The organism is Ruegeria sp. CH11, from assembly GCF_056537105.1.
Genome location: NZ_JBQFQX010000022.1, coordinates 1 through 54,626 on the forward strand (window position 1 = coordinate 1; position 54,626 = coordinate 54,626).

A 54,626-nucleotide genomic window follows, 5' to 3' on the forward strand; every position below is an offset into this window, starting at 1 on the left:
CGCTTACAGTTGCGGGGGCAGTCACGGATTTGACACTCGAGGTCGCACCGTATTCCCTTTTCATCCCTCGGACAAAACCGAAAGAACCATCTTTCGACCAGCTGCTTGAAGACAAAAACTGGCTGGTAATCGAGTTTCGAAACCAAGCAGGATCAGCTGGGTGTCGGGGGACCAAACACCCAGCCAGTGTTTTTGCGATCTGAATCAAAGCGTCCAGGTCGAGAATACAAGCGCACGTTCGCGATACGCTTGAATGTTGGCGTCCAGAACGTCCAGAGGATTGAAGGCCTTGACGCCTGGGATCAGATCGTCTTCGCGCATCCCGTAAAGCGCGCCCATCGCAAAGCGGCAGGCATAGACCTTGGCACCCTCGTCGATCAGCGTCTTGAGCTGGCGGTTATAGCCCAGGTTGCCCGGGAAACCTTCATTGCCAACGGCCGGATAGCCGCGTGCAGCCGACGCCATCAGAACGCCAGGTCCGTACAGAATGAAGGTCAGTTCGAAACCTTTACGCTGCAGGCGGGTGGCCGTCAGCATATTCACCAGTCCGACCGATCCTTCGAACGGAACGGTGTGCATGAATACATAGGCTTTGTCGCCTTCGTTCGCCTTGTGATCCGGAAAGATCTTTTCTTCGACGTCAAAAAGGATGTCACCTTCTTTGGGCGGGTCGATTTTAACAGTTTGAGGCATTTCAACTCCCTTGTTGCAGTGGTGTTTACCTTGATTGTTCCAAGAGGCAGCGCCCCTTGCTGAACCTGTTGAATCCTATTGTTTGGATCGAAAGTTCTTACGCGGCCAAGGCCGTTTGTGGCTGCCGGGAATGACGTCCATGAACCATTTCTTCATGGACCAGGGCATCATGTGATAAATCGGGATAACCAGCTGTCGCCAGAACCTGTCCTTTAGCCCCCGGGGCTTGTTGGGTGGGTTCATTCCGGTCCTGCGCGCCATTTTGTCTTGCGCATCGCACAGAAGGTAATGCTCGGAGTTTTCTCTGAGCCATTGGGAAAACGCCATCGCCTCAGACCTTTCCATCCAGCTTCATAACCGCATCTGCGGCGGCAATCTGGATGGGCTCGTTCAACGCACCAATAGCGGGCGAGTAGACGTTTTCCATCGTTGCCAGAGCATCGATTGTCAGACCGGCCCGAGAGGCCACGCCCAGAAAATCTGCGCGTTCCTTGACGCCTTCGCCGCCAACCATCTGCGCACCCAGCAAGCCACGCGTTTTGGGGTCTACCAAAAGCTTGACCGTTATCGGTCGTACGCCGGGGTAATACCGCGCCCGGGTGATGCCTGTGGTTTTACCACAGACATAGTCCATTCCGACCGCCGTGGCCGAGGTTTCGCCAAAGGAAAATCCGCCGATCATCCACTCACCTGCCAACATGCCCCAGGGAACATGCACCGGCTGGTAGATACGCTCGCCGCCGGCGGCGTTTACACCAGCAACCTTGCCTTGCGCATAGGCGTGGCTGCCAGTCAGCCCCTGCAATGGCAGGTTGGTGACGCCGTGTACGATTTCGGCGCAATCTCCGGCGGCATAGATATCCGGGTCCGAAGTCTGACCCCTGGAATCTATGACGATCCCGCCGGTGCTGCCAATTTGAAGTCCTGTTGCAGTGGCAAGATCGTTATTGGGGACTTTGGGCGTCCCCAGAATGACGATATCGGCTTGAACGTCCCCGAAAGTGGTTTCGACATGCGTGACGTTCTTGTCGCCGCGGAACGCTGTAACCCGCTCGCCCCAGCGCATATCGACGCCTGCCTCTTCCCAGTCTTTGCGGACCGGCTCGATGATATCGGGATCAACCACGTCGGACATCGGCCACGGGTTCGGATCAACCAGCGTCGTCTTGATACCGCGGTGCACCATGGCCGAGACCATCTCGACTGCAATCGGACCACATTCGACGACAACCGCCGTTTTTACATTGTCCAGGAACTTGTCCCAATCCATCGCGCTGCGGATGTTCTTGACGCGGTAGATGCCTCCGAGGTCCTGCCCGGGGATGCCCAGCTCTTTGTAGCGCCAGCCCGAGCAAAGGATCAGCTTGTCGTAACTAATGTCGCCTTCGCCGGCGACATTGATGCGCTTGTTCGTGCGATCGATCGCGTTCACGGTTGTTTCATAGTGAACGTCGATACCTTGCTCCATGTACTGTTCCTTGGTCGCAAGGAACAGCCGGTCGAAGGAATCGATCTCTTTGCCGTGAACGAATGGGATGCCACAGGGGCTATAGGCGACATCCTCAAACTGAGTGTAGACGATGGTTTCTGCGTTGGGGTCCGTCCCCTTGGCTGCTCCGGCTGCTCCAAGGCCACCCGGCCCGCCACCGATCATCACAATTTTCACGGAATTCTCCCCCATCGAACGTTTTATCATCAAGTGTTGATGTTTCGTATCGTAGAAATACATAAACTATCCGTCAAGCTTTCTGTTTACTTTCCTTTTCGAATTGAGTGGGTAAGATTTTCTGAAATCAAGCGCGGATTCGACCCATTGGCTCAGTGCGTCTGCGCTGGTAAATTTTGATCAGTGAAAATTGAATGAATTATTTTATGTTTATTTACTGGCTGTTATGAATTTATTCGGCCCACGTATGGACACGCCCGCGAATTGAATCAACTGCCCCGACACAAGAGGAAGCGGGCCTACTTCCCCCTCGTGCCCGGATAAAGTCCAAAGAAAAATTGAGGCTTAATTATTCACCATTGTTAATGGCTGCTCTTGCCTTTACCAGCAATGCTTCCTCAGCTTCCGAGAATCGACGAAGGGCATCCTCGGCGCTGCGACTCAGTCTCTTTGCAGCGTTCCGGTTTTGCTCGGCCATTTGTAAGACAACCTCGGGCGCGGCTCCGCCCGGTGCAGTTCGCGTGGCAACGATATTGCGCGGGTCAAGCGCCTGTTTCAGCGTCCGCTCATCCGGCGTCAGCGAGATGTTGGCCACCTTTTGCGCGGCATCCGATATGTGCTGGGGCGTGATATCTACCCCGCGCAACCCAGCCCGGCTGGCCGTTCGCACAGCTTCACCCACGATGTTATAGGCCATCCGGTAATCCAGCTTGTGAGTCAGCATAATGTGTTCTGCAAGATCGGTCGCTTGGCAGAAACTGTTTTCCAACAGGGTCCACATACGCTCGCGGTTGACGGTCAGTGTCCCGACAACACCCGTCATCAGGTCGCTGATCCGGGCCGAAAACTCGAGCGCGCGGGGTACTTCGCCATAGGCAAAAATCAAGTTGTCACTGCGCGCAGAGGGGCTTTTGACCACAGCAAGAAATCCGCTGAGCCGTCCGATCAGAACGCCACCGCCGCCGCGCACGATCGACAGGGAATAGGGGTTACGCTTTTGCGGCATCAGAACCGAAGACCGGGTAAAGGGGCCCGCCAGATCCACATAGTCAAACTCCTGACTGGACCAGATCTCAAGATCTTCGGCCAGTTTCGATTGATTGGACAAGGCGCTGACAGCCGAGGACAGGACATCAATGAAGGTGTCCGTTTGCCACATGGCGTCCCGCGTGTGGTCGATGATCCCGTCGAAGCCCATCAATTCGGCGATATACGAGCGGTCATCCAAAAGTTGCGTACCGTTCACGCATCCCGCGCCCCCCGGGCTCTGATTGATTTGCGATAGACAGGTCAGCATCCGCTCGCCGTCCCGCAGGGCGGGCGGGGCGAAGGCCAACAGATAGTGCCCAAAGGTCGAGGGCTGCGCCTGTTGCAGGTAGGTCTGATCCGCCATCAGGACGTCCCGGTGATCCCGCGCGAAGGTGGCGGTTGTTTCTGCGAATGCACTGACGGCCCGGATCAGTTCCGCAGTCAGGCGCCGCATCTCGACCCGCAGGGCGACACGCGCCGCCTCGCGCCGAGGGCGGCCCGCGTGAAGCCATCCCGCTGCATCTCCGATCTGCGATACAAAATGCCGCTCGCGCGAATTATAAGGCTCGCCATATGCGGCATTGTAGGGAAAGTCTTCGACGGGCGTTTCATGCGCTTCTAACAGTACGCGCAACAGCTTTTGGGCGGCATCATCTGGGATGATCTGACGATGCATCAGGTCCAAGACATGACCCAGATCCGCGATATTCAACCCGTGGTGCAGAACAGGCGCATCGGCAATTTCCCATGCAAACCCCGCGTCGATCAGTTCTTGCGCAGGGCCAGAGGCGGACGGCCCTGCCAAACGTTGCGATCCCGGTTTTACATCCTCAATGGTCATGGGAGCCTCCTGTATGTCTTTTCCTTGGGGTAGTCCGGCTTATCAAAACAGCGCTTCACTTTCGGCGCTGCGCCGGTCGGATGCGCGGGCCAAGACCCGGTCCACCATCTGGGCCGACGCGCCGGTCTCAATCTCTGGATCGTTGGCGGGTTCGAACCCTTCGACCAGGTCCGAAAGAGCCTTGGGAATCGTGACGCCTTCTTCGCGAACCTTGCGATATGCGTCCTGCAGCGCCGCTTGCGCTTTGTGTTTGCCCAGCTTTTCCGACAGCGCCGAAAGCACACCTTCCGAGGCGGATTCCTGTAACAGGTTGCTGCGCATCGCATCAACGTTCACTTCAAGCCCATCGACCAGATCTCGTGTCATCGCTGCCGCTGCAAGGCTGTAATGGCAAAGTTCCGGAAAGACCGCCCATTCAACCTTCCAAGACCGGGCATCGCGCTCGTTTTCCTGCAACATGGTTTCTGCCAACACGGATGCGTCAGCGCGCACCAGCTTCGACAGCGCCACGATCTGTTCACTGGATTCCGGGTTGCGCTTGTGCGGCATGGTGATGCTGCCGACCGTATTGGGGTTGGTCCGTTCGGCCAATTCACCAATTTCCTTGCGTTGCAAGGTAAAGGTCTCGTTGGCAATCTTGGCCAGTGTCGCTGTGCTCATCGCCAATAAATGCGCAAACTCGCAACAGCGATCTCGGGCGTTGATCCAGCTAACGTCGGGCTCACCAAGATTCAGTTCAGCGCAAAACCGCGCCCTGAGCGGCATCGCCTGTTCGCGAAAAAAGCCCAGCGACCCGACGGCGCCACCCAATTGCGCCACAAAAAGGCGGCTTTGGGCCTGCTTCAGCCGCTGAAGGTGACGACCGATTTCATCGGCCCAAACGGTCGCCTTCAATCCAAAAGTGATCGGAGAGCCCGGCTGCCCGTGAGTACGTCCGACCATCGGCGTTGTACGATGCTGTTCAGCCAGCGCCAGCAACAGCCCTTCGACCACCCAGAGATCGCGCCAGATCAGGCGGGCGACTGCCTGCATCTCCAACACCTGTGCAGTGTCAGTAATGTCCTGCACAGTCGTGCCGTAATAGACGTATTCCTTGGCCTCTTCGGGCAAATGATCACGCAGGACATGGATCATGCCCAATGTTGAATGCGAAGTCGCACGCGTTTGTGCCGCAATATCCGAAACTGGTAAGTCGATGCGTGCCAAATCTTCGATTACCGGCAGCACTTCCGAGGGTATGATCCCACATTCTGCCTGCGCACGTGCCAAGGCGACAATGACCTGCACCCAGCGGCGAACACGCGCCGGTTCGTCAAAAATCTCGCGCGCCTCGGAAGTTGACCACTGGTGCCCGAAGATTTCGGAATCGATCATATGTGCGACCATGCGACCCCCGTCTGTTCGACGATCAATTCAATCGCTTCGCGGACTTCATCAAGCGATGCGCCCCAGGGCACGAAAACCGCATCCGTGCGATCCTCGATCCCTTCTTGCAGCAGGCAACACCGCGTCAGAACTGGCCCGTCAGATTGCGAAAACTGCGACAGGAATTTTCTAGGGCATGTATCCACCAGATCAGGAGGCTTGTTGTAAAACCAGCTGTGGATCTGATCCGAACGCTCGCAGCCCAACAGCACCCAGTCCTTTTCGGGCGGGCGTTCGTCCAGATACGAAACGGCTGCATTGTCCACTTCAATGCCTGACCCTCGGCACGGGACCAGCAATTGCTTTGGGGCTGGGTGTCGCTCGTCCGCCAGAACATCCCGGCTGTCGGTCAGGACCGGGACAACCACGATTGGGGGCAGGTTTTCGGCCGCATCCAATACCCGCATCACCTGATCCACCAGCTTCGATGGAAAGGGCGGGACGATGTCCAAAACGATCAACCGAATGGGTTCGGGATTAAGAATAAAACTGACATGCGAATACCGACCCTCGATCACAACGCATTTCTGCCCCGGGAACCGTTCGGCCACAGCCGCCAGATGAGAAGGAATGCCCGCATCCGCAAGATCGTCGGTAGCGTAGACACAGTCCCGAGGTTCAGCCAGCATGCGAACAGCCGTGATAGGGGAAAAGAGGTCGGTGTCGTTTGCGCGATCAACCTCAAGCAGCGCGGTCTCTTGCCCACATCTGGCGACAATGAAACGCGTGCGCATATACGCCTCGCGGCCGGTAAAGTGGGGGATCAGCCAGTCGGCATCCAGACATTCGAGATCGGTAGACAGCGCCACCGTTCGATATCTGTTTGGAACGATATTGAGGGCCGAGGCGTCAAAGTCGAACATCCGCGCTGGCCTTTTCAAGCTGCTGAGTCTCCATGGTATCCGCGCGCAGGCCAAGGCGCAGAGTCTCTAAGCCCAGCACTTCGTCCAATTGAATGTTGCCCAGACTTACCTCGGACCCGAAATGCTTGATCAACAAAACCTGCTGATCCCGACGCGGAGCCTCGAAAATAAGCTTGTCCGCATAAGGGCTGTCCATCAATGCCTCGATCAAAGTGCACCGTGCGCTGCCATCGGATTGATACAGGCCGACGGTCCCACTTTCACGACCCTCGGCCACAACCCAGCTAGCACCCGCTGCAAGATCACCCTCGATCTCGGCAATCCAATCTTCCGCATCCGCAGTTTGGCTTGGGTCTTTGCTGCCGACCTCTGCCAGTACTTCGAAACCGGCGTCGCGCGCGCGTGAGATCATCTCCTGCTTTTCGGCGACAGGAATTTCAGATGCGCCATCCGAGATTTCGACACAATCGAAACCGACCTCAGCCGCGAAACGCAACATCGGACCGACCTGGCCCTGTAGCCGTGAAATCTCCATCAAGGTGCCGCCGGTACAGGTTTTGATTCCGGCCTCGCGCAATTCGGCAACTTTCGTGCGCACATTGGGATCTATGTAGGAGATGCCCCAACCGAACTTCCAGATGTCAATCAGACTTGCCGCCTGCTGGATGACATCACGCGTATGAGAAACGGTACTGCCTTTGTCCAGAACATGCGTCAGCCCGGTTGATCTGGGCTTGGGGCTGCGCGGAGCAAGATCGAGGAAACACGGTCTGGGATCGGCAAGCATGTCTAAAATCCTCAATAGTTTTTCCGACTATAGCCAAACGATCTGACCATTACGGATACGACTTAAAGTATTTCGTATAATTAACTTAGTCAATCTTTTTTGTTGGCCCGAAGGGTGTACACCGGGCCGCGTTAGGCATTTCACTAAAGTAACACTCATTTCTTATAGTTGACAACTCATCCCTGTTGCTCATACCTTTTCGACCAAACAAAGGGAGGCGATTCATGGATGGAATACATGACATGGGAGGAACCGAAGGCTGGGGAAGCGTCGAGATCGACCCCAACGAACCAGTCTTCAAAGAGGATTGGGAAGCCCGCGCTTTTGCGTTGAGCCTGGCCTCGATGGGTGTCTCGGGAACCAACCTCGATGCATTCCGGCATGGTTTGGAACGCCTGCATCCCGTCGACTACCTGTCCGAAGGATATTACGGGCGCTGGATCAGCACGGCCGAGCTTTTGTGTGTCGACAGCGGAATTCTACCCCCCGGCGCGGTTGCCGCGCGGGCCCGGGTGATGCAGGGCGAAAAAGTCGATGAGCCAGCGGATGTCGAGACCAACAAACCTCAATATGAACGGGGTGGCGCGGGTTCTCTGCGTGAAATCGAAGATGCTCCGAAGTTCGCGGCAGGTCAGGTCATCCGCGCCTCGTCCGAGCGCAAATCGGGCCATACCCGACTGCCTGCTTATATCCGGGGCCGCACCGGGACCGTCATCGCACAACGGCCAGCAGCCGTGCTGCCAGACAGCACCGCGCATTTCGTCGGCGAGGACCCGCAGCACGTTTACACGGTCGAATTCGACTCGACAGAACTTTGGGGCGACGACGCCGAAAAATCCAAGGTCCGTATTGACCTGTTCGAAAGCTATATGGAGGCCGCATGACCGAACTTCCTCATTCCGAAGACTACCCGTCTCCGCAACTTCGCGTCGAAGCGCTTGAGGCACTGCTGGTTGAACGCGGCCTAGTCGATCCCAACGTTTTGGACGGGTTCATCAATCGCTATGTCAACGATGTTGGTCCGATGAACGGCGCCAAAGTGGTCGCCAAGGCCTGGACCGACGATGACTATAGGAAACGTTTGCTGGCGGACGGCACCGAAGCCTGCAAAGAGCTGGGCTTTGCCGGACCGCAAGGCGAGCATATCGTTGTCGTTGAGAATACGCCCGAGATGCACAACATGGTCGTCTGCACCCTGTGCTCGTGTTATCCATGGCCGCTGCTTGGCCTGCCGCCGAACTGGTACAAAGACCCGGCCTATCGGTCACGATCGGTTCGCGAACCCCGGACCCTGCTAAAGGAGATGGGATTGGACTTGCCTGAAAGCGTGGACATCACGGTCTGGGATTCCAGTGCCGAGAACCGCTATTTCGTTTTGCCGATGCGCCCCGAAGGTACGGACGGCCTTTCCGAAGACGATCTGGCCAAGCTGGTCACGCGCGACGCGATGGTTGGTGTGGCGCAGGTTTCGGCGGGCTGAACCATGACGATGATGGACAATATGGGGCCCGAATCCCAAACGCCCCTGCCCCGCTCGAACGGAGAGCTGGTCTTTGAAGAACCCTGGGAAAGTCGCGCGTTCGGCATGGCTGCCGCGCTGGCGGATCAGGGCGTATTCGACTGGACCGACTTTCAGCACGGTCTGATCGCTGCGATTGCAGACTACGAAAAGGATCACGACAGTATCGAGACGCCTTATCGCTACTACGAACGGTGGTTTGCGGCGCTTGAGTCTCTGGTCGTCAATCATGGGCTGTTGTCGAAACAGGATATAGACGCTCTGATCGAAGACTTCTGCAAACGTCCGCACGGACATGATCACCGTCATGATCACGATCACGGGCACACGCATTGAGCGGCCAAAAAACAGTCGAAAGCACGTGGCGCGGAGGCCTGTGTTGCGACGTCGACATGGGTGGGTTTTCGGTTACGGTCGATGAACCCCCCTCGGTCGGCGGAACCGATCTGGGCCCCGAGCCAACCTCGCTGCTTTTGGCATCGGTGGCGTCCTGTTTCACTGTCGCCATCGCCTATTGCGCACGCAAACGATCGGTCGAACTGACGGATCTCAAGGTTTCGGTAATGGGCAAATATGACGGCCCCAAATACTCGTCTATCACCATATCCAGCCAACTGGGCTGCGACGCATCGCAAATCGACGGCATCATCCGGGCTGCCGAGCGGGTTTGCTATGTCACGAATACGCTCAAAACGACCCCGGACATTCACATCAAGTCAACACCAATCACGCCCGGCGCAGCGTGATCCTGAAATAGTCAGCGCCTGATGCGCCCCGTTGGGCGTGTCTACAAACAATCACAAAAAGCAGAGCCAATCTGCATGCCATTCAGTGGCCTGGTGCCGCTGTGCCAACAGTAAAGGAGACTGATAGTGAAAAGTCTGAATGCGTTAGCCATTAGCATCCCGGTGACCGGGGCCATTGCAACCTACCTCGCGTTGGGACCTCTTAGCGGGTTCTTTCTGATTTGGGCGGCATTTGCCGTCTGGGGCGGATACTTCGCCTTCGGAGCGAACGGGGCCGCCTTCAAAAACATCGTCGTTTGCGGCATTTTCGGCTGTGTCATCGCATGGGTTTCGACGCTGATCATCCTGAATGTCCCGCTTGCAGACGCCCTGGGTCTGCCCATTTGGGCCGCGATTGTCGTCAATCTGGGCGTCGCGGTTGCGGTGCTGGCAGCCAAATCCGAGCTTTTTTCTGCCATACCCTGCACCGTATTCGGTATCGCCAGTTCCTATGCCTATCTGCTGCAGACACCTGACGTCATGAGCACCGCTGTACTGACTTCTGCCAGCCTCGAAAACCAGATCATCCTGATGCCGCTGTCGATCATCGCTGGTGCCATTTGTGGCATGATTTCAGGGACATGGGGGTCAGCCATGACCAGCGAAGCAGAAGCGTAAGCGTAGGCGCTTAGCCGGATGATGCCTGTTTCTACCTGTACGATCCCGTGGGTTTGAATATGGCATCCGCTTTGGGTCCGGGCACTCCACCCGCCCGGACCCAAAGCATTCATCACAATAAACGCACTGACCCGATCGCAGGGTTGCTTGTGTCGGATAAAGTTTGACATGATCACTATAGGTAATTAAACACTTCCTATAAGATATGATCTAGAAGTTACGATCAGCACCGAAAGGAATGACCCACATGACCGCCGCGCCAATCGTGAAACTGCCTGAAAGCGTCAGCATCGTGAATATCGGCCTGCCGTTGTTCGAGACCTCGGCCCGCGATCAGGGCGCATCCGTGGTTGGCGTAGACTGGCGTATCCCCGGCGGAGGCGATGCGGATGTTGTTGCCGCACTGGGTCGCCTGCTTGGTCCGAAGGCCGATATCGTGAACAAGGCCAATGCCGAAGTGATCCACCGCATCAACGAAGGCGTGCCGATGCTCAAGGGTATCGACCGGGCCGGGTCGGTCATTCCGAACATGGGTGAGCGTACGATCCTGCATTGCGGCCCGTCGATTGCGTGGGCGGACATGCCGAACCCGTTGCAACGGTCGATAAAGGCGGCCATCGTCGCCGAAGGATGGGCGAACGATGTCGACGCCGCCGAAAAACTGGTAAACTCTGGCGAGGTCGAACTGAAACCCGCCAATGAAAGCTCGACCGTAGTGCCGATGGCCACGTCGATTGGACCGTCAGCTCCGGTTTATGTTGTTGAGAACGAATTTGGCGGCACAACCGCATTCTCCAGCGTCAACCAGGGCTCGGGCCAGGTCGCCTGGTTCGGCGTCGACAACGACGAAGCCATTGAGCGGTTGCGCTTCCTGCGCGACGCTGTGGGACCGGTGCTGGCACAGGCGATCGCAAACAAAGGGGCGATCGACGTTTTGTCTTTGGCGGCCCAGGGCGTTCCGATGGGCGACGATGTCCATATGCGGGTTCAGGCAACAACCAACCTGTTCCTGCGCGATCTATTGCCCTTCCTGGTCGCCAGCGACCATGACCGCGCGGCCGAGGTGGCCACCTTTCTCAGCGGCAATCACCTGATGTTCCTGAATGTCGCGATGGCAGCGGCAAAATCGCTGGTCGATTCCGCATCTGATGTGGAAAATTCCAGCATCGTCACCACCATGAGCCGCAACGGATCGACCTACGGTGTGCGCCTGCCCGGCAAAGCCGGAAGTTGGTTCATCACGGATTCGCCTCCGATTCAGGACGCACTGTATTACCCAGGTCAAGGCCCGGAAACCAGCGCGCCTGATATCGGCGACAGCGCGGTGCTCGAGCTGATCGGCTTGGGCGGCCCAGCGGCCGCAAACTCTCCGGCGGTTGCGGGTTTCTTGGGCGGACGCATGTCGGATGCCATAGCCGCGACGCAAAGCATGCAGCGCATCTGTTCGGGGGAAAGCACCCGGTTCCGGCTGCCAATCCTGGACAACGTCGGCACGCCTGTCGGTGTGGACGTTCGCAAAGTGGCCGAGCTGTCGATCACTCCGGCCGTGAACACCGGGATCATCCATGTGTCAGATGGCACCGGACAGGTAGGGGCGGGCGTCGCGTGGGCACCGGTTAAGTGCTTCGTAGACGCTTTGCTTGATCTTGACCGCCGCATTACCTGAGGTTTCGCCGGTCTATCTGGCGGACACGATGGGCGATGGGATTCCCGTCGCCCAAAAGGGCGGTTCGATCAAAGCAAAGGTCACCACCACGTTTTCTTCAGGGTTCTGCGTCGAAGACGAAATCGGGCGAATTTTTACGATCGGAAGTCCGTCAGTCCCGGCAGGACCACTCCACCTAATTCTGAAACATCCCTTACCAAGACCGGATATCGGAACAACCGTCCGGCTCCGGTCAAACTCCATTGATGTCGGACCGACTGCGATTTGGCTGAAATCGGCCAGACGCTATTCTCCGTTCATGCCCCGGCCCTGTGACTTGGCTCTTGCAATTCCGGTGCTAGCCAGCCTGTACGATTCCCGTAATCATCCCCATGAAATATTGCCGCGCGTTTCCTCGCTAACATCCGCCGTCAACGCAGGCGATCTCGATGCGGCCCGTCAAATCCTGCAGGGACGGCACGGCACTATGACAGCCGGAGGTAATGACGTCTTGGCAGGTCTGGTGTTGTTTCACGCTTGGAGCGGCATGCGGTTCAAGAACCTGTTGAATGTCGCGCGGTACACACGAACCAATGGACTCAGCCGCTCCTATCTGAAATGGGCCGCGCTGGGTCAGAGCATCCAACCCGTGCATGATCTGATCCAGCTTGCTCTCAAACTTTCGCTTGAAATCCGACCCTTGCCGTCGCGACGCCTGAAGGCGGATTTGACGCGAGCGTTGGATGATATGTGCGACATTGGACGCTCGTCCGGGTTGGCTTTGCTGACCGGTCTTAGCCTTGCGGCCAAATTGCACTGGACACCTGCCGATTGTCCGATGGAACAGGGAAACGACAAAAATGCGCCGTGATACTAAGCTGATCCATTATGGCCGCCGCCCCTTGCCCGGCCCCGCAAATCCGACGATTGAGCGGGCTTCGACAATTCTGCACGATACCATGTCGTCATTCCGCGACGCGAAAGAGCGGCGGTTAACGGATGACCATGTAGTGTCCTATGGAAGGCGTGGAACATCCACGGCGCATGCCTTGTCTGCCGCACTTTGTGATCTGGAACAGGGTGACGCATGTTTTCTGTACCCGTCTGGGGTCGCAGCGGTCACTACAGCCCTGACTGCATTCCTGCGGGCAGGCGATCACATCCTGATGGTGGATGGCGCGTTTCATGCAACCGAAAGCTATTGCCGCGACTACCTTGAACAGATGGGTGTCAGCTTGTCCTTCATTCCCTGGGACGTCACCGACCTGTCGCCGTTTGTCAGGCCCAATTCAAAACTCGTTCTGGTCGAGTCCCCGACGTCGCTGACATTCAAAGTGATGGACCTCCCGGCGCTATGCAAAAACGCTCAGGAACTGAATCTGACTGTGATCGCTGACAACACCTACGGGTCGGGATGGTTGTACCAACCTCTTGACCTTGGATGCGATGTCTCGGTTATTTCGGGCACCAAATACCTCAGCGGTCACGCGGACACGATGATGGGGGCCGCCGTCTCCAAAGGTGCAGCAAGCGCAGCTTTGCGAGCTCACACGCTGAGAACGGGTCAACTGCTTGCACCTGATGAGGCCTATGCCTGTCTGCGCGGTCTGCGAACCCTATCGCTTCGGCTTAATCGCCACGCCGAAACCAATTGCCGTATCGCTGATTGGCTTACCGACCGACCCGAGGTGAAACGCGTCTGGCACCCCGGACTTGCCGACCATCCCGGTCATCAGGTCTGGGCGCGCGACGCACGCGGGGTGAATGGATTACTGAGCCTCAGCCTTGCAGATGGGCTGGACCCGGACGCCTTTGTCGACGGCCTGAACCTCTTTGCGATTGGCGCGTCGTGGGGCGGTTTCGAAAGCCTCGCCTTGGCGCTTCAACCCCAACAAGGCGTTTCAAGCGATGATCGCCCGCAAGTGAGGCTGCATTTCGGGCTGGAACATGCCGATGACCTGCTAGTCGATCTTCGGGACGCATTTCACAAGCTAACTGCCGTTTGAGATTGCGCCTTGGCGTCGATGCTGGCCCACCGATTGTTTCAATCAATACCACTGTTCATATCAGGCAAAGCGAGACATTTTCCTTTATTGATTGTATAATGTATGCCATACATAGCGCGTCGATTCTGAGATGGTATGGATACCGAGATGGAAGAAAGAAACACGCGAACTGCATTGGGCAGGGGTTTTGCCCTACGGTGCCCGAATTGCGGCAAAGGACACGTGCTGCACAACTATCTTAAAGTGAACGACACATGTTCGGAGTGCGGCTTGGACCTGACCCACGCGCAAGCCGATGACGGCCCAGCGTATTTTACAATTTTGATCGTCGGCCACCTTGCAGGATTCGCCCTGCATATCATCTGGTCCGTCTGGGAACCTACGCCACTGGTGTTGGCGCTGGTCACGTCGTTTGGCGCAGTTGCGCTGTCCCTCTTCTTGTTACCGCGCTTCAAGGGGGCGCTGATCGCCCTGCAATGGGCTAAGCGCCTGCACGGCTTTTGAAGTCCAGTGTCAGAAACTAGCGCGGGGATGCCATATCCTTGCGCTAGAACGCCGTTCTCCGTGTACGATTACTCAAGCCAGCATCTCTGCAGCGACATTTGGCAATCGCTTCTCGCTGATCTTTGCATGCCACTCGGCGGTGGCTGCGGCGCCACCAAACGGATAGAGGTGGAGCGCCGTATTTCCGATGCCCCGAGATTGCAGCCCATGCGCCACAGCTTTGAACAAACCGGTACAATCAATATTCCCGTCCGAACTGCTGCTGAATTCGTCCAGTTTGCGAATTGAGACTCCAAAGGCCCGAGCAAATCTGAGCAGACGATCCTGCCTGGTCGGTCCTGGGAGTCCAATCCGTATCAGCTGACTGATGCCCTCATCCCTCAGCTGACTGACCCATCTGACAATTTTGTCCGGATCAAAAGCCAATTGTGTTGTTACGGTCACGTCGCATCCGCTTGCTGTCAGCAGCTTAACCTTTTCGATCAGATCCGGCACATCCGTCCTATATCCGTTGGCGACGTTCCCCTCGGGGAAGCCTGGCAATGTAATGCTATGTAGTTGGTATTTTTCGACCCAATCCGTCGCCAGTAGCTCTATTGAACGCTCGAACGGACCTGACGCTTGTGACGGATCCCCGCCGACGACCATAAAATGCCCATTTGCACCCGCAAAACGCAGCTTTTCGGTCAGGTCAAACAGGTGCTTTTTCGACCGCACCCGGCGCGCAGCGATGATCGGCACCGGCAGCATTCCAGCCGCCTCAATCCGGAGCACCGTCCGCAGCCTGTCGTAGTCATCTTCGTTGTTCAACCAGGCCACGTTTACAGGGGTTTTCTCTGGAAACAGATGCGCCGACGCCGTTAGCTCAGCGACGGTTTTTCCGGTCGCCTCAAGCGATACAGAATTCGCATTCATCTTTGTTTTTCCTTCGGAAATGCGAGCAAATGCCGAATGATTGGTCAAACAACCATCCAGCTGGGCTGATCGGAGTTTTTCAGCGCGTCAGCCAGATTGCGCAGGGCTGCGCTCAAGTTCTGAGCTGTATCAGTTGACCCCAGCGCAATGCGAACCGCATTAGGCGCGCCACTGAGCGCAAAGGCGGCTCCGGGGACAAGCCCCAAGCCGGAACCGCGAAGGTTCAGGACAAATTCTGTGGCTGAACAACCATCGGGCAGCGCAAGCCACAAATGATATGCGTCTTGCGGCACTTTGACATCCGGAAGCCATTGATGCAGCACGGCCTGACGCGCTTTGGTCTCTTGACGGATCGACGATGTGATCTCGTCGGCCAGCCCGGACGCAATCCAACCTGTCGCTAATCGTGCGGATATGGGGGAAACCACGCTGCCATTCGCACGCATGGCCCGCCGGACGCTGTCATTGGACACTCCGGGCGGCGGGGCCATGAAGCACACCCTAAGCGACGGTGCCAGACATTTCGACAAGGACGATACATACCAGGTACGTTCGGGCGCGAAGTTGCAGATCGGTTCGGGTGACTCGCTTGCAAGAACACCGTACGCGTCATCTTCGATGATTTGCAGGTCATGTTTCCGCGCGATCTTTGCGATTGCTGCGCGACGCGCGCCCGACATCGTGATTGTCGTCGGGTTGTGCAGCGTTGGCGTGGTATAGACGGCCTTTGGATTTGCAGTCTTGCAGATCTCATCCAACGCATCCGGGTCCAATCCGTCGCCATCCATCGGAACCGGAACGACGTTCAGATCAAGGTGCCGCGCCAGCGCCAGAAAGCCGGGATAGGTCAGTTCTTCACAACAGATCGTGTCGCCCGGCCCCATCACAAGCGACAGTATCGTCCAAGCAGCACCCTGAACCCCGTTGCAAATGACAACGTCATCCAACTCCCGAATATTCAGGTTGTTCTGAAGCCAGGACTGCGCAGCCAACTGATCTTCGTGACTTCCGCCAGGCATCTGATAGCGCATGAGGAACTCGACCCCATATTCGGACCGGAGCGTTTCAAAGCCCTGCCACATCTGGCGGATCAGTTCGGCATCCTCGAACCTGGGCGGAACATTCATGCTCATGTCCACCGCAGGATTCTTTGGACCATTTGCACCCAACGGGATGGCGGGGCCAGAGTCTTTGACATAGGTGCCGCGACCGACACGACCCTCAACCAGCCCATCCTTGCTGGCGGCTGAATAAGCCCGGCTGACAGTTGTGAAATCAACGCCCAACGCGCCGGCCAAGGCCCTTTGAGGTGGAAGCCGCTGCCCCGGACGAAGAACGCCCGACCGTATGTCGCGGCCAATGGCACCGGCGATCGCCAGATAGACAGGGCCTTCGCTGTCGTCGACGACGGGAACCCAAGCAAGATTCGGCGCATTGTCATTCATTGCGTCACTCCTTGCTCGTTTTATATGTACTTTGTATGTAGATTGCAACAATACAACTTCACCGACGCGGCAGCGCGATCTCGGCGAGTGACCTTAATCCAAAAAGGGTTCAGGATCAGACGCTATTCCCAATCGGTCAACTTCTCGACATCGATGTCGTAGATGAAGTAATCCGGGTGGCGTTCGATGGTTCGTACTGAATCCCGTCTCAATTGGGCCAGGTGGTGGTCCATTTTTTGCGCCGCCAACGGATCGTCCCCCATTTCGATCGCATCAACGATCTGCCCGTGCTCCATTACAATTTGCTGCATGCGGTCAGCGACCGGCAGGATGAGGTGACGGAACCGATCCGTCGGCGTTTTGATTTGCCGAACAAGCTTCCAAAGGCCCGGGTTTCCGCTGACCGCCGCAATTTCAGCGTGAAAGGCTGTATCGGTGTTGTCGAACTCGGCGCGAGAACCCGTAGCCGCCGCTTCACGGCTTTCTTCAACGATCGCCCTCAGACGCAGGACTTTTGCCGGACTTGCAAGCTTGGCCGCCCGGGCCGCCAAGTCCCTCTCGATCGCGCGGCGCGCGACCAATGCTTCGGGAAGGGCTGAGAGCGGTATTCGCGCCACAAACGTTCCGGATTTCGGTACGACCTCAACCAGCATTTCCTTGACCAACCGCAGCACCGCCTCGCGAACAGGCGTGCGCGAGGCAGCAAAACGCTCTGCTATCTCTCGCTCGAGTATCGGAGTGCCGGGCGTCAGGACCAATTGCGTTATGTCGTGATGCAGTTGGTCGTAAATCTGATCCGCCAAGGTATGCCGGCCGCTCAGATCGAAATGCCCCTGACCTTTTGGCCCGGAGTTGGCAGCACGCTTGCGTCTGGTGTTCTCATCCGAAGGTGTCATGACTGCCTGCTCAGACCTTTCTTCCTGAATCCCGGAACCTATTGACCCGGCGCCAATCTCTCAACTTGATTAACTGGTATACATGATATACTAGTTACGAGATTCGACAACCCCCGGTGCTGCTTGCACCCGTCTCGCCCATCACGGCGCACACAAACAGGACCGCAACGCCTCGCGCAGCAAGTGCAGAACCACGAAAGGAAAACCAATGAGTTACGAGCTATCGCTCGCTGGCAAAACCGCGCTGATTACGGCTGCGGGTCAAGGCATTGGCCGCGCCAGCGCTGAAGCGTTTGCACGCGCAGGTGCAAATGTATTTGCCAGTGACGTAAATGACGCCGCGCTGAAAGAATTGGACCAAATTGACGGTATCACCGCGATCAAACTCGACGTGACGGATCCCGCCAACATCGCTGCGGTTCTGAGCGAAACCGGCCCGCTGAACGTGCTTTTCAACTGTGCCGGGTTCGTACATGCAGGCAGTATTCTTGACTGCCCCGAAGAAGATTGGGATTTCGCGTTTTCGCTGAATGCAAAGGCACAATTCCGGCTTTGCAAGGCGGTGCTTCCGTCGATGCTGGCAAATGGCGGCGGCTCTATCATCAACATGTCGTCTGTTGCCTCCTCGATCAAAGGAGTACCGAACCGGTTTGCCTATTGCGCCTCGAAGGCGGCCGTTATCGGATTGACCAAATCCATCGCTGCCGATTTCGTGACGCAAGGCATCCGCTGCAACGCAATCTGCCCTGGTACTGTGGACAGCCCAAGCCTGCATGACCGACTGCGCGCGACCGGAGATTATGATCAGGCGATGAAGGATTTCATCGCCCGGCAACCGATGGGACGTGTCGGCGATGCTGACGAAATTGCGGCGCTCGCGCTTTATCTGGCCTCTGATGCCAGCGGTTTCACGACCGGGCAAACTCATATCATCGATGGCGGCTGGGCCAACTGAACAGGAGAACACCATGAAATTATTGCGCTACGGCCCGAAAGGTCAGGAAAAACCGGGCATCGTCGATGACGAAGGCAAGGTGCGCGACCTCTCGGCGCATGTAAGTGACATCGGCCGTGAAACGCTGGGCGACGCGGGGCTTGCCAAGATCGCCGCGCTGGATTTGTCCTCTTTGCCCGAGGTTGCGGTTGACCGCTATGGCCCTTGCGTCAGCGGCGTTGGCAAATTCATCTGTATCGGGTTGAACTATTCCGACCACGCAGCCGAAAGCGGCTTGGCGGTACCCTCCGAACCGGTGATTTTCGCCAAGGCCACCAGCGCAATATGCGGGCCGAATGACGATATCGAGATCCCACGCGGATCAACTGCCACAGATTGGGAGGTCGAGCTTGGCGTCGTCATCGGAAAAGAAGCCAAATATATCGACGAAGCCGACGCACTGGACTACGTGGCCGGATATTGCGTGATCAACGACATTTCGGAGCGAGATTTTCAGATCCGGCACGAAGGCCAGTGGACGAAGGGTAAATCTGCTGACACGTTCGGTCCGATCGGGCCGTGGCTGGTTACACGGGACGAGGTGCCCGACCCGCAGTCACTGGGCATGTATCTGGACGTCAACGGCCAACGCATGCAAGACGGCAATACCGACACCATGGTCTATGGCGTGGCGCATATCGTGGCCTACCTGTCCAAATTCATGTCGCTGCAGCCGGGTGACGTGATCTCGACCGGAACCCCACCGGGCGTTGGGATGGGCATGAAACCGCAACCGGTTTACCTCAACGCAGGTGATAAGATGCAGCTTGGCATCGATGGTTTGGGCGCGCAGGCACAAACCGTTGTTCAGGGTTAATCGACAAAATAATCCGGGCGCGCAACAGCGCCCGGATTGACCAAACCGCTAGGGTGAACAGTGGATCACAAGACCCTTCTTATCGACATGTTCAATGCCGCTCTTGATGCGGCGGATCCGATGCGGGCCGTCAAACAGCATTTGCCGCCACGGCCGGATGGTCGGGTCATCGTTGTTGGCGCGGGCAAAGCATCGGCGCGAATGGCCCAGGCAGTCGAGGCTGAATGGGGGCCTTGCAACGGGCTCGTGATCGTTCCGCATGGCGCCGCTTTGCCCTGTCAGGGCGTTCGAATTGTCGAAGGCCGTCACCCCGTGCCGGATGAAGCGGGGGCACAGGCGGCGACCGAAATTCTTGCAATGGTTTCGTCAGCCGGTGAAGGCGATTTCATTCTCTGCCTGATTTCTGGCGGTGGATCCGCACTGCTGTCAGTCCCAGCCCCTAACTTGACGCTTGCCAATAAGCAGGCACTCAACAGTGCGCTGCTGGCCAGCGGGGCTGCAATTGATGAAATGAACATCGTGCGCAAGCACTTGTCGGCAATCAAGGGCGGTAGGCTTGCGCGTGCGGCAACCCCCGCTCAGGCGCTGACATTGGTGATCTCGGATGTGCCGGGGGATGATCCTGCAGATATTGCTTCCGGACCAATGTCGCCGGACCCGTCAACTGCCGCGCAGGCCCGCGCCATCATCGACCGGTTCGACATGGACCTGCCCGAGCCTGTTCTGACCGCGCTGGATCTTCCCACTGCCGATACTCCAAATCCCGGCGACTCCTGTTTTGACCGCGTTATGACGCGTGTGATTGCAACACCTCAGGCCGCGCTTGAGGCGGCGGCCAAAGCGGCGCTCGGGGCGGGCTACACCCCCATCATTCTCGGTGATGCGCTCGAAGGAGAAGCGCGGGAAATGGGAAAGGTTCTGGCGGGAATCGCCAAACAGGTTCGGCACTACGGGCAACCGGCATCAGGCAAGGTGGCGCTGATCTCGGGCGGTGAAGCCACCGTTACGGTGACCGGGAAGCCGGGCAAAGGGGGGCGTTGTACCGAGTTTCTGCTGGGCTTCGCAATCGCCACGTGGAACGAGAAAGGTATCGCCGCGCTGGCCTGTGACACCGATGGGCGAGACGGGTCTGAGCATAATGCAGGTGCGATCTGGTTGCAGAAAAATCGTGAGGTCGCACATCGCGACATCGCACTCGACTATCTGTCCCGTCATGACGCCTACAGCTTTTTCGAACAACACGACGCGCTGGTGATGACGGGTCCGACCCACACCAATGTGAACGACCTGCGCATCATTCTGGTAGAGACTGCCGATGAAACTTGAACTGCTATATGGCCGCGACGGTCTGACCCTGACGCTCCCGTCGAACGCACGCGGATATGTGATCGAGAAACCGCCATTTCCGCCCAGCGCGCCGCCGAACGACCAAATATCTCAGGCACTACGGAACCCGCATGGCGCTGCACCGCTGCCACAGCTCGCGCGCGGCAGGAAATCGGCTTGTATCCTGATTTGTGACATCACACGACCCGTGCCAAATCACCTGTTTCTGCGCCCGATGATCGAGACGCTGGTACGCGAAGGCATCCCGCTGGACCAGATCACGGTGCTGATTGCCACCGGATTGCACCGTCCCAATCTGGGCGAAGAACTGGCCGAACTGGTAGGCGACCCCTGGGTGGTAAATAACGTCCGCGTCGAAAATCACTATGCGCTCGATGATGCGGACCACGTTGATCTGGGGGTTACGCCCGGGCGCGGCGTCCCGATCAAGATCGATCGCCGGTTTGTCGAAGCCGATCTGAAAATCGCCACTGGTCTGGTCGAGCCGCATTTTATGGCCGGTTTCTCGGGCGGTCGCAAAGTCGTCGCCCCGGGCGTCGCCCATCATGAAACCATCCGCACATTTCACTCGGCCCGGTTCATGGAACACCCGTTGGCGCGCGAGTGTAATCTGGCAGGCAATCCCCTACATGAAGAGCAATTGGCGATCGTCAAACGGCTGGGGGATGTCTACGCCCTGAACACGGTCATTGATGACAAGCGCAACCTTGTATTCTGTAGTTTCGGCGAGATCGTGCAAAGCCATCTGGCGGCTGTCGATTTTGTCCGCGGCTACACCGAAATTCCCGTAGGGCGCAAGTTCAAGACGGTGGTGACCTCGGCCGCGGGATATCCGCTCGACCAGACCTATTATCAGACGGTTAAAGGCATGGTTACTCCACTGGACATTCTGGCACCGGGGGGCACCCTGATCATCGCATCCTCGTGCGCCGAAGGCATCGGTTCAGACCATTTCCGCGCCGCGCAGGAACGGCTGGTCGCGCAGGGACCCGAAGCATTTCTGGCCGGGCTCGAAGCCAAAAGCTTTGCCGATGTGGATGAATGGCAGACCGAGATGCAGTTGAAACCGATGCGCGTCGGGCACATTCAGCTTTACGCTCCTGATCTTTCGGACGGTGATTTTGCTGTTACCGGTGTCGAGCGTATCACAAACCTGACGGACGCAATCACCCACAGCATCGCTCGGCATGACGATGCGGACGTCGCCATCATTCCCGAAGGCCCCTATGTGGTGCCCAAATCAACTGCAGTGGCCGCGCAATGAGCCTGCATTTGCACATCGATCCGGTCGGCGGGATCTCGGGTGACATGTTTCTGGCCGCGATGATCTCGGCCTTTCCCGGCGCGCAAGCGCAGTTGATACAAGACTGGCTGGACGCTGGCATCAACGAACACGTCCGACTGGAAGTCGAGGATGTGCGCGAAATGGGTTTTGCCTGCAAACGGGCAAACGTCGTCACTGCCAGCGACGCGCCGCCCACATCGCATTGGAAAGACATTCGCAAAAAAATCGAAACCAGCGCCTTGCGCAACCCGGTGCGGGACAGGGCGATCGCGATCTTCACCCATCTTGCCGAGGCCGAGGCGACCTGCCACGGGTTGCCCGTCGAACGGGTGCATTTTCACGAAATCGCCGACTGGGATTCGCTGGCCGATATCATCGGCGCGGCCTCGGTTTTGGACAGCAGCAGGGCGCAGTCGTTTTCGGTCGGATCGATTCCATTGGGACGTGGTCGGGTGCGCACGCAACATGGGCTGGTGCCAGTGCCCGCCCCGGCAACGGCAGAACTGTTGAAGGGTTTCGATCTGGTGGATGACGGAGGGCCCGGTGAACGGGTGACGCCAACCGGTGCGGCCATCCTTGCCCATCTGTTACCCCACCCGAAACAAACCACCCCACGCGGGTGCCTGTCGGCCACCGGGATGGGTGCGGGGCAAATGCAGATCGACGGCATCCCCAACATCCTGCGCGTTCTCGCATTGGAGTCCCCTTCGGAAATGTCCGATACGGTCTCGCTGATCCGGTTCGAGATTGACGATATGACGCCCGAAGAATTGTCTGTCGCTCTGGAACATCTGCGCGCGAAAGAGGGCGTTCTGGATGCCAGCCATGTAATGGGGTTTGGTAAAAAGGGTCGAACCCAATTTTCGGTGACGGTCATGGCCCGCCCCGCGTGCTCGGACCAGATCGCCGAGGCCTGTTTCGCCGAAACCAGCACAATCGGCCTACGCGTCGAACAGGCCCGGCGGCTTTTGCTGCCGCGTCAGGAAACGCACCGCAATGGCACCGCGATCAAGACCGTTATTCGACCTGGCGGGAATACATCCAAAGCCGAAAGCGACGCGCTTTCCGAAACCGAAACATTGCGCGCGCGCAGAGAATTGGCGCGCAGTGCGGAACACGACCCCGAGGCCGAAGATGGCTGAGCCGCTTGATCGTCTAAGCCGCGTATTGGCCACCTTTCCCAGACTGACCATCGCGGTCAGTGGCGGCGTCGACAGCCTTACACTCGCCTTTATCGCAGAGCGGATTGTTCCTGACTTTCACGCGATCCATGCGGTGTCTCCAGCGGTCCCACCGGCTGCTACGCGGCGGGTACGAGACTACGCCCAACGATATGGATGGGCGCTGTCTGTGATAAACAGCCACGAGTTTTCCGACCCGGACTATCGCGCAAACCCGTATGACCGATGCTATTTCTGCAAGAACAACCTCTATGCGACGATGGCAGCGACCCGTGACGGACCGCTTGCCTCGGGCACCAATCTTGATGATCTGGGCGAACACCGCCCTGGCCTGATTGCCGCCGAAGAACACGGCGTGCGGCACCCCTTTGTCGAGGCGGGGATCGACAAAGCCGCATTGCGGCGTCTGGCGGCAATATTTGGATTGCAGGATATTGCCGAACTTCCTGCACAACCCTGCCTGGCCAGTCGGATCATGACCGGCTTGCATATCGAGCCCGAAGATTTGCGATTCATTGATCAGATCGAACAGCAGTTGCGGATACAAACGCAAGGGGATCTGCGCTGCAGGATCACACCGGACGGGGTCGTGATCGAGGCTGACACGCTGTCAAGGGACGCGCTGGCACAGGTACAGCTGGCCTGCGATCGGGCTGGCAAGCCTTTCGCAGGCCATCGCCCCTATCGTAGGGGCAGCGCATTTGTTCCGCCCAAAACGGCAATGGGGCAAAACGCGTAATGGATGAACACACGATATTCGACTGGTCCCGCAAGGCGCGCACCGGCGTGCCCGAGGTGGTCTTTGCCGAGGGCAAAACTATTGCCCAGGTCGAGGACATTCTGGATCAGCACATTGCGCGCGCGCAGCCTTTGCTGATGACGCGTTTGACGGCCGAACAGATCGCCCGGTTTTCGACCGTCAGCGACCCGAATTTCGCACTGTTCGAAGATGCCCGACTGGCCAGTTACCGCGCACCCGAGCCGCCTTGGGACGCACCGGAAATTGCCGTGGTCGCGGCTGGAACCTCTGACCTTCCCATTGCCCGCGAGGCCGCCTTGTCTGCGCAGTTTATGGGGCTGCGTGTGCGTCAGATCACCGATGTCGGTGTGGCCGGGCTGTGGAGACTGGAACAGCACCTGCCCGAGCTCAGAGACCATCGGATCGTCATTGCCGTTGCTGGCATGGAGGGCGCATTGTTCTCGGTTCTCGCCGGGCTGATCCCGGGGGCAGTCATCGCTGTTCCAAGCTCGGTCGGCTACGGCGTCGGCGCCGGTGGTCAGGCTGCGCTTAGCTCAGCCCTGAGCAGCTGCGCGCCCGGTGTTCTGACGGTGAACATAGGCAATGGCTTTGGCGCCGCTGCGGCGGCGGTCAAGCTGCTAGGCTGAACTTGGTGCCATAGGTTATCTGCGCATTGTCGCCATAGATTTTCTGACGCGCTGCGGGACTGACGCCCGCAAGCAGACGATCCGACAAGGCGATCCAATCCCGATAGTCCGAGGTCTCGTTCAGTACCGGCCAGTCGCTGCCCCAGATCAGGCGATCCGGCCCGAACAGGCTCAACAACACGTCCACATAAGGCTGCATCTGATCTTCGCGGCTGGTGAACGCGGTCAGACCGGACAGTTTGCAGCGCAAATTAGGGAAGGCCGCCAGCCGCGCCATGCGACAATGCCATTCATCCATGGGCACCGAGCCGATCTCGGGCTTGGCCGCGTGGTTGATGACAATGGTCAGGTCAGGGTTGTGCAGGCACAAAGTCTCAAGTGCAGGTAAATGCTTCGGCTGCACCAGTACGTCCAGCGTCAGTCCGCGCTCGGCCATGAATGATAGCGCCGTGCGGTCCGCAATGCGAGCCAGCCAATCGGGGTCGGGGTTGGGTTGCGCCATCGCCCGCACCCCCAAAAAGGCAGGATCGGTCGACAGGCGGCGCAGGTCGCTTTCCGCCCGGTCCTGTTCGAGATCGACCCAACCCACGACGCCCAGTATGGACGGGGTGGTTTCTGCTAGAAACAGCAGGAACTCAGTTTCTGCCAGGGTCGGGGTCGACTGCACCACAATCGACTGATCCACACCCGCGGCCCGCATGTCGGGTTCAAGGTCTGAGGGCATGAAATCCCGGTTGATGACGGGCCGGTGCGGACCCAGCCAGCCATAATCCTTGCGGGCCAGTGCCCAATAATGCTGATGCGCGTCAACCCGTATCATTTCGTCGCTCCTGCAGTCAGGCCGGAAACAAGCCGTTTCTGCAACGGCAGGAACAGCAGCAATGTGGGCACCGTGGCCACGACCGAACCGGCCATGACAGCGCCCCAGTCGACATTGACGTCGCCGAAATACTGATAGAGCCCAAGTGGAATGGTCTTCATGCTGTCATCTGTAATCAACGCAAGTGCCAGCAGATACTCCGACCAGCTTTGCAGGAACCCGAATGTCGCTGCCGCCACCATGCCCGGCCACATGATCGGCAGAATGATCTTGGTTACAACCGTCAGGCGCGAGGCCCCGTCGACGATTGCTGCCTCATCCAGACTTTTGGGGATCGTGGTCAGATAGCCGACCAGCAGATAGATAGTGAACGGCGTGATGAAGGCCGTGTAGCACAGGATCAACCCGATCTGACTGTTGATTAGCCCACCGCGCGCGAACAGGATGAAAATCGGGTTCACCAGTATGATCCAGGGAAAGAACTGCCCGCCCATGATCGATCCGAAAACCAGACCGCGCCCTCGAAAGCGGAACCGCGACAATCCGTAGGCCGCGAACAGAGAGATCACGCAGGCCAGAAACGTCGCTGTGATGCAGACGATCAGACTGTTGATCACATAGACATAGTAGCCGGACGAGAAGATGTTGATGTAGTTTGACAGGGTCCAGCCACTTTCGGTCGCAACCAGCGAGACCGACAGGTTTTCGAACGAGCCCTTGAAGACGTAAAAGGCCGGGGCAAGAAGGAAGATTGCGAACAGGGCGAAGCCGAACAGCAATGCTCCGTTTTCGATCAGACCGGCGAAACCTTTGGGTTTTTGCGTATTCATGGCTTATCCCACCTTGTCCTGCATGTCCGACAATCCGAAGAAGCGGAAGTAAAGTGCCCCAAATGCGGCCATGACGATGGCCATGGTTACGCCGATGGCTGCGGAATATCCCAACCGCAGGTCGACAAAGGCTTTCAGATATACTTCGGTCGCCAGCACGTTGGTGTAAGTGCCCGGTCCGGCCCCTGTGGTCAGCCAGACATAGACGAAGTTGTTGAAGGTCCAGATCACGCTCATCAACGTCAGAACCGAGATCGTTGGCATCAGATAGGGCAGCGTGATGAAACGAAAGCTCTGCCAGCGGTTGGCCCCATCGATTTCCGAAGCCTCGATCAGGTCCGACGGCACGGTCTGCAGCGCTGCCAGCAGCGAAACGCCGATCAACGGGGTCGTGTTCCAGACAATGATGGTGATAATCGACGGCCAGACCGTTGCCAGATCAGCGGTGAAAGCGATCGGGTCCGAGATCAGGCCGGTCTTCAACAGCCAACTGTTGATCGGCCCATGCGTCGGGTCGAACAGCCAGCGCCAGGCGATCACTGCAACCACCGGCGGCGTCGCCCAGGGCACCAACAGGATCAGCCGCGCCAGCGTGGTCATTTTCATCCGCTGCAGAAAATTCGAATTCAGCAGCAGGGCAAAGCCCAGTCCCAAAAGAATCCGGCAAAAGACAGATATCGCAGTCAGCCACACAACGGTGTTGATGGCGATGTCAAAGAACGAGGACGAGGTCAGGAACTCTGTATAGTTGGCCAGCCCAACCGGGTCTCCGCCCTTGCGCAACTTCAGAAGGGTGATGTCCGTAAAACTGAGCTCTAGGTTATAGAGTGTCGGGTACAGGTAGAACCCGAACAGGATCAGGAATGTCGGGAACAGCATGAGGAAGATTGTGAATCGTTCCCGTGCAACGGGCGAGAATTTCATGGCAGCTCCGCAACCAGTCAGTCAAAGGGTCAGGGGCGGCACAAGGGCCGCCCCCAGCGGGGAGAAGAGGGGTTATTCTTCCAGCATACGGTTGATTTCGGCAATCAACTCGTCAGCGGCCTGTTCGGGTGAAGTCTGACCCGAAAGGGCCGCGCCAAAGGCGCGCGACGTGGCATTCCAAAGCGGACCGACACCTACCCCGCTATCGGCATAGGCACCCCAGGTCCGGGTATTTTCCGCCAACTGAGTAGAAAAGCCGCTTTCCTCGGGGCGATAGTCGATCTCGGCCAGCATGGTTTTCTGCGCCGGGAACTGATTGGTGTAGTATTTCTCGAACAACGGTGCCGAGGTCAGGAACTGCATCAGCTTCCACGCCTCTTCCGGATGCTTTGTGTTCGAATTCACGACCAGCGTACGCCCGCCCAGATGTGTTTTGGGCCCGTCGCTGCCGCCCATCATCACGCCGGATTGCAGCGGCACCTCGGCACCCGGATTGGCCTCTTCCCAGGCTGCAAGCAGCTGCCGGAACGTGTTGGTCGGCATCACGGCCATACCCTGCTGCCCGTCGATCAGCGCCTGCATCAAAGCCGGGTCATGGGGCATGTCGATCGACAGGATAGATTGCGGAACCAGACCGTCATCCAGATAGGATTTGAAGTAGTTCATGGCATCGACCAGTTGGTCCTGGGTCACGCCAACCTTGTATCCGCCATTTCCGTCTTCCGTGATGAACTCGGCCCCGTTCGACCACAGATAGTAGTTCACCGGGAACCAGATCTGGTTCGCGCCGGGATAGGCAAATCCGGTCTTGCCGGTCTTTTCCTTGATGATCTTGCTGTCCTCGGCCAGTTCAGCCCAGGTAGAAGGTAATTCGGTGATACCCGCCTCGGCCAGAACATCGGTACGGTAAACCATGGCCCAGGTATCCGCTGACCACGGCACGCCCCAGGACTTGCCTTCGTACTTTGTCAGGTCAGTTGCGATGTGATCCTCGAACCCGTTGGGGAATTCGCCAAATTGCACCAGATCCTCGACCGCCAGGACAGATCCTGCCTCGGCCATTTCCTGCGTCCAGACGAAAGCGATATGGACGACATCCGGCCCCTGCCCCACGGCGCTTTCGCGCAGGAACTGATCGCGGCTGTCTTTCCAGGCGATGGTTTGCAGATCGACTGTGATACCGGGATTGGCAGCTTCGAACTCGTCCAATGCCGCGCGCATCTCTTCACGTTCGCTATCGTTGAAGCGGAAGGTGAGTTGCGTATCCGCCGCCGCCGTAAGGGCCGTGCTGGCCCACAATGCGGCCGTGATCATCAAGACTTTGGTTGTGTTTTTCATCATGTCCTCCCTAGACAAAATTCAGTTTGTTACTGTGGCATGAGCCACGCTCAGATCTTTCAACGCCTGCGGATCGGGGATGAAGCCCAGCCCCGGACCTTTGGGCAGCGCGACATATCCATCGACCGGTGTCAGGTCGATTTCGCCCAGATCCGAGCGCAGGGGGTTCGGATTGGCATCCAGTTCAACCCGGCCATCACCCTTGAGCGCGGCCAGAACATGAAACGACGCCGCCAGGCCAAGCGCGGTGCCCATAAAGTGCAACGTGACGCCCGCGCCGTTTTCCAGCGCATGCCGGCCCGCATCGAAACTGCCCGAGATACCGCCCCATTTGGCAACGTCGGGCTGTACGATACCCAGCGAACCCGACGTCACATGATCGGAAAACTCGGCCCACGAAGTGATGTTTTCACCGGCGGCCAAAGGCATATCCACAGACTTGGCCACGCGCAGCCAATCCGCGCGCGGAGCGTCGGCCATAATCGGCTCTTCCACGAACCCCAGATCGAACTCGGCCAGATCATTTATCGCCTGAATGGCCTGATCGGCGGACCAGTTCTGATTGGCATCGACGCCGACGAACACGTTCTTTGCATCCTGACTGCGGAAGCGCTGCAATACATCGCGGTCACGTTTCGGGTCAAAACCGATCTTGATTTTCACACCGGTGTGTCCCATCTCGCCCAACTTTGCGGCCAGTTCTTCGGGCCGGTCCACCGACGGCGAAGACGCGTAGACCTGAGCCTTGGGCAATGGATCATCGGCCAGCAACTGTGAGAGGCTGATCCCCTGCCGACGCGCGGCCATATCAGCGGCGGCCATGTCGATCGCAGCAAGGCAATGGGCAAATGGACCAAATTCACCGGTATGGATCATCATCCGAGCCAGCTCTTGCTCGAGGCCGGGGCGAACGGCACGCCAGTCCGAAACGTCGCGTCCGATCATCATCGGACCGATCGGATCCTGAAACAACGCCAGCTTGGACAGGTTGCCCTTGGGGGGATAATTGCACCAAGCCTCACCCCAACCAAAGGCACCGTCTTCGGTCTCGATGCGAATCAGCAGACCATTGCGAACCGGCATCAGAGCCAGGGTAGACACAGGCCCGCCATTCACGGCGCGCGAGAGGGCAAACACCTCTATTTGTTTTATTTTTTGCGCCTTTGGCATGTGGTGCGATCCGATGTTGCGACAAGTGTATTTATTAATTACAAGCTAATTGCTAACTGATTAATCAGTGATTGTCTACTGCATAATTACTAATTGACATGTAGTCTTTCAAATGCGTAGGATTGAAAAAACCCCGCCCCTAACGGGGTGACATTCGCGGCCGATTCCGGCCGCAAAGTGATGAGCGTAACAGTCAGGACCGTATGACCCGAGCTTCCGCATATCAACAATTCCGCGACCGGCTTTTGACCGGTGAACTGCAGCCCGGCCAGTTCGTCACCCAGAAAGAACTGGCTCAACTGGCGGGTGTACCCATCGGGACCGCCCGCGAGGCGATCCAGAAACTGGAACACGAAGCGTTGCTGAAGGTTCACCCCCAGCGTGGCATTCAGGTTGCCGATGTCACCACAAAGTTCATCCGCGAGGCCTATGGGCTGCGCGAAGCATTGGAGCTGCAGGGCGTTCGTAACTTTGCAAGTGGCGGTTTTTCGGTCGAAATCGACATGTTGCTGAGCGCAACCCAGACGGTGCTTGAGGAATCGCGCGCAACACCGAATCCGGACACGTTGGAGCGGGCCGTCGAAGTGGACTGGGACATGCATGACCGCATCATCGCCAGCCTGAACAACGATCTTCTGGACGAGACCTATCAGATCAACGCCACACGGCTGCGACTGATCAAGGTCAGCAACCGGTTTTCACCCGACCGCGCCCTTACGGCGCTGGCCGAACATCTTGAAATTCTGGAACTGTGCAAGGCTGGGGATGCCGAAGGTGCAGCCGCCACTTTGGCGCGCCACATCCACACCGCCATGAACCGCGCCCTACAAGGACAATAGGTATGTCAGACATTGCAATCTCATCCGCCGTCAAAAAATACGGCAATGTGCAAGTATTGCACGGGATCGACGTTGATATTCAGGACGGCGAGTTTGTCGTTCTGGTCGGTCCGTCAGGGTGCGGTAAATCCACTCTGCTACGCATGATCGCAGGGCTCGAGAACATCTCGGACGGCGAAATTGCCATTGATGGCGAGGTGGTCAATGATCTGCGCCCCAAGGAACGGGGCATCGCGATGGTGTTCCAGAACTATGCCCTGTATCCGCATATGACCGTGGCCGAGAATATGGGATTTGCCCTGCGACTGTCCAAGATCAGCAAGGATGAGATAGACGAAAAGGTCCGCGAAGCTGCCGATATACTGGACCTGACGCACTTGCTTGACCGATATCCGCGACAATTGTCCGGCGGTCAGAGGCAGCGCGTTGCCATGGGCCGTGCCATCGTTCGCGACCCTTCGGTGTTCTTGTTTGACGAGCCGCTGTCCAACCTCGATGCCAAGCTGCGCGTCAAGATGCGAACCGAGATCAAAGCGCTGCATCAAAAGCTGCAATCGACCATCGTCTATGTCACGCACGACCAGATCGAGGCGATGACCATGGCAGACAAGATCGTTGTGCTGGAGGGTGGAAATGTTTCTCAGGTCGGGTCCCCGCTTGATCTTTATGACAACCCGACCAATCGATTTGTGGCGACATTCATTGGCTCGCCGTCGATGAATCTGCTGCCCGCTGTTGCGCAAGACGACGCCTCGCTTGTTCTAGAGAACGGTCAGGCCGTTACCGTATCCCACAACCTGGCTTCCGAACGGGCTGTTGAATACGGCATTCGCCCCGAACACCTGCATCTGGGTCGCGAAGGCGAGGGCATCGCCGCCGAGGTCATGGTGGTCGAACCGACAGGGTCGGAAACCCATGTGATCTGTTCCGTCAACGGCACCGAGTTGGTCGCCGCCCTGCGCGATCGGGTGTCTTATGAACCCGGTGATACGATCTGGCTGATGCCGGACGCATCCAAAGCCCATTTGTTCTGCAAGGAAAGCGGGCAGGTTCTGCACTGAACCCTGTCCGCAAGCGCCAGACAAAAAAGAACGCCCGATCCGAAAGGACCGGGCGTTTTCATACGTTGTGCAATCGTAAGGATTACGGGAGGGCAACCGCCTTGATCAGACCTTCTCGGTCTTCGGCCAGGGCTTTGAAGCGGTTCGGAAGGTCTTTCAAAGCCACTGTTTCCGAACACAACGCATCCGTGTCGATCAGACCGTCGCGCATCGCGCGCATCACCTGATCGAAATCTGATTTCAGGGCGTTCCGACTGCCGATGATCCGACTTTCACGCTTGTGAAATTCGGCATCCTCAAAGGTGATGTCATCCTTGACCACGCTGATCAGAACATAGCTGCTGCCATGAGCCAGCAATTCGAACCCATCTTCGATCGCACGTGCGTTGCCCGTTGCGTCAAAGATGATGTCAAACCCATCGGTCAGAGCACCGCTCAGAATATCGTCGCCAGGCTGGTGCAGGTCATGAAACCCGAATTTGTCGCGCGCCTGGTTCAAACGCGCGGCACTGAGGTCCAGCAAATGCACCTCGGCCCCGGCCAATCGCGCGAACAGCGCGGCACCCAGTCCGATCGGCCCGGCTCCGGTCACAAGGACGCGGTCGCCCTGCGCTATGTCCGACCGGTTCACAGCATGAGCCCCGATCGCAAGAAACTCGACCATTGCAGCCTGAACCTCGGTCAGTCCGTCGGCCGGATACAGGTTTGTGATGGGAACCGCGATACGGGAACACAGGCCCCCATCTCGGTGGACGCCCAGCACCTCGATATTTGTGCAGCAATTGGGTTTGCCCTTGTGACAGGCCCGGCATTCGCCGCACGAGACATAGGGGTTGATCACAACCAGAGACCCGGCTGGCAGGCCCGGCAAATCCGAGCAGGTACGGGCTGACAGCTCATGCCCGATCACGCGCGGGTAATTCAGAAACGGATGCTTGCCTTCATAGATATGGTAGTCGGTCCCGCAGATACCAACGGCGCAGACGTCGACCAGAACCCAGCCTTCGGGCGCGGTTTCCGGACGGGGATAGCTGCGCAGTTCGAACTGGCCAGGCGCGACACAGGTGCCGCTGGTCTGCATATCTTTCATTATGCCAGCTCCAGATTGCGCGGCGTCCAGTTGTCCGGCAGATCGCCTTTGATGATCAGGCTCAGCACATCGTCTTTCGAAACCTCTTCGATCGGGTGCGATCCAACGTTGCGGCCCTTGTTCATCACCATGATCCGGTCGCACAGTTCGAACACGTCATGCATGTCATGACTGACCAGAAAGATCCCGATCCCCTGCGCCTTGAGTTTGCGGATCAGATCCGCAACCATCGCGGTCTCTGACGGGCCAAGCGCTGCCGTCGGTTCATCCATGATCAGAATCTTGACGTCGAAATAGATCGCGCGGGCGATGGCAATGACCTGGCGTTGGCCACCGGACAGGCTGGATACCGGGTCGGTCAAGTTGGTGAAATTCGGGTTCAGCGTATGCAGAACCTTGCGCGCTTCATCCAGCATCCGTTTGTCGTCCAGATTGCCGAAACGGGTTTTCAGCTCGCGCCCGAGAAACAGATTCGATGGCGCGTCCAGATGATCGGCCAGAGCCAGCGTCTGGTAGATCGTCTCGATACCCAGATCGCGCGCATCATGGGGAGAAGTGATATCGGCGTCCTTGCCGCGTACACGGATCTGCCCGCCATTTGGATCCATCGCACCTGAGAGAATGCGCATCAGGCAAGATTTTCCTGCGCCATTATGGCCCAGCACGCCAACCACTTCACCCGGATACAGGTCGGCAGAAACACCATTGACGGCGCGCACGCCACCAAAGTGTTTTTCAATATTGATCATCTCGACCAATGGCGTTTGACCGGTGGCGGGCTGGGGCATTTCAGGCTCCGAAAAAGAAGAAAACAGCCGGCCCCGAGCACAGGGCCGACTGACTTGGGAGTTTAGTACAGAACGTTCTGCGCTTCGGGCGCGTCGATATTGTCCTTGGTTACAAGCACGACACCGGTGTCGATATAGCCGTCGACCTTGTCACCCGCGAGGATGTCCATGACCGCCTTGACGCCCAGTTCGCCCATCTGGAACGAGCCTTGAACAGCGGTGGCCTCCAGCGTGCCGCTGCGAACAAAATCCTGCAAGTCGCCATTGCCGTCAAAGCCAAAGGCCGCCAATTGCCCAGCCTTGCCCGCTTGTTCCAGCGCACGACCCATGCCGATGGCGGTGGGTTCATTGGCACCGAAAATGCCGACCAGATCGTCATTGGCCGCCAAAATATCGGTGGTCTGGTTCAGCGCGGTCGCCATTTGCGATTGCGAATAGAACGGCCCGACCACTTCGAGGTTCGAATTCGCACCCAGTTCCTCAACGAAACAGCCGACGCGACCAATCTCGGAGCCCACACCCGCGACATAGGACATCACGGCGACTTTTCCGTCCTTGCCAACCTTGTCGATCATCTGGCTTGCAATCATCTTGCCCGCCGCGCAGTTGTCGGTCGACAGGAAGGCTTGATAGGTGCCTTCGGCGTCCTCGGAAAGGCCCGAGTCGATGATGACGACCGGGATGCCCGCCTCGTAGGCACGTTTAACAGCGGGGGTCAGCGCGTCGGGGTCCGAGGGGGCCAGAACGATACCCGCGACGCCGCGATTGATAGCGTTTTCAACAAGGTTCACCTGATCGGCGATGGCAGATTCCGCCGCAGGGCCATTGAACGAGAATGTATGCTCGCTTTGGCCTTCCATGCCTGCAGCAGCGCCCTTGTTGACGTTTTGCCAGAAGTTCGAGTTGGTGGTCTTTACGATCACCGCGATCTCTCCGGCGATACTAGCCGCTGGGATCATGGCGATGGTGGTTGCCGCCAATGCGGCCTTGAGCGTCAGTTTCATTGTATCCTCCCTATGAAGACTGAGTTCGAGTTCTGTCAGCGTCGGTTGCGTAGTTGGTCCACGTAGACCGCCAGAATGACGACGCAGCCGATGATGATTTGTTGGATAAAGGCCGAGACCCCGGCCATGTTCAGCCCGTTGCGCAGCACACCGATGATGAATGCGCCCAGCATCGTGCCCGAGATGTTGCCGACACCACCCATCAGGGACGCGCCACCTATGACCGCCGCCGCGATGGCGTCCAGTTCGTACATTACGCCTTCGTTGGGCTGTGCCGTGACCAGCCGCGACATCAACACAATGCCTGCCAGACCAGCCAGCGCGCCGGACAGCGCATAGGCTGTAATCTTGGTGCGATCGACCTCAACGCCGGCCAGTCGCGCGGCCTCTTCGTTCGACCCGGTGGCATAGATGTGGCGGCCCAGACGACGACGACGCAGCAGATAGCCGCCTGCCAGCGCCACTACGACCAACAGGATTGCTGGATAGGGAATGCCTGGGAAGATCACGCGCGGAAACCCGTTGGCCCCTTCCTCGACAATGCGAAACAAGGCCCCGTTACCCAGAACACCAAAGGCTTCACCCAGACGCGAGATCGGGGCCGCACCGGTAAGTTGCAACGCGATGCCGCGCGCGATCAGCATCATGCCCAGCGTCGCGACAAAAGGGGTGATCCGCATCTTGGTGATGACCAACCCGTTGACCAGCCCGCAGGCCGCGCCCACAAATATACCAACCAGCATCGCCGGAACCACTGGCATCCCGGACTTGACCAGCATTCCGGTCACTGTGCCGGACAAAGCCAGCACCGAACCGACACTCAGATCAATGCCGCCTGTGATGATCACCAGCGTCATGCCGATGCCCAACAATCCGATCACCGATGTTTGCAGCAATACGGTCAAACCGTTATTCACGGACAGGAACGCCGAATTGCCGAACGCGAAGACAATGATCAGGATCAGCAACGTCAGAAAAGCGGACAGCTTGTGGAACATCTCGGCCGAGATGTTCAGCTGCTTTCCCTTGCTTCGCATTTCGGCAAGTGACAGGCCCATTCTGATCTCCAACAGTGATCGCGATCGGTGGCGCGATTTGGTTTTTAATTATTTAAATCAGTTCACCAGTGGTGAGCCAAATTGTCAATTGTTTTTTATTATTGACGACAAAAATAAAAATCGGCAACAATAATAACATCTTAGTAGGAGGCCCCCTGACGTGGCGCGAACTGACGACCGATTTCGAGAGGCTTACAACGTCCTGCTGGATGTGTGCGACACGTTGGAGTCTGGCGACATGTTGCCCTCGGAAACCAATCTTGCCGCAACGCTCGAGGTCAGCAGAACCGTGGTTCGGTCTGCTCTGACGCGAATGGACAACGAGGGTATTATCCGATGGGAGGGGCGATCAAAAACTTTGCTGCGCGCACCGCTGCAAAGTGACCGTCTGGCCACCCGACAGGAAACTATGTCGCCGGAAGAAATGGAACAACAGTTTCTGGATTGGATCCTGCGTTTCGACGTTGCCCCCGGCACACCTTTGAATGTGACGGAACTGGCCCGCAACTGGAATGTTCAGCAGCACGTGCTGCAAGAGTTTCTGGCCTCGCTCAGCCGTTTCGGTCTGGTACAGCGGCGCAAGCGCAGCGGTTGGGAACTGCTGGGCTTTACGACCGATTATGCCGTCGAACTGTCCGACTTCCGTGCGATGCTGGAACTGAACGCCATCGCAAAGTTGTTGTCGATGCCTGAAAATGCTGAGATTTGGGGGCAGCTCAAATCGCTCCGGCGCGATCATCTGGATCTGCGCGAACAGATCGACACACGCTTTCACGACTTCTCGATGCTGGACGAAAAGTTCCACGCCACGTTGGGCGGTGTGGTCAAGAACCGCTTTGCCGCCGAGTTCCAGCGCGTGATCTCGCTTATCTTTCACTACCATTATCAATGGGACAAGAAAGACGAACGCGAACGCAACGCAGCCGCCATCACCGAACATTTACGTCTGATCGACGCCTTGCTCGCCCGTGACGAAGCACAGGCGATGGCGGCAGCCAGAGATCATCTGGCCACCTCTAAGCAGACTTTGCTGGCCTCGCTCAGCGCACATGACCTGGTTTGACGTGCCGTCAGACCGGATCGAAAATCTGATCGGCGCCCTCTGGCCACGCTGTCTTGAGCGCATCCAGATTACGGGCCAGTGACGATGCCTTGGCTGTACCCAGAAGAACCGACGCCGCTGCGGGGTGACGCAGCGCAAACTGCAATGCCGCCGTTGCAAGAGGCACACCAACGGCGTCTGCCCGGGCCTGCAATGCCGTAACCTTGGCCATGATTTCATCCGAGGCCGGTTTATAGTCAAAATGCGCCCCCTCAACCGGGCCCGTCGCCAGAATGCCCGAATTGAAAATCCCACCCAGAACCAAACTGGTCTGCTGTTCGCGGCACAGCCCGACAAGCTCGTCCTCGCCCTGTCGATCCAGCAGGGTCAGACGACCTGCCAGCAGGATCACGTCGATCGGCGCGTCGCGCATCACATCGAGGCAGACTTCTGTCTCGTTGACGCCCAAACCATATGCCCCAATTCGACCCGCCTGTTTCAAGGCACGCAACCGGTCGATGCCGCTGTCCATCAGGTCGCCAAAATGCGGCGGGTTTCCGTCTTTGTGGGTATAGGTGCCGATGTCGTGGACAAAGACGATGTCAACATATGAGGTCCCCAATCTTTCGCAGCTCTGCTCGAATGAGGCCTCGATCCCGTCACCCGAATAATCGTAATGCACGTCATTGGGCAGCGGGTTGATGAACCCGTTAGCCTCGGCCATCGCGTTGCCGGGGGTCAGAACCCGGCCGACCTTGGTCGATATCACGTAGTCCGAGCGCGACCGTCCTTGCAGAAATTTCCCCAACCGCTTCTCAGACAGACCCCTGCCATAATGTGGCGCGGTATCGAAGTACCGAATTCCGTTGTCCCAAGCGCATTGCAGAACCTGCATCGCTTCGGCATCGCTGATTTCGCGGTACAGGTTCCCGACGCTTGCACAGCCAAATGACAGTTCTGTCGCATGAACGTTGGTTTGCCCAACTCGATTGATCTTCATCATTGGTCCTTTCTTGGCAGGTCATCCGCGCCCGGCGGCGGCGTTCAGGCGGGGCATGTCGGCGGTACAGCCCTGCCCTTGGGCCCACTCGATAAAGGCACCGATCCGACGCGCTTTCTTTTCGTCATGGTTCTGAGCGATATCTTCCAGCCGGTGATCCAGAAACGGGTTGCTGAACCGGTCAATCGTGGTTCGGACGTATTCCCGCGCCTGATCGCCCAGGCCTGCGGCCTCGAAACCAGGAAGAACCTCTTGCTTATAGAGCGTTTCAAGATCGGCGCGTACGGTGGCGTCCTGCATGACCTCTCGCACCAGTTCAGCCCCCTGTGGGCGACGTTTCAACCAGCCGTCTACCAGATAGCTATGGCCCAGATTCAAAATGAACAGCTTTTGTTTCTCTTTCGGATCAAGATCGGGAACCACCTGAATTGCCGCGTGCTGCGCGGGCAGGATCAGGCCATCGCAATCTTCGATCGCCCACAGGGCGTAGGGTTCAGCCACGGCCCCTGCGGGGTCCAATGGTTCCGATACGATACGATCAACCAGCGCATTCACAAAGCGCACCTCGCCTGCGATCCAGTCAGCGAATTCCATTTCCAGCGGGCGCGCCAATTCGAGAACCCGCTCACGCAGGGTATCGCCATTTCGGGCCACCAGTTCGGTCGGCATGATTTGGATTGGTCGGCCACCGGCCCGAAACCGCGCGCGCAGTAAATGGGTCAGCTTGGCGGGGTAAGACATGGTTTGCGCAAAATGGCTTAGGTTGTCGTCAGGCAGCGGCACCCAACCCGCGTCACCGGTGTTGGACAGGACGATTTCAGCCTCTTCGACAAAAACGCGTTCGACCTCTGGCTGATCGGTTGCGGTGGACAAGGTGCGCGCTATGGCCGAAGCGCGGATTTCGTACCGTTGTTCAGCCCCGCCAGCGATACCCTGAACCCGTACCGGATAGCCCTCGGGCGCGGCCAGCGCTGCCAACCGGCGCGCCCGTGCCGGATCGCCCGACGATTGCACTACGCATATCTGCCCCAAAGCCTGGCCCGTTTTCAGGGCCTCGGATATGAACAAATCCGCATGCGCCTGAAGAAAGCGACTGGTGCCAAATTGCAGGATGGGTGTGATTGACATCGCGGTCTCCGATCTTTAGTTTCGTATTTTATTATTACATACAAAAAGTCAAGTCTTTGCGATGTTCTGTTTGACACTCAAGCTGAGGAAAGAAATGAATCTGCTGAGAATATGGGTGCATGCCAGAGGTAAAATCGAATGGGCTCAGTAAGATGAACAATCAAATCGTATTTGCAGGCGAGGTAATGGGCGAATTGCGCAGCGATGCCACTGGTTACGCTGTGGGTTTCGCCGGCGACACGTTCAATGCAGCCGTGTATTGCAAACGTGCGCTTCAGGATGCAGGCCAGGTATCCTACCTGACGCGCGTTGGGTTGGACCCACTGTCCCAAAGCGCGTTGGATCTGGCCGCGCATGAGCAAATTGACACAAGATTGATGCGACGCGATCCGAACCGCAACATCGGGTTGTATGCGGTCAAGACCGACGCGCACGGCGAACGCAGCTTCTTCTATTGGCGCAATCAATCCGCAGCGCGCGCGATGTTTTCCGACCCGGCTGAGCTGAACGTGTTGGAGCGGGCTGGTATTCTATGCCTTTCTGGCATTTCACTGGCCATTCTGGCCCCGCAACAGCGCGATGCCTTGTTGGGCCGGATCGCTGCGCTGCGCGATGCCGGGAAGCTGCGGCTTTGTTTTGACAGCAATTACCGCCCCGCCCTTTGGGAAGACATCGAAACCGCACGCCAAACCGTGACTCGCGCCTGGTCACTTACGGATGTCGCTCTGCCCTCGGTCGACGATGAAATGGACTTGTTCGGCGACGCCGATGAGGCGGCGGTACTGACGCGGCTACGCGGCCTTGGCTTGCGCCACGGTGCCCTCAAACGCTCGGACAAAGGCCCAGCGCCACTGGACCCGTCGATCGCGGTAACAAGCGCCTTTCCGCGTGCGGAAAAGGTGATCGACACAACCGCGGCAGGAGACAGTTTCAACGGTGGATATCTGGCTGCGCTGATGCAAGGCCAGCCAACTGAGGCCTGTATGGTCGCCGGTCACATGACCGCGCGAAAGGTGGTTGGGAAGCCCGGCGCAATCATCCCAAACGACAAGGACTGACAATATGGTACAGAGAATGGGTAAGGTGATCGGCCTGCGACCCGAACACATGGCAGAATACAAACGCCTGCACGCAGATGTCTGGCCAGACGTGTTGGCACGCTTGAAGGCATCGAACATCACCAACTACTCGATCTTTCTGCGCGAGCCAGAAAACCTGATGTTCAGCTATTGGGAATATACAGGCACGGATTTTGACACCGACAGCGCGGCGATTGCTGCCGATCCGGTCACGCAAGACTGGTGGAAAGTCTGCGGACCGATGCAGGACCCGCTGACAACCCGGGCCGAGGGCGAATGGTGGGCATCCATGGAAGAAGTGTTTCACCTGGATTGACCTAGCAGAGCTTGTTCTCTGGCAGATCGGGGCTGTCAAACAGACGGCCCCAGATGATCAATGGTTGTCTCGGGGGACCCCCTTCGCGGCAATGTTCTGATACTCAGCAGCACCCTTCAGCAGCATGCCTTCGGACAATGGGCCGACAGCTTTGCGAAACATTTCCTGCCAAGGCGTCTGACTGACGGGGACTGGATAACCGCCCGCATCTTCAAGTGCGGTCACGCGTGCGCTGTATTCCTGATCCGAAATCAAAATATCTGCGCTGCGTGCGTTCAGGTCGATCCGCAAGCGGTCTCCGCTTTGCAATATAGCCAATCCGCCGCCATCCGCCGCCTCGGGGGATGCATTCAGGATTGACGCTGATCCGGACGTGCCAGATTGGCGGCCGTCCCCGATACATGGAAGGGCGTGTATCCCTTGTTTGATCAGGTACGACGGCGGACGCATGTTCACAACTTCCGCCGCACCGGGATAAGCTTTGGGACCCGCCCCGCGCATAACCAGAATGTCAGCGGGCGTAATACCCAGATCCGGATTATCGATCCGCGCATGAAAATCCTCGGGACCGTCAAAGACAATCGCGCGGCCTTCAAAGGCGTTGGGATCGTCCGGGTTGGACAAATACCGGTCCCGAAACGCGTCGGAAATGACCGAGGTTTTCAGGATCGCGCTGTCAAACAGGTTGCCAGACAAGTTCAGAAATCCGGCGCGATCGACAAGCGCCATGTCACGATGGCGGATCACATCGGGGTTGGTTGGCTTGCAGCCCTCATAGGTCTGCCGCAGGCTTTGACCGTTTGCGCACAGCGTCTCCGGGTGCGGTATGGCGCCGTCCGACAACATTTGCCCCACCAATGCAGGAACACCACCCGCACGGTGAAAATCCTCGCTTAGGTATGACCCGGCCGGTTGCAGATTGACCAGCAAAGGGACGTTATAACCGACGCGTTCCCAATCCGCGTTGCTCAGCGAGATGCCAAGATGCGCGGCGATTGCGTTCAGGTGAATTGGAGCGTTGGTCGACCCCCCGAGAGCAGAGCAGATTGCGATCGCGTTTTCGAACGAAGCACGTGTCATGATGTCAGACGGACGCAGGTTCTCACGCACCATCTCGACGCACCGTCGTCCGGTAGCGAAGCTGATTTGCCCTCTCTCGCGATAAGGGGCGGGGATCGTCGCAGAACCGGGCAGTTGCATCCCCAGAACTTCGGCCAGAGAATTTAGCGTGCTGGCCGTCCCCATTGTATTGCAATAGCCGACCGAAGGCGCGCTCGAGGCGGCGAGATCCATGAACTGTTGCGCATCAATCTCTCCGGCTGCAAGTTGTTGGCGGGCTTGCCAGATGACCGACCCGGAGCCGGCGCGTTCTCCGTTATGCCAGCCGTTCAGCATCGGGCCGACCGAAAGTGCAATCGCAGGAATGTTCACCGCCGCCGCCGCCATCAACAGGGCTGGCGTAGTCTTGTCGCACCCAATCGTCAGCACCACGCCATCAATCGGATAGCCGTGCAAGGTTTCGACAAGGCCCAGATAGGCCAGGTTTCGGTCCAGCATCGCGGTGGGGCGCCGCCCGGTCTCTTGAATCGGGTGGACGGGAAACTCCATCGGTATTCCACCTGCATCCCTGATCCCGTCGCGCACGCGGCTGGCCAGTGTCAGATGATGCCGATTGCACGGGCTCAGATCGCTTCCGGTCTGGGCAATACCGATGATAGGTTTGTCTGACTGAAGCTCTTCCATCGTCAGGCCGTAGTTCAAATAGCGCTCAAGATAGAGCGCCGTCATCTCGGGATCATCGGGATTGTTGAACCACTCACGCGAGCGCAGCTTGGTCATGTCACCGCCCCACCCATGCGCCGTCTTTCGCAGCCGAGGATTGGGCCGCTGCGATAAACCACATCCCGTCCAGACCGTCCTGCAAATTCGGGATCAGCGCATTATCGGCGCCCAAGGAAATAACGTCGGCGATGTCATTGTAGAGCGTTGCAAAACCTTCCAAATACCCTTCGGGATGTCCTGGCGGGATGCGGGTCCAGTCCGGGCCGGTTCCAGCCCCACCACGGGTCAGGATCTGTTTCGGTTCGCCAAAGCGCGTGTAGGTCATGTGGTTAGGGTTCTCCTGTGCCCATTCAAGCCCACCTTTGTCACCATAGATGCGCAGGCGCAGACCATTTTCGCAGCCCACCGCCACCTGACTGGTCCAAAGCATTCCCCGCGCGCCGCCTTCGTAGCGCAGCAGAATATGTGCGTTGTCGTCCACCTGTCGGCCAGCGCCAAAGCTCTGCAGATCCGCAGACAGCGCCTGAACCTTCAGCCCGGTAACAAAATTGGCCAGATTGAACGCATGGGTGCCGATGTCGCCGATAGCACCAGCGCCGGACTTCGTTGGATCGGTGCGCCAACCGGCCTGCTTGTGCCCGTCTTGTTCCAGCGGCTCTGTCAACCAGTCCTGCGCATATTCCGCCTGTACCAACCTGATTTGTCCCAGATCACCGCGCTCAACCAAGGCGCGGGCCTGCCGGATCAACGGGTAACCCGTGTAGTTGTGGGTCAGAAAGAACCGGGCCTTGCTGGTTTCGACGGCAGCCTTGATCGCATTAGCCTCCTCGCTGCTGGCAGCAAGAGGTTTGTCGCAAATCACGTGGATACCTGCATTCAAGAACGCTGCGCTGGGACCAGCATGCATGTGGTTGGGGGTCACGATGGCAACCGCGTCAATCCCATCTGGGCGCACCGCCTCGGCCTTTGCCATATCCTCGTAAGAGGCATAAGACCGGTCCGACGCGATCCCAAGTTCCGCTGCACTGGCCGCCGCCCGATCCGGATCCGAGGACAGCGCCCCGGCAACCAGTTCAAACCGCCCGTCGATACGGGACGCAATCCGGTGCACGGCACCGATAAAGGCCCCCTGCCCGCCACCGACCATGCCCAGTTTCAAACGTGTCATAGCCCCAACATTCCCTTGATCATTGGCTCATCCCGCTCGCCACCGGCAAAGTCGTCAAAGGCTTTCTGCGTGACCTCGATCAGGTGTTTTTCAATGAATGGTGCGCCCTCGGCCGCGCCTTGTTCGGGGGATTTGATGCAGCATTCCCATTCCAGAACCGCCCAGCTGTCAAAGCCGTATTGGGTCAGTTTCGAAAAGATCCCGGCAAAATCCACCTGGCCGTCGCCAAGCGACCGGAACCGGCCCGCGCGGTTCATCCATCCCTGATAGCCAGAGTACACACCTTGCCGCCCGTCCGGATTAAACTCGGCGTCTTTGACATGAAACGCGTTGATACGGTCATGGTAGAGATCGATGAACGCCAGATAATCCAACTGCTGCAACAGAAAGTGGCTGGGATCGTAGTTGATCATCGCCGCCTCGTGACCGTCACAGGCATCGACGAACATCTCGAATGTTGCGCCATCGAACACATCCTCACCCGGATGGATTTCGAACCCGATATCCTGCCCGTGATCGGAATAGTGGTTCAGGATCGGGGCCCACCGGCGGCCGAGCTCGGCAAAGGCTTCCTCGATCAGCCCGTCGGGCCGCTGGGGCCACGGGTAAAGAAACGGGAACGCCAGAGAGCCGGTGAAACTAACAGTGTGCTTGAGGCCCAGCCGTTCGCTGACAATCGCGGCCTTCTTCATCTGATCCACCGCCCATGCCTGACGCTTGGCCGGGTTGCCGCGGCAGTCTTCCGGCGCAAAGGCATCGAATGCTGCGTCATAGGCCGGGTTTACCGCGACCAATTGGCCTTGCAGATGGGTCGACAGTTCGGTGATCTCAACCCCGGCATCCGCGCAGATGCCTTTGACCTCATCGCAATAGGTCTGGCTGTCTGCGGCCTTGCCCAGGTCAAACAGGCGCGCGTCAAAAGTCGGTATCTGCACCCCTTTGTACCCAAGCCCAGCGGCCCAGGCCGCGATTTCAGCAAGTGAGTTGAACGGCGCGTCATCCGCCGCGAATTGCGCCAGAAACAAAGCTGGCCCTTTGATCTGAGTGCCCAAATTGGTCTCCTTGATTGTCGGACGTCAAAGACTGTGAAGCGCGCTTCGGTCGGGCACTTCCAGACATTGCATGGGTGAAATTTCGGGGTTCTGGATTGCCTGTATGGTGGCCTTTGCCAGAAACGCTCCTGTGGTATCGACATTTTCGTGAATGACGATGATTTCCGGGCGCACGAATTGCAGCATGGGTATGGCCTCTTTCGACACGATGTCGAAGTCGCCCCCAACCCGGAAATCCAGGCTTTCCATTCCAGCCACAACCGCCATGGTCGCGTTGGTCGAGGCGCAGATGAACCCGTCTATCTTGGGGTCCGCGGCCATCTTTCGCGTTGCCCATTCACGGGTTTCGAATGTGGTCGCATCGCTGTGCACCTGTTGTGCAACATGCAGGTTCACACCCTGCTTTTCTGCAGCCGCCTTCGCCCCGTTCACCATCTCGAGCGCGTAGTTCTGGTCAAGCGGAGGAGCGACCAGCACAAGATTCCGACGTCCCTTGCGAACAAGTTCATCAACCCCCAGCCGGGCATAGGTGAAATTATCGAAATCGTAATAGGCATGCTGTCCGGCCCATTTGGTACGACCATGGGTGGCAAAGGGAAACTTGCGGTCCATAAGGTATCTTGCGCGCGGGTCCTCGGTCCGGACCTGATTGAAGATAATGCCATCGGCCGTCTGGTTTTCGACGATATAGCGCACCGACTCCATTGGATCATCATCGGGCAGGATCGGAATCACGTTCAGATGGTAAGGGGTCTCGCGAAGGGCCACCCCGATCGACGACAACAGGCGCGCCGTGACATTCATCATTTCGCGTTCGGTCGACATCACCAGTGAGATCACATTCGTGCGTCCGGTCCTCAGACCAACGCCAGCGCGATTCGGGACATAACCGAGTTCTTTGGCGATCTGACGAATCCTTTTCTTTGTTGATTCGCTGATATCAGGCGCATCCGCCAACGCGCGCGAAACAGTGGGAACCGCCATTCCACTCACTTCCGAAATGGTCTTGAGAGTCGGCTTCCGAGAGCTTGATCTGGGCGCAGGGCTTTTATTTTTCATCGTTTTCACCTTCGCTTTGCTGAGGCCGATCAGAACTGCAGGGCGGTATCTGATGGCGTCAAATCTATCCAGAAAGAAAACTGTTGCAAGTACAATCTAAAACGTTATAGAAAAATCTACAACGATTTAGTTGGGAGGAAAACGCTATGAAGACCAAAGCCGCTCTGGCAACCACAGCAGCAATTGTTAGCGCTAGCGCGTTGAGTGCTGCCGATCTTGAAGTGACACATTGGTGGACATCCGGAGGTGAAGCGGTTGCAGTTTCGGAATTCGCCAAGGCCGTAAACGAAAAGACGGCACATAACTGGGTGGACGGCGCGATCGCCGGATCAGGCGGCACGGCGCGTCCAATCATCATCAGTCGCATCCTGGGCGGTGATCCAATGGCAGCGACGCAGCTGAACCATGGCCGTCAGGCGGAAGAACTGATCGAAGCAGGCCTGATGACGGACCTCACCGATTTGGCCGAGGCCGAAGGTTGGAAAGACTTCGTTTACCCTTCGTCCCTGCTAGAGGGCTGCACCTACGAGGGGCGTATTTACTGCGTTCCGGTAAACATTCACTCGACCCAATGGCTGTGGCTCAGCCACGACGCCTTTGAAAAGGCCGGTATTGACGTGCCAAAGGACTGGTTCGAATTCGTCGCCGCTGCACCCAAGCTGGAAGAAGCCGGATTGGTGCCGATGGCACAGGGGCAACAAGGCTGGCAGCAGGCGATCGCGTTCGGCGCATTGTCAATCAGCGTGGTCGGGATCGACACCTGGAGCAAAGTTGTCGTCGAAAAGGATGCCGACGTAGCCGGCGGACCGGAATATGCCAAAGTGTTCCAGGCTTCGGCTGATGCCCGCGAGCTGGCGCGCAACAGCAACGTGCAGGACTGGAATCTTGCCACCAACATGGTGATCACCGGCAAAGCGGGTGGACAGATCATGGGCGACTGGGCTCAGGGTGAGTTTGCCGTAGCTGGTCAAGTGGCCGGCGAAGACTACACCTGCTTGCCAGGTCTGGGCCTGAACCAGGTCATCGACACCGGTGGCGACGCATTCTATTTCCCCGTCGTAGACGACCCTGATGTCAAGGCCGCGCAGCTTGAGATGGCCTCGATCCTGATCTCAAAAGAGGCACAGGTCGCCTTCAACCTGGCAAAAGGTTCGCTGCCTGTCCGTGGTGACATTGATCTGTCGACCGCAAATGACTGTATGCAGAAGGGCCTTGCGATCCTGGCAGCGGGCGGCGTGTTGCCCAATGCGGACCAAACCCTGTCCGCTGACACTCAGACCCAGATCAAGGATCTGATGGCCGAGTTCTGGGCTTCGGACATGACCGCCGAAGATGCACAGGCCCGGTACGCGTCGATTATCGCGTCTGCCGACTGAGCCTGACATGTCGGGGCGCGCCTCTCCCCCCGCGCCCCGACCCTTAACGGGGTTTCCTATGACACTTGCAGATACCGCACGCGTATCCGACAACCCGGTACGCCGTCCAAAACAGTTGTTTCGCAACCTAAGCGCCAAGTTCGCCTCGATCCCGATGATCCTCACGGCGCTGGTGGTGTTTGTCGGCGGCACGGCGTGGACAGTCGCACATTCCTTCACCAAGTCTCGCCTGCTGCCAAAGTGGGACTTTGTTGGACTGGATCAATATGAACGGCTCTGGAACAGCAACCGCTGGATCATTTCGGTCGAAAACCTATTGATCTATGGTGTCTGCTCGCTGGTACTGACCATGGTCCTGGGTTTTACCCTCGCGGCCCTTCTGGATCGCAAAATCCGGTTCGAGGGCGCGTTTCGCACCATATTTCTATACCCTTTCGCCCTGTCCTTCATCGTTACCGGCCTCGCCTGGCAATGGATCCTGAACCCCGATTTCGGCATTCAGGGCGTTGTGCGCAACATGGGTTGGGAAAGCTTTACTTTCGACCCGCTCAACAATCCGGATATCGTTATCTTCGGCATCCTGATCGCAGGTCTCTGGCAAGGCACCGGCTTTGTCATGGTCATCATGCTGGCCGGTCTGCGCGGCATTGACGAAGACATCTGGAAAGCCGCCCGAGTCGACGGCATCGGCATCACCAAAACCTATGTCCGCGTGATCATCCCAATGATGCGCCCTGTCTTCGTGACCGCCTTGGTCATCATCGCCAGCGGCATCATCAAGCTTTACGATCTTGTGGTCGCGCAGACCAATGGAGGCCCGGGCATCGCATCCGAAGTCCCCGCCAAATACGTCATCAACTACATGTTCGAAGCTCAGAACCTTGCACAAGGCTTTGCTGCCTCAACCATGATGTTGCTGTCGGTCATCATCGTGCTGGTCCCGTGGGCTTATCTGGAATTCGGAGGAAAGAAACGTGGTTGATGCGACATCCCAAACCGCTGGACGGATTCTGGAAGGCCCTCGCGGAAGCAAGCCGAAATCGCGTCTCTCGCGCCGCAACATATTCCTCTATGGCACGTTGCTGCTGGTTTCGATTTACTACCTGCTGCCGCTTTACGTGATGATCGTCACCTCGCTGAAGGGGATGCCGGAAATCCGTCTGGGCAATATCTTTGCGCCGCCTGTCGAAATCACTTTTGAGCCCTGGGTTAAGGCCTGGGCAGAGGCCTGCACGGGCATCAACTGCGATGGCCTGAGCCGGGGTTTCGGAAATTCGGTGAAGATCCTGATCCCATCGCTTATCCTGTCCATTTCGATTGCCAGCGTGAACGGCTACGCGCTTGCCAATTGGCGGTTCAAAGGGTCCGAGGTGTTCTTTACCATCCTGATCATTGGGGCCTTCATTCCCTATCAGACCATGCTCTATCCCATCGTGATCATCCTGCGAGAGATCGGGTTGATGGGCTCGCTCTGGGGGCTGGTTCTGGTGCACACGGTGTTTGGGATGCCGATCCTGACCTTGCTGTTCCGAAACTACTTCACCTCGCTGCCGGAAGAGCTGTTCAAGGCCGCCCGCGTCGACGGTGCCGGGTTCTGGGGTGTCTATTTCCGGGTGATGCTGCCCATGTCGATCCCGATTTTCGTGGTCGCGATGATCCTGCAGGTCACCGGCATCTGGAACGACTTCCTGTTCGGCGTGATTTACACCAAGCCCGAAACCTATCCGATGACGGTGCAGCTGAACAACATCGTGAACTCGGTCCAGGGCATCAAGGAATACAACGTCAACATGGCCGCAACGCTACTGACCGGCCTTGTCCCTCTCGTCATCTACTTTGTCTCCGGCAAACTCTTTGTGCGCGGTATCGCCGCCGGCGCTGTGAAAGGTTGACCCAATGAACATCCATTCCCATTCCGTCGAAGTCCGCGATCTGGACCTGCACTTTGGCGAAGTCAAAGTTCTGCAAGAGCTGAACATCGACATCCATGAAGGCGAGTTTCTGGTGCTGCTGGGGTCGTCCGGGTGTGGCAAATCCACCCTGCTGAACTGTATCGCCGGGCTGCTGGACGTGACCGACGGGCAGATCTTCATCAAAGGTCAGAACGTAACCTGGAAGGAGCCTTCAGACCGTGGCATCGGCATGGTGTTCCAGTCTTATGCGCTGTACCCGCAGATGACTGTCGAAGGGAACCTATCCTTCGGCCTCAAGAATGCGCGCGTTCCCAGAGATGAGATCGCCAAGCGCGTGGCGCGGGCCGCCGAAATTTTACAGATCGAACCTTTGCTCAAACGCAAGCCGGGCGCATTGTCCGGCGGTCAGCGTCAGCGCGTCGCCATCGGCCGGGCACTGGTGCGTGATGTCGATGTGTTCCTGTTTGACGAGCCGCTCTCGAACCTTGACGCCAAGCTGCGCACCGATCTGCGGGTTGAACTCAAACGCCTGCATCAGCAGCTCAAGAACACTATGATCTATGTGACGCATGATCAGGTCGAGGCGATGACCCTTGCGGACCGGATTGCCATCATGAAGGGCGGTAAAATCATGCAGTTGGGCAGCCCCGATGAGATCTACAACCGGCCCCAGAACATCTACGTCGCAGGTTTCATCGGCAGCCCGGCAATGAACATGATCGAAGGCCGCATCGACAATGGCCAATTCGCCGCCCAAGACCTGTCGCTGCCGCTGGACAGCTACGAATTCGAAAGGACTGGCCACCAAGCCGGGCCCGTTGTCATCGGTATTCGCCCCGAACATGTACTGACCGGCGACGCGATTGAGACTGCTGCGGCACAGGCAGAGGTCGAAGTTCAGATCGTCGAGAAACTGGGTTCGGATACTCTGGTTCACTCCACCCTTGGGTCACTCAACCTACGGTTCCGCATGGATGGGCTCAGCCGCGTGGCCGAGGGCGATCGCCTGCGAATTGGTTTCGATACTTCGCGCGCTTCGCTGTTTGATGCCGCGACCGAGACGCGACTGTAACCCGCGTCAGATGAAAGGACATATCATGCCTGCTATTTCATATCAGCTTTACGGTTCGCGAAACTGGCCCCTGCTGGACACGCTCGCCATGCTTTACGCAACCGGATTTAACGAGGTCGAAGGATATGGTGCCCTGTTCGCCCAGGCACCTTCGCTCACGGAAGACCTCGCAACGGCGGGGCTGAAAATGCCCACATTGCACTACGGCCTCGCCGACATTGAACGCGACCCGGATGCTGCGATTGATCTCGCCCGGGCTGTCGGAGCCGAAGCAGTGTTCGCGCCCTTTCTGGACGCCAAAGACCGTCCGACGGATCGCGCCGGTTGGGAAGTATTTGCCGAACGTCTGGTAGCCGCTGGCAAACCACTGCAAGAGGCCGGGCTGATCTTCGGTTGGCACAATCACGATTTCGAACTGGTCGATCTGGGTGGTGGCGTAACGCCGCTGGACATCATCGCCGGCGCCTCGCCCGATCTGAAGCTCGAGCTTGATCTCGGCTGGGTCGTGCGCGCCGGGTTGGACCCGGTACACCTCATCCGAACCTACGGCGATCAGATACATTCGGCGCATATCAAGGACCTGGCACCGCAAGGCGACTGTGTTGACGAAGACGGTTGGGCTGATGTGGGTTATGGGGTCATGGACTGGACCGCGATCCACGACGCGCTGCAGGACGCCGGCGTCTCTCGTTATGTCATCGAACACGACAACCCCAACGACCACCACCGTTTCGCGTCGCGTTCGCTGGCAACCGTACAAGCCCTTTGAGGATATTCCATGAGCACACTTGGCGTCGGCATCATCGGATGCGGCAGCATCTCTACTACGTACCTAAAATTTGCGCCCCTTTTCAAAGGGCTGGAAGTCCGCGCGGTCGCGGACATCAATATGAGCGCGGCGCAGTCCCGCGCCGACGAGTATGATATCCGCGCCGAGGAGGTAGATGACCTGCTGGCCGCGGGCGACATCGACGTTGTCGTCAATCTGACCATCCCCGAGGCCCATTTCGACCTGACCAAGCGTATTCTCGAGGCTGGAAAGCACACCTATTCAGAAAAACCTCTGGTCCTGACTTTGGATCAAGGCAAAGCCCTGCGGGATCTGGCCGAAAGCAAAGGGCTACGCGTGGGCTCGGCACCGGACACGTTTCTGGGTGGTGCGCACCAGCAAGCACGCGCGGTCATCGATGACGGCCAGATCGGCCGCGTGATCGGCGGAACCTGCCACGTAATGTCACGCGGCATGGAGAATTGGCACCCCAACCCGGATTTCTTTTTCCAACCGGGCGCAGGGCCGGTCCTTGATCTCGGCCCATACTACATTACCAACCTGATCCAGCTGATCGGTCCGGTTAAGGCCGTCTGCGCCATGACCGCCGCAAGTTTTCCCACGCGTACAATCGGCAATGGCGCCCGCGAAGGCGAAGAGATCCCGGTCAATACGCCAACCAATATCCACGCGCTTCTCGAATTCGAAAATGGCGCCATCGTAACCTTGGGGGCCAGTTGGGACATCCGCGCTCATACGCATCCAAATATGGAGCTATACGGCACCGAGGGCACGATGCAGGTGCCCGACCCAAACTTCTTCGGCGGAGACGTGATGATTTCCGATCAAGCTGGCGACCTGCATCCTTTGCCTGGCTCAGAGCATCCATTTGGCGTTGCGAACGAAATCCACGGCGAAGACACGCAGCAGGCAAACTATCGCACCGCTGGATTGGCAGACATGGTACAAGCCATTTCAGAAGAGCGGCCCCACCGCTGCAATATCGATCTGGCCGTACATGCAGTTGATGTCATGACGTCGATACTGGACGCTGGGGAAGGTCGGCGCTGGGTCGAAATGACAACCACTTGCGAAAAACCGCGCCCGCTCACGTCTGCAGATGCACGTGATCTGTTGAAGTGAATGCTACGCTTTTGATGCTCTCGAGCAGGCGCGTCGCCAAGTCTCAATCAAAATCCAGAACATCCAACGCTGATCGCTTGGGGGCGCGGCTATCCTTATCAAGCTTTTGGTGAAGCTTTTCGAAAGCAGAAACGATTCCCAAAAGTTCCAGTTTCGAAAATGGGGAAAGCAGATCTTCTTCAAGGTCCAGCGCAATAGCCGAGATTTTTCGGTACACTTCCAACCCTCTGGGGGTAAGGGATATTTCCAAAAGCCGCCTGTCTTCTTCGCTGGACTCGCGGTTCAGGAGTCCAGAGGAAACAAGCTTTCTAACTGCACGGCTGACGGTTGGTTTGTCTAAATTAACGCAATTGTGGATTTCACGAACAGAGACTCTGTCGCAACGCGCGACATGTGCGACGACCCGCCATTCAGATGCATTCAGGTCGAATTCATCCCGGTAATCTGCCAATAGTCGTCTGCTAATGCGCGATGCAAGAACTGAAATTTGGTAGGGAAAAAACTGTGCAAGTTCCAGCTCCCTGTCGTCAATTTCAGTCATCTCTGCCCCCTATTTTTCCGCGCTCATAACAAAACCTCGATAAGTGTTGTGTTCCCAACGACTGTTTGAATTTATTAACTAAACTAATCCAGTCCAAGGCACTCTTCAAGCCAAGGGGTTCGCACAATGGTCGTTGAGCTTTGATTAGAACGCGGAGAGCTCTAGGGGAGATCGGTCTTCCAAACAACTTAAAGTCGCAACCCGGCCTTCGTGCAAGCGACGAACCGGTGCCAAACGGTCACTATTTCGCCTTTGCAAACTGGTGAAACAACGCTTCGACAAGACAAAGGATGCCCGTCGGGTAAATGGGCATTGTTCCAACCCCTGAATGTCACCTTGGTTTCCATGACGTCACGTCAATCCGCCTCTGGCAGCTTCGGTTGCCAACATGAAAAGCGCGTTTTTTGGCTTTATGCCGATTTGGAGTTTGGTTTCTGTGAGTCTGGGTTTGGTGTGTCCGACACGTAGTCGGCTTTGGCTTTTCCGCGGTACTTGGCGGTAAGCTCGTCGGGAACTTCGCTGCCATCGACCAGAAACGCCAGGATGCCCTTGCGCAGCGAGCCGCCGCGCATCGCCTTGATGTCGTCATCCGACTTGGTGACCCGCTGCGACATCCGACGGCCCCACTGGCCGAGATGGTCGTACAAGCGCGCGATGACATCCGAATGGTCATCGGATGTGCCGAGGTCGACAAACTCCGCCGGGTCGGACTGCAGATCAAACAGGATCGGGCGGAATCCACCCTCGGCGTGGATCAGCTTGTAGCGCCCGTCAAACACCATGAACAGGCGCGCGTCGCGGGGCTCGAGCCCAAGCTCGACACATTGCGGACGGGCGGAATAGTCGTATTCGCTGATCACATAGTCGCGCCATTCGGGCTGCTCACCACGCAGCCAGGGCAGCAGCGAGCGCCCCTCGATAATATGGCTCGGCACTTTGCCTCCAGCCGCTTCGACAAAGCTTGCCGACAGGTCCAGCGATTCAACCAGCGCATCGCATACCGTGCCCCGCGTGCCATCCGCAGCCTGGCGCGGATCAAAGATGATCATCGGCACCTTGACCGAAGGCTCGTGGAAAAAGTCCTTCTCGCCCATCCAGTGATCGCCCAGATAATCACCGTGATCCGAGGTCAGCACGATCATCGTGTCCTTCAACCGATCCGTCTGCTCCAGGTGGTCCAGCAGCACGCCCAGTTGATCGTCACATTGCTTGATCAGTCCCATATAGGCGGGAATGACCTTCTCGCGCACATCCTCCTGCTGGAACGCCTGTGACACCCGCGCGCCCTGAAAGGACTTCAGAACCGGCTGGGTATTCTCCAGCTCGCGCTCATGCCGCACGGCAGCCGGGATCGCATTCGCGCCATACATATCGTGATAGGGCGCAGGCACCACATAGGGCCAGTGCGGCTTGATATAACTCACATGCGCGCACCAGGGACCGTCGTTTTCCTCGATGAAACGGATCGTCTCGCGCGTCAGCCAGGGGGTCTCGCTGTCTTCTTCGCGGATATTGGCCGGTTTGTCCGCATTCTTGAACATCCAGCCCGAGGCTATGTCGCCCTCCTCGTCAATCCCGGCATTGGCAAAATCCGCCCAGGGGTTTTCCGACGGGTAGCCTTTGGATTTCAGGTATTCGTTATAGGGCGACCGCTTTTCGTCATAAAACCCGTCGGGACCCTCGGCCCACAGACCGTCATCCCGGATCCAGGCATCAAAACCGCATTCCGACTGACGTGCGCCAATCACGCTGTCGGGGCTCAGACCAAGGCGTTCCATCCCGGCCTTGTCCGCTTTCATATGGGTCTTGCCGATCAGCCAGCAATCCATCCCCAATTGACGCAGGTGATCACCAAGCGTTACCTCGCCAACGCGGATCGGAAACCCGTTCCATTGCGCCCCATGGCTGGACGGATACCGGCCCGTATAATAGCTCATCCGAGACGACCCGCAGATCGGAGACTGAACATAGGCATTCGTAAACCGAACACCCATCGCCGCAACCCGGTCAAAATTCGGCGTCTTCAAAACCGGATGACCCGCACAGGACAAATAGTCGAACCGCAACTGATCATACATGATGAACAGAATGTTCTTGATCGGCTTCGCCGCTTCCTGATCAGCCCCTGAACTCATGCCTTCTCCTCCAAAACCGTGCTCCAATTATTTTCGTTACGCCAAAATAATCCACACTAAGGTCCGCTAGGCGAACCTGACTGTTTACTAAATTCCCGGAAGCTGAAAGCAATGCGAACCCGGTGGCTCGCTGAAGGTCAAATAACGCAACACTACTCATCGGGGCCATCTTCAACCGGCACCCTTTGGTTGGGGTTTCAACCTCGGTAAGCTATTCTTCGGATGTCACAAAAACTGCCGTGCATGAATTGCAGGGCCCAAGTTTTTTAGCGAATGTGGAGGCCAGATCAAGATTGTGCTGGCCTCAGTATTCTTGCGCAAAGAGAATTTCGTATCGCAGACCCCGCCAGCGATTAATTTGGGTTAGGATTTGGGTTGCTCCGGCTGGGTGTTGCCGGAGCGGGGATTTATTTTTTGAGTTCTTTTGCGTGCAGCCAATCGGCGTGTTTGGGTGCGCGTTTGGTTTTGGACCAGTCTTCCAG

Annotated in this window: 54 protein-coding genes, 1 pseudogene and 1 riboswitch; of the genes and pseudogenes, 27 read left to right on the plus strand and 28 right to left on the minus strand. The window is 57.6% G+C overall.

Translation table 11 applies throughout. The annotated features are described in order from the left end of the window. A riboswitch (cobalamin riboswitch) is annotated at positions 1 to 106 on the minus strand. This riboswitch is flagged as partial in the annotation. Between the two features lie 98 nt (positions 107 to 204). The 7 genes from ACR0LX_RS20830 to ACR0LX_RS20860 form a co-directional block, all read right to left on the minus strand. After that, a complete protein-coding gene (locus ACR0LX_RS20830; RefSeq protein ID WP_480576917.1) occupies positions 205 to 693 on the minus strand; it encodes an MSMEG_0572/Sll0783 family nitrogen starvation response protein in 489 nt (162 codons plus the stop codon). A gap of 75 nt (positions 694 to 768) precedes the next feature. After that, positions 769 to 1,038 carry a hypothetical protein gene (locus ACR0LX_RS20835; RefSeq protein ID WP_480785289.1) on the minus strand — a complete coding sequence of 90 codons (270 nt, stop codon included), beginning with the start codon at positions 1,036 to 1,038 and terminating at the stop codon, positions 769 to 771. Continuing rightward, positions 1,025 to 2,359, minus strand: a complete 1,335-nt coding sequence (locus tag ACR0LX_RS20840) for an FAD-dependent oxidoreductase (protein ID WP_480785290.1) — start codon at positions 2,357 to 2,359, stop codon at positions 1,025 to 1,027. Before ACR0LX_RS20840 ends, ACR0LX_RS20835 begins: the two co-directional genes overlap by 14 nt. Positions 2,360 to 2,708: 349 nt before the next feature. After that, positions 2,709 to 4,229, minus strand: coding sequence for a lyase family protein (locus ACR0LX_RS20845; RefSeq protein WP_480785291.1), 1,521 nt, complete (start codon positions 4,227 to 4,229; stop codon positions 2,709 to 2,711). 42 nt (positions 4,230 to 4,271) lie between these two features. After that, on the minus strand, positions 4,272 to 5,603 hold the full coding sequence (locus ACR0LX_RS20850; RefSeq protein ID WP_480785292.1) for a class-II fumarase/aspartase family protein: 1,332 nt from the start codon (positions 5,601 to 5,603) through the stop codon (positions 4,272 to 4,274). Next, positions 5,600 to 6,517 carry an XcbA family protein gene (locus tag ACR0LX_RS20855; RefSeq protein WP_480785293.1) on the minus strand — a complete coding sequence of 306 codons (918 nt, stop codon included), beginning with the start codon at positions 6,515 to 6,517 and terminating at the stop codon, positions 5,600 to 5,602. Before ACR0LX_RS20855 ends, ACR0LX_RS20850 begins: the two co-directional genes overlap by 4 nt. Further along, a complete protein-coding gene (locus ACR0LX_RS20860) occupies positions 6,504 to 7,304 on the minus strand; it encodes a phosphosulfolactate synthase (protein ID WP_480785294.1) in 801 nt (266 codons plus the stop codon). The genes ACR0LX_RS20855 and ACR0LX_RS20860 overlap by 14 nt, the downstream gene beginning before the upstream one ends. A gap of 224 nt (positions 7,305 to 7,528) precedes the next feature. Between ACR0LX_RS20860 and nthB the strand changes: the two genes are divergently transcribed. The 9 genes from nthB (at position 7,529) to ACR0LX_RS20905 (ending at position 14,381) form a co-directional block, all read left to right on the plus strand. Further along, positions 7,529 to 8,188 carry a nitrile hydratase subunit beta gene (gene nthB, locus ACR0LX_RS20865; RefSeq protein ID WP_480785295.1) on the plus strand — a complete coding sequence of 220 codons (660 nt, stop codon included), beginning with the start codon at positions 7,529 to 7,531 and terminating at the stop codon, positions 8,186 to 8,188. After that, positions 8,185 to 8,784: a nitrile hydratase subunit alpha gene (gene nthA, locus ACR0LX_RS20870; RefSeq protein WP_480576893.1), complete on the plus strand. Its 600-nt coding sequence runs from the start codon at positions 8,185 to 8,187 to the stop codon at positions 8,782 to 8,784. Before nthB ends, nthA begins: the two co-directional genes overlap by 4 nt. Positions 8,785 to 8,787: 3 nt before the next feature. Beyond that, complete coding sequence (locus tag ACR0LX_RS20875; protein WP_480785296.1) at positions 8,788 to 9,159, plus strand: nitrile hydratase accessory protein; 372 nt, start codon at positions 8,788 to 8,790, stop codon at positions 9,157 to 9,159. Next, positions 9,156 to 9,569, plus strand: a complete 414-nt coding sequence (locus ACR0LX_RS20880; protein ID WP_480576887.1) for an OsmC family protein — start codon at positions 9,156 to 9,158, stop codon at positions 9,567 to 9,569. The genes ACR0LX_RS20875 and ACR0LX_RS20880 overlap by 4 nt, the downstream gene beginning before the upstream one ends. A gap of 126 nt (positions 9,570 to 9,695) precedes the next feature. Next, positions 9,696 to 10,226 (plus strand): DUF1097 domain-containing protein, encoded by a 531-nt coding sequence (locus tag ACR0LX_RS20885; protein WP_480576884.1) that lies wholly within the window; start codon positions 9,696 to 9,698, stop codon positions 10,224 to 10,226. Positions 10,227 to 10,473: 247 nt separating this feature from the next. Continuing rightward, positions 10,474 to 11,892 (plus strand): YlbE family protein, encoded by a 1,419-nt coding sequence (locus ACR0LX_RS20890; protein WP_480785297.1) that lies wholly within the window; start codon positions 10,474 to 10,476, stop codon positions 11,890 to 11,892. Positions 11,893 to 12,358: 466 nt separating this feature from the next. After that, entirely contained in the window at positions 12,359 to 12,742 is a 384-nt protein-coding gene (locus tag ACR0LX_RS20895) for an oxamate carbamoyltransferase subunit AllH family protein (RefSeq protein ID WP_480785298.1), read from the plus strand. Continuing rightward, positions 12,732 to 13,877: a trans-sulfuration enzyme family protein gene (locus ACR0LX_RS20900; RefSeq protein ID WP_480785299.1), complete on the plus strand. Its 1,146-nt coding sequence runs from the start codon at positions 12,732 to 12,734 to the stop codon at positions 13,875 to 13,877. The genes ACR0LX_RS20895 and ACR0LX_RS20900 overlap by 11 nt, the downstream gene beginning before the upstream one ends. 222 nt (positions 13,878 to 14,099) lie before the next feature. Next, a complete protein-coding gene (locus ACR0LX_RS20905; protein ID WP_480785300.1) occupies positions 14,100 to 14,381 on the plus strand; it encodes a DUF983 domain-containing protein in 282 nt (93 codons plus the stop codon). A gap of 72 nt (positions 14,382 to 14,453) precedes the next feature. Here ACR0LX_RS20905 and ACR0LX_RS20910 read toward each other — a convergent pair whose 3' ends face one another. The 3 genes from ACR0LX_RS20910 to ACR0LX_RS20920 form a co-directional block, all read right to left on the minus strand. Continuing rightward, on the minus strand, positions 14,454 to 15,296 hold the full coding sequence (locus ACR0LX_RS20910) for a methylenetetrahydrofolate reductase (RefSeq protein ID WP_480785301.1): 843 nt from the start codon (positions 15,294 to 15,296) through the stop codon (positions 14,454 to 14,456). Positions 15,297 to 15,340: 44 nt separating this feature from the next. Then, complete coding sequence (locus ACR0LX_RS20915) at positions 15,341 to 16,741, minus strand: aminotransferase-like domain-containing protein (RefSeq protein WP_480785302.1); 1,401 nt, start codon at positions 16,739 to 16,741, stop codon at positions 15,341 to 15,343. A 122-nt stretch (positions 16,742 to 16,863) separates the two neighbouring features. Beyond that, on the minus strand, positions 16,864 to 17,637 hold the full coding sequence (locus ACR0LX_RS20920; RefSeq protein ID WP_480785303.1) for a GntR family transcriptional regulator: 774 nt from the start codon (positions 17,635 to 17,637) through the stop codon (positions 16,864 to 16,866). Between the two features lie 208 nt (positions 17,638 to 17,845). Between ACR0LX_RS20920 and ACR0LX_RS20925 the strand changes: the two genes are divergently transcribed. Genes ACR0LX_RS20925 through larB form a run of 7 tightly spaced genes read left to right on the plus strand, consistent with a single transcriptional unit; the run spans position 17,846 to position 24,647 of the window. Then, positions 17,846 to 18,592, plus strand: a complete 747-nt coding sequence (locus tag ACR0LX_RS20925; RefSeq protein WP_480785304.1) for an SDR family oxidoreductase — start codon at positions 17,846 to 17,848, stop codon at positions 18,590 to 18,592. A gap of 13 nt (positions 18,593 to 18,605) precedes the next feature. Continuing rightward, positions 18,606 to 19,448: a fumarylacetoacetate hydrolase family protein gene (locus tag ACR0LX_RS20930; protein ID WP_480785305.1), complete on the plus strand. Its 843-nt coding sequence runs from the start codon at positions 18,606 to 18,608 to the stop codon at positions 19,446 to 19,448. Between the two features lie 60 nt (positions 19,449 to 19,508). After that, positions 19,509 to 20,774 (plus strand): glycerate kinase type-2 family protein, encoded by a 1,266-nt coding sequence (locus tag ACR0LX_RS20935; protein ID WP_480785306.1) that lies wholly within the window; start codon positions 19,509 to 19,511, stop codon positions 20,772 to 20,774. Then, the gene (locus tag ACR0LX_RS20940; protein ID WP_480785307.1) at positions 20,764 to 22,059 is read left to right on the plus strand and encodes a nickel-dependent lactate racemase family protein; all 1,296 of its coding nucleotides are present in this window, start codon (positions 20,764 to 20,766) and stop codon (positions 22,057 to 22,059) included. Before ACR0LX_RS20935 ends, ACR0LX_RS20940 begins: the two co-directional genes overlap by 11 nt. After that, positions 22,056 to 23,222, plus strand: coding sequence for a nickel pincer cofactor biosynthesis protein LarC (gene larC / locus ACR0LX_RS20945; RefSeq protein ID WP_480785308.1), 1,167 nt, complete (start codon positions 22,056 to 22,058; stop codon positions 23,220 to 23,222). The genes ACR0LX_RS20940 and larC overlap by 4 nt, the downstream gene beginning before the upstream one ends. Continuing rightward, a complete protein-coding gene (gene larE / locus ACR0LX_RS20950; protein WP_480785309.1) occupies positions 23,215 to 24,000 on the plus strand; it encodes an ATP-dependent sacrificial sulfur transferase LarE in 786 nt (261 codons plus the stop codon). Before larC ends, larE begins: the two co-directional genes overlap by 8 nt. Beyond that, positions 24,000 to 24,647, plus strand: a complete 648-nt coding sequence (larB, locus tag ACR0LX_RS20955; RefSeq protein ID WP_480785310.1) for a nickel pincer cofactor biosynthesis protein LarB — start codon at positions 24,000 to 24,002, stop codon at positions 24,645 to 24,647. Before larE ends, larB begins: the two co-directional genes overlap by 1 nt. Here the strand turns inward: larB and ACR0LX_RS20960 are convergent. From ACR0LX_RS20960 to ACR0LX_RS20980, 5 genes are all read right to left on the minus strand, one after another. Further along, positions 24,631 to 25,467 carry an amidohydrolase family protein gene (locus ACR0LX_RS20960; RefSeq protein ID WP_480785311.1) on the minus strand — a complete coding sequence of 279 codons (837 nt, stop codon included), beginning with the start codon at positions 25,465 to 25,467 and terminating at the stop codon, positions 24,631 to 24,633. The two genes, larB and ACR0LX_RS20960, sit on opposite strands and share 17 nt — an antisense overlap. Next, complete coding sequence (locus ACR0LX_RS20965; protein WP_480576835.1) at positions 25,464 to 26,297, minus strand: carbohydrate ABC transporter permease; 834 nt, start codon at positions 26,295 to 26,297, stop codon at positions 25,464 to 25,466. The genes ACR0LX_RS20960 and ACR0LX_RS20965 overlap by 4 nt, the downstream gene beginning before the upstream one ends. Before the next feature lie 3 nt (positions 26,298 to 26,300). Beyond that, positions 26,301 to 27,221, minus strand: coding sequence for a carbohydrate ABC transporter permease (locus ACR0LX_RS20970; RefSeq protein WP_480576832.1), 921 nt, complete (start codon positions 27,219 to 27,221; stop codon positions 26,301 to 26,303). Positions 27,222 to 27,293: 72 nt separating this feature from the next. Beyond that, the gene (locus ACR0LX_RS20975) at positions 27,294 to 28,559 is read right to left on the minus strand and encodes an ABC transporter substrate-binding protein (protein WP_480785312.1); all 1,266 of its coding nucleotides are present in this window, start codon (positions 28,557 to 28,559) and stop codon (positions 27,294 to 27,296) included. 21 nt (positions 28,560 to 28,580) lie between these two features. Then, on the minus strand, positions 28,581 to 29,660 hold the full coding sequence (locus tag ACR0LX_RS20980) for a mandelate racemase/muconate lactonizing enzyme family protein (RefSeq protein WP_480785313.1): 1,080 nt from the start codon (positions 29,658 to 29,660) through the stop codon (positions 28,581 to 28,583). Between the two features lie 272 nt (positions 29,661 to 29,932). On the opposite strand from ACR0LX_RS20980, the gene ACR0LX_RS20985 reads away from it, so the two are divergent. Beyond that, the gene (locus ACR0LX_RS20985; RefSeq protein ID WP_480785314.1) at positions 29,933 to 30,568 is read left to right on the plus strand and encodes a GntR family transcriptional regulator; all 636 of its coding nucleotides are present in this window, start codon (positions 29,933 to 29,935) and stop codon (positions 30,566 to 30,568) included. A 2-nt stretch (positions 30,569 to 30,570) separates the two neighbouring features. Continuing rightward, a complete protein-coding gene (locus ACR0LX_RS20990) occupies positions 30,571 to 31,629 on the plus strand; it encodes an ABC transporter ATP-binding protein (protein ID WP_480785315.1) in 1,059 nt (352 codons plus the stop codon). Between the two features lie 82 nt (positions 31,630 to 31,711). On the opposite strand, the gene ACR0LX_RS20995 is transcribed toward ACR0LX_RS20990, so the two are convergent. From ACR0LX_RS20995 to ACR0LX_RS21010, 4 genes are all read right to left on the minus strand, one after another. Continuing rightward, on the minus strand, positions 31,712 to 32,719 hold the full coding sequence (locus ACR0LX_RS20995) for a zinc-binding alcohol dehydrogenase family protein (protein ID WP_480785316.1): 1,008 nt from the start codon (positions 32,717 to 32,719) through the stop codon (positions 31,712 to 31,714). Then, complete coding sequence (locus tag ACR0LX_RS21000; protein ID WP_480785317.1) at positions 32,719 to 33,507, minus strand: ATP-binding cassette domain-containing protein; 789 nt, start codon at positions 33,505 to 33,507, stop codon at positions 32,719 to 32,721. The genes ACR0LX_RS20995 and ACR0LX_RS21000 overlap by 1 nt, the downstream gene beginning before the upstream one ends. A 62-nt stretch (positions 33,508 to 33,569) precedes the next feature. Continuing rightward, a complete protein-coding gene (locus ACR0LX_RS21005; protein WP_480576812.1) occupies positions 33,570 to 34,511 on the minus strand; it encodes a substrate-binding domain-containing protein in 942 nt (313 codons plus the stop codon). A gap of 35 nt (positions 34,512 to 34,546) precedes the next feature. Then, positions 34,547 to 35,569, minus strand: a complete 1,023-nt coding sequence (locus ACR0LX_RS21010; RefSeq protein ID WP_480785318.1) for an ABC transporter permease — start codon at positions 35,567 to 35,569, stop codon at positions 34,547 to 34,549. A 160-nt stretch (positions 35,570 to 35,729) separates the two neighbouring features. Between ACR0LX_RS21010 and ACR0LX_RS21015 the strand changes: the two genes are divergently transcribed. Next, entirely contained in the window at positions 35,730 to 36,632 is a 903-nt protein-coding gene (locus ACR0LX_RS21015; RefSeq protein ID WP_480785319.1) for a GntR family transcriptional regulator, read from the plus strand. A 7-nt stretch (positions 36,633 to 36,639) separates the two neighbouring features. Here ACR0LX_RS21015 and ACR0LX_RS21020 read toward each other — a convergent pair whose 3' ends face one another. After that, the gene (locus tag ACR0LX_RS21020) at positions 36,640 to 37,614 is read right to left on the minus strand and encodes an aldo/keto reductase (protein ID WP_480785320.1); all 975 of its coding nucleotides are present in this window, start codon (positions 37,612 to 37,614) and stop codon (positions 36,640 to 36,642) included. Positions 37,615 to 37,632: 18 nt separating this feature from the next. Continuing rightward, positions 37,633 to 38,739 (minus strand): mannitol dehydrogenase family protein, encoded by a 1,107-nt coding sequence (locus ACR0LX_RS21025; protein WP_480785321.1) that lies wholly within the window; start codon positions 38,737 to 38,739, stop codon positions 37,633 to 37,635. Positions 38,740 to 38,891: 152 nt separating this feature from the next. On the opposite strand from ACR0LX_RS21025, the gene ACR0LX_RS21030 reads away from it, so the two are divergent. Further along, complete coding sequence (locus ACR0LX_RS21030; protein WP_480785322.1) at positions 38,892 to 39,797, plus strand: sugar kinase; 906 nt, start codon at positions 38,892 to 38,894, stop codon at positions 39,795 to 39,797. A gap of 4 nt (positions 39,798 to 39,801) precedes the next feature. Further along, positions 39,802 to 40,134 carry an L-rhamnose mutarotase gene (locus ACR0LX_RS21035; protein ID WP_480785323.1) on the plus strand — a complete coding sequence of 111 codons (333 nt, stop codon included), beginning with the start codon at positions 39,802 to 39,804 and terminating at the stop codon, positions 40,132 to 40,134. 57 nt (positions 40,135 to 40,191) lie between these two features. Here ACR0LX_RS21035 and ACR0LX_RS21040 read toward each other — a convergent pair whose 3' ends face one another. The 4 genes from ACR0LX_RS21040 to ACR0LX_RS21055 are packed head-to-tail and all read right to left on the minus strand — an operon-like array spanning position 40,192 to position 45,195. Then, complete coding sequence (locus ACR0LX_RS21040; protein ID WP_480785324.1) at positions 40,192 to 41,973, minus strand: IlvD/Edd family dehydratase; 1,782 nt, start codon at positions 41,971 to 41,973, stop codon at positions 40,192 to 40,194. 1 nt (position 41,974) lies between these two features. Continuing rightward, positions 41,975 to 43,084: a Gfo/Idh/MocA family protein gene (locus ACR0LX_RS21045; RefSeq protein ID WP_480785325.1), complete on the minus strand. Its 1,110-nt coding sequence runs from the start codon at positions 43,082 to 43,084 to the stop codon at positions 41,975 to 41,977. Beyond that, positions 43,081 to 44,136 carry a sugar phosphate isomerase/epimerase family protein gene (locus tag ACR0LX_RS21050; protein ID WP_480785326.1) on the minus strand — a complete coding sequence of 352 codons (1,056 nt, stop codon included), beginning with the start codon at positions 44,134 to 44,136 and terminating at the stop codon, positions 43,081 to 43,083. The genes ACR0LX_RS21045 and ACR0LX_RS21050 overlap by 4 nt, the downstream gene beginning before the upstream one ends. Positions 44,137 to 44,160: 24 nt before the next feature. Then, positions 44,161 to 45,195, minus strand: a complete 1,035-nt coding sequence (locus tag ACR0LX_RS21055) for a LacI family transcriptional regulator (RefSeq protein ID WP_480785327.1) — start codon at positions 45,193 to 45,195, stop codon at positions 44,161 to 44,163. A gap of 146 nt (positions 45,196 to 45,341) precedes the next feature. Here ACR0LX_RS21055 and ACR0LX_RS21060 point away from each other — a divergent pair, with 146 nt between their 5' ends. From ACR0LX_RS21060 to ACR0LX_RS21085, 6 genes are read left to right on the plus strand one after another with little or no spacing between them, the layout of a single operon-like run. Beyond that, a complete protein-coding gene (locus ACR0LX_RS21060; RefSeq protein WP_480576777.1) occupies positions 45,342 to 46,571 on the plus strand; it encodes an ABC transporter substrate-binding protein in 1,230 nt (409 codons plus the stop codon). A 58-nt stretch (positions 46,572 to 46,629) separates the two neighbouring features. Further along, complete coding sequence (locus ACR0LX_RS21065) at positions 46,630 to 47,553, plus strand: carbohydrate ABC transporter permease (protein ID WP_170780558.1); 924 nt, start codon at positions 46,630 to 46,632, stop codon at positions 47,551 to 47,553. Further along, a complete protein-coding gene (locus ACR0LX_RS21070) occupies positions 47,546 to 48,463 on the plus strand; it encodes a carbohydrate ABC transporter permease (RefSeq protein ID WP_170780559.1) in 918 nt (305 codons plus the stop codon). The genes ACR0LX_RS21065 and ACR0LX_RS21070 overlap by 8 nt, the downstream gene beginning before the upstream one ends. 4 nt (positions 48,464 to 48,467) lie before the next feature. Continuing rightward, positions 48,468 to 49,556, plus strand: a complete 1,089-nt coding sequence (locus tag ACR0LX_RS21075) for an ABC transporter ATP-binding protein (protein ID WP_480785328.1) — start codon at positions 48,468 to 48,470, stop codon at positions 49,554 to 49,556. 25 nt (positions 49,557 to 49,581) lie between these two features. Beyond that, positions 49,582 to 50,325 (plus strand): sugar phosphate isomerase/epimerase family protein, encoded by a 744-nt coding sequence (locus ACR0LX_RS21080; RefSeq protein ID WP_480785329.1) that lies wholly within the window; start codon positions 49,582 to 49,584, stop codon positions 50,323 to 50,325. A 9-nt stretch (positions 50,326 to 50,334) separates the two neighbouring features. Beyond that, positions 50,335 to 51,468: a Gfo/Idh/MocA family protein gene (locus tag ACR0LX_RS21085; protein WP_480785330.1), complete on the plus strand. Its 1,134-nt coding sequence runs from the start codon at positions 50,335 to 50,337 to the stop codon at positions 51,466 to 51,468. Positions 51,469 to 51,511: 43 nt separating this feature from the next. Here the strand turns inward: ACR0LX_RS21085 and ACR0LX_RS21090 are convergent, their stop codons facing one another. The 3 genes and pseudogenes from ACR0LX_RS21090 to ACR0LX_RS21100 all read right to left on the minus strand — a co-directional run. Further along, positions 51,512 to 52,009 carry a MarR family winged helix-turn-helix transcriptional regulator gene (locus ACR0LX_RS21090; protein WP_480785331.1) on the minus strand — a complete coding sequence of 166 codons (498 nt, stop codon included), beginning with the start codon at positions 52,007 to 52,009 and terminating at the stop codon, positions 51,512 to 51,514. Between the two features lie 410 nt (positions 52,010 to 52,419). Then, positions 52,420 to 54,144 (minus strand): sulfatase-like hydrolase/transferase, encoded by a 1,725-nt coding sequence (locus ACR0LX_RS21095; RefSeq protein WP_480785332.1) that lies wholly within the window; start codon positions 54,142 to 54,144, stop codon positions 52,420 to 52,422. A gap of 407 nt (positions 54,145 to 54,551) precedes the next feature. Then, positions 54,552 to 54,626: pseudogene (locus ACR0LX_RS21100) on the minus strand (VOC family protein); the annotation flags it as partial.

Excerpts from the sequence above, each read along its gene's own strand:
- ACR0LX_RS21095 (WP_480785332.1), bottom strand. The coding sequence starts at position 54,144 with ATGAGTTCAGGGGCTGATCAGGAAGCGGCGAAGCCGATCAAGAACATT.
- ACR0LX_RS21025 (WP_480785321.1), bottom strand. The coding sequence starts at position 38,739 with ATGTCAATCACACCCATCCTGCAATTTGGCACCAGTCGCTTTCTTCAG.
- larB (WP_480785310.1), top strand. The coding sequence starts at position 24,000 with ATGGATGAACACACGATATTCGACTGGTCCCGCAAGGCGCGCACCGGC.
- ACR0LX_RS21060 (WP_480576777.1), top strand. The coding sequence starts at position 45,342 with ATGAAGACCAAAGCCGCTCTGGCAACCACAGCAGCAATTGTTAGCGCT.
- ACR0LX_RS20970 (WP_480576832.1), bottom strand. The coding sequence starts at position 27,221 with ATGAAATTCTCGCCCGTTGCACGGGAACGATTCACAATCTTCCTCATG.
- ACR0LX_RS20995 (WP_480785316.1), bottom strand. The coding sequence starts at position 32,719 with ATGAAAGATATGCAGACCAGCGGCACCTGTGTCGCGCCTGGCCAGTTC.
- ACR0LX_RS20930 (WP_480785305.1), top strand. The coding sequence starts at position 18,606 with ATGAAATTATTGCGCTACGGCCCGAAAGGTCAGGAAAAACCGGGCATC.
- ACR0LX_RS21030 (WP_480785322.1), top strand. The coding sequence starts at position 38,892 with ATGAACAATCAAATCGTATTTGCAGGCGAGGTAATGGGCGAATTGCGC.
- ACR0LX_RS21010 (WP_480785318.1), bottom strand. The coding sequence starts at position 35,569 with ATGGGCCTGTCACTTGCCGAAATGCGAAGCAAGGGAAAGCAGCTGAAC.
- ACR0LX_RS20895 (WP_480785298.1), top strand. The coding sequence starts at position 12,359 with ATGACAGCCGGAGGTAATGACGTCTTGGCAGGTCTGGTGTTGTTTCAC.
- ACR0LX_RS21055 (WP_480785327.1), bottom strand. The coding sequence starts at position 45,195 with ATGAAAAATAAAAGCCCTGCGCCCAGATCAAGCTCTCGGAAGCCGACT.
- ACR0LX_RS21000 (WP_480785317.1), bottom strand. The coding sequence starts at position 33,507 with ATGCCCCAGCCCGCCACCGGTCAAACGCCATTGGTCGAGATGATCAAT.
- ACR0LX_RS20845 (WP_480785291.1), bottom strand. The coding sequence starts at position 4,229 with ATGACCATTGAGGATGTAAAACCGGGATCGCAACGTTTGGCAGGGCCG.
- ACR0LX_RS20960 (WP_480785311.1), bottom strand. The coding sequence starts at position 25,467 with ATGATACGGGTTGACGCGCATCAGCATTATTGGGCACTGGCCCGCAAG.
- ACR0LX_RS20850 (WP_480785292.1), bottom strand. The coding sequence starts at position 5,603 with ATGATCGATTCCGAAATCTTCGGGCACCAGTGGTCAACTTCCGAGGCG.
- ACR0LX_RS20875 (WP_480785296.1), top strand. The coding sequence starts at position 8,788 with ATGACGATGATGGACAATATGGGGCCCGAATCCCAAACGCCCCTGCCC.
- ACR0LX_RS21090 (WP_480785331.1), bottom strand. The coding sequence starts at position 52,009 with ATGACTGAAATTGACGACAGGGAGCTGGAACTTGCACAGTTTTTTCCC.
- ACR0LX_RS20915 (WP_480785302.1), bottom strand. The coding sequence starts at position 16,741 with ATGAATGACAATGCGCCGAATCTTGCTTGGGTTCCCGTCGTCGACGAC.
- ACR0LX_RS20990 (WP_480785315.1), top strand. The coding sequence starts at position 30,571 with ATGTCAGACATTGCAATCTCATCCGCCGTCAAAAAATACGGCAATGTG.
- ACR0LX_RS21085 (WP_480785330.1), top strand. The coding sequence starts at position 50,335 with ATGAGCACACTTGGCGTCGGCATCATCGGATGCGGCAGCATCTCTACT.
- ACR0LX_RS21005 (WP_480576812.1), bottom strand. The coding sequence starts at position 34,511 with ATGAAACTGACGCTCAAGGCCGCATTGGCGGCAACCACCATCGCCATG.
- ACR0LX_RS21045 (WP_480785325.1), bottom strand. The coding sequence starts at position 43,084 with ATGACACGTTTGAAACTGGGCATGGTCGGTGGCGGGCAGGGGGCCTTT.
- ACR0LX_RS21035 (WP_480785323.1), top strand. The coding sequence starts at position 39,802 with ATGGTACAGAGAATGGGTAAGGTGATCGGCCTGCGACCCGAACACATG.
- larC (WP_480785308.1), top strand. The coding sequence starts at position 22,056 with ATGAGCCTGCATTTGCACATCGATCCGGTCGGCGGGATCTCGGGTGAC.
- ACR0LX_RS20855 (WP_480785293.1), bottom strand. The coding sequence starts at position 6,517 with ATGTTCGACTTTGACGCCTCGGCCCTCAATATCGTTCCAAACAGATAT.
- ACR0LX_RS21040 (WP_480785324.1), bottom strand. The coding sequence starts at position 41,973 with ATGACCAAGCTGCGCTCGCGTGAGTGGTTCAACAATCCCGATGATCCC.
- ACR0LX_RS21075 (WP_480785328.1), top strand. The coding sequence starts at position 48,468 with ATGAACATCCATTCCCATTCCGTCGAAGTCCGCGATCTGGACCTGCAC.
- ACR0LX_RS20965 (WP_480576835.1), bottom strand. The coding sequence starts at position 26,297 with ATGAATACGCAAAAACCCAAAGGTTTCGCCGGTCTGATCGAAAACGGA.
- ACR0LX_RS20920 (WP_480785303.1), bottom strand. The coding sequence starts at position 17,637 with ATGACACCTTCGGATGAGAACACCAGACGCAAGCGTGCTGCCAACTCC.
- ACR0LX_RS21020 (WP_480785320.1), bottom strand. The coding sequence starts at position 37,614 with ATGATGAAGATCAATCGAGTTGGGCAAACCAACGTTCATGCGACAGAA.
- ACR0LX_RS20910 (WP_480785301.1), bottom strand. The coding sequence starts at position 15,296 with ATGAATGCGAATTCTGTATCGCTTGAGGCGACCGGAAAAACCGTCGCT.
- ACR0LX_RS20985 (WP_480785314.1), top strand. The coding sequence starts at position 29,933 with ATGACCCGAGCTTCCGCATATCAACAATTCCGCGACCGGCTTTTGACC.
- ACR0LX_RS20975 (WP_480785312.1), bottom strand. The coding sequence starts at position 28,559 with ATGAAAAACACAACCAAAGTCTTGATGATCACGGCCGCATTGTGGGCC.
- ACR0LX_RS20835 (WP_480785289.1), bottom strand. The coding sequence starts at position 1,038 with ATGGAAAGGTCTGAGGCGATGGCGTTTTCCCAATGGCTCAGAGAAAAC.
- ACR0LX_RS21080 (WP_480785329.1), top strand. The coding sequence starts at position 49,582 with ATGCCTGCTATTTCATATCAGCTTTACGGTTCGCGAAACTGGCCCCTG.
- ACR0LX_RS21065 (WP_170780558.1), top strand. The coding sequence starts at position 46,630 with ATGACACTTGCAGATACCGCACGCGTATCCGACAACCCGGTACGCCGT.
- ACR0LX_RS20940 (WP_480785307.1), top strand. The coding sequence starts at position 20,764 with ATGAAACTTGAACTGCTATATGGCCGCGACGGTCTGACCCTGACGCTC.
- ACR0LX_RS20860 (WP_480785294.1), bottom strand. The coding sequence starts at position 7,304 with ATGCTTGCCGATCCCAGACCGTGTTTCCTCGATCTTGCTCCGCGCAGC.
- nthA (WP_480576893.1), top strand. The coding sequence starts at position 8,185 with ATGACCGAACTTCCTCATTCCGAAGACTACCCGTCTCCGCAACTTCGC.
- nthB (WP_480785295.1), top strand. The coding sequence starts at position 7,529 with ATGGATGGAATACATGACATGGGAGGAACCGAAGGCTGGGGAAGCGTC.
- larE (WP_480785309.1), top strand. The coding sequence starts at position 23,215 with ATGGCTGAGCCGCTTGATCGTCTAAGCCGCGTATTGGCCACCTTTCCC.
- ACR0LX_RS20890 (WP_480785297.1), top strand. The coding sequence starts at position 10,474 with ATGACCGCCGCGCCAATCGTGAAACTGCCTGAAAGCGTCAGCATCGTG.
- ACR0LX_RS20830 (WP_480576917.1), bottom strand. The coding sequence starts at position 693 with ATGCCTCAAACTGTTAAAATCGACCCGCCCAAAGAAGGTGACATCCTT.
- ACR0LX_RS20925 (WP_480785304.1), top strand. The coding sequence starts at position 17,846 with ATGAGTTACGAGCTATCGCTCGCTGGCAAAACCGCGCTGATTACGGCT.
- ACR0LX_RS20900 (WP_480785299.1), top strand. The coding sequence starts at position 12,732 with ATGCGCCGTGATACTAAGCTGATCCATTATGGCCGCCGCCCCTTGCCC.